The following is a 57,671-nucleotide window of genomic DNA, read 5'->3' on the forward strand; positions in this document are numbered from 1 at the left end:
CCACCCAAAGCGGCAACCGTGTTCAGTGGTGGCAGGCTGGCATTCAGGGAAGCCGTGGCACGGCCCTGGACGTACAGAATCACTTGGCTGCCATCGGCTGTCACGGCCAGGTGCTGCCAGGTGCTGGGCGACAAGGGGGCACCGGCAGGACTGCGTTGGCCATTGATCTCAACAAAGGGCACGCCCTGGTCCAGACCGATCAGAAAGCTGTTGGCACCATCACGACGGGCATAGACCAATTGCTGGCCTTGGGGCTGATCTGCACGCACCCAGGCGCTGAAAGAAAAAGCACCGGCTGCTGGCACGGCCAGGGAAGGACTGGCAGGCAGCATCAAGGGCGCTGTACCCACAAACTGGGCGGCACGTCCGGACACGCCGTCAATCACGCCCGCTGGGGCTGTTTGAGCGTGGTTGGTGTACGCCGTACTGTCACGCGAAGGCGCACCAGCGGCGCCATCAAAGTGGTAGACCAGGGTGTAGTTGGGATCAAAGATAATCTGGCCGTTGGAAGCCACCGGGGCTTTCTCGTTGCCGTAGTACATCCAGATATCCTGCTTCTGGCTGGCCATCACCTCAGGAATATCCACCCAGATCAGCGCCATGCCCATCAAGGGGTCAAAGCTCTCGATCTGGTGGTTCAGCACGGTCTGATCATCACCGGACACAAAGCGCAGGTCCGAGCCATTTTCATTGGTGCCATCAAAGGAAAAATTGCCGGTATGCAGACGCACCAGCAAGGGGGTGCGGCCTACGTTTTCGCTGATGGCCGCGCCTTCAGGCGTAGTATCAACAGAGATTTGCTTGCGGTACTGCCAGTCAGGCTGCCACCAGGCCTGCGCCACGGCGGGTAGCCAGCCCACCATCATGGCGAGCATCAAAAGAAGAAGGCGTTTCATGATCGAATTACTCCGGGAACAAAATCAGGCAGATTGTTCTGGCTAAGGGGGTCAGAAGGAGGCGCGCAGGCTGAAGTGCACACGCGGATCGTGTCGTTCGGTGTTGACGCCTTGCGTCAGGGGATAAGCCCAGTCGGCATGCAGGGACAGCCAGTCAAACATTTGCAGACGCGTACCGATGCCCACACTGGCCAGATGAAAGCTGGACTCCTGCTCAGGCAAGGGGTCACGCAAGCGCAAACGTGCAACGTCGCTGAAGGCGTAGAAGCGCCACTCGTTAACCGAGGGGCCAATCCAGCGGGCCAGCGAGGGGGTGCGCAGTTCGACGCTGGCCATCCAGCCATCGTCTGCACTGCGCTCAGCGGCCAGATAACCGCGCACGCTGGTCGCGCCACCGGCCGAAAATTGTTCGTTGGAAACCAGAGCGCCTGAACCAATCTGAAAGCCCACTCGGCCATAGGCCTGCCAGTCTTTGGCAAAAGTTTCGGTGTGGTTCAGATCGCCCTTGAACACCATGAAACTGGGGCTGGCCATCCAGCGCTTGTAGTCGAACTCTTCCCATTCGCTGTTCAGGCCAAACAGGCTGCGGCTGGCGCCCGTCAAGGTCAGGCCGACACTGGTTTGCGAGTCTTCGGTATAGCGGTAGCCGTTGTAGGCCAACGTGAAGGGCAGATACGTCAGCGGCACGCGGTCACTGATCTCACCAAAACGGGTTTGCTCTTCAAAATCCTTGTAGTCCATGCCAATCGAGGCGGTGTGATACCAGGAGCCGGACTGCGGAAAGGTGTAGGTGGCATGAATGCCGTAGGACTGGCCCTTGCCCAGCACATTGGTGCCGCCAACAGTCGAGACATCGCTGTCAGACTTGTAGCCAGAGAACGCCAGGCTCCAGCGCGGGGACAAAGGCATGGTGTAGGCCGCCGACCAGACCTTGGCATCCTGCATATCACGCGGAGCCGTGAAGTAGGTCAGGGAGAAGGTATGGCCGCTTTGCCAAAGATTGTCGTGGCCAAGGGTGACCATGCCGCGCAGCTTGCTGGTGTCGGCGCTGTAATCATTGTTCAAGCCCACACTGGCACTCCAGGGGCTTTTGTCGTCAACGCGCAGATCCACGTCCATGGTGCCGGGCACACGCCCCTCTTTCACCATGGGCATGACCTGGCGACTGGCGCCGCGATTGAGCTCCGCCAGTTCCGCCTGCGCCTTGCTGAAATCCGGCACCTGACCTTCTTGCAAGGACGGCACGCCGTCACGAATGGCCAGCGGCGAATAATGTTCAGCACCGACCACGCGCACACGGCCTACCTTGGTTTCCGTGACCTGGAAAAACACCACGCCATCGGCCACGGCCTGCTCGGGCAGGTCCACGTAAACCGACTGATAGCCCTGCGCGTTATAGACTTCCTGCAAGGCGTCGCGCGCTTTTTCAATATCCTCAAGGCTGCGCTCGGGGCCTAAAAAGGGGTAGACCGCTTTTTCAATGCTGCGGGCATCCAGCACGGTATTGCCACGCACAATGTATTCATTGATGTTGACCTTGCCCTGAGCCTGCGCAAAGGCACTATGAGGCAGCAACAAAGCCAGCGCCATCACTGGCGCAGCACAAAAGGGGTGGCCCCTCCACCCGGACAAACGGACGTTGCGCCCTGAAATTTCTGCTGGCATCACGATGCTTCCGATCCTCAATCTGATGAGCGCTGTGTCGGTGTGCCCCTGCTGGGACGACACGCCGCGCGACTCGTTGACATCTAGACGCAGCAGAAATCGAAAACTTTCGTTTGTAACAAAAACTTCATAATTCTTTCTGGACTGCGGGGGCCAAACAGGAAGACTCGTCCCCAACGGCACGATGTGCCTGCCCCCATGACAGCGGCAAAATACGCCGCCTTTGTCATGAAAACTTCACCCAGAAAAGTGAAGGCTTGCGCTAGGGTGTGTGGAACCCGAACGCCGTTATGGTGTGACTTCTTTTTATTGGCACCACCCTATGCGCCCTCTCCTTTTGTTCTTATTGTTTTTGGTTCAGGCAGGCAGCATGGCCCAGGAAAACGCGCAGACTGAAGGCGCAAAAAGGCCCCCGTCCGATGTGTCTCCCGGCTGTGTCAGTGTAGTAGTGGATGGACAGGCGGCCCTGTCCTACGATTGCTTGAGCCAGCAAATGCAGCCCAAAGCAGGCCCAACACCCGGCGCGCTAGGACTAGGGTCTGAAGCCATCATCCAGAAAGGCCCGAATGCAATGGGTTTGGTCAATCCGGCAACAAGCAGCAATCGCATGGGCTCGAACTTCGGGACCTCGGCTTATCCGCAACGACCGCCACGGCCATCAGCGCCTTCGCCTTTTGCGCCGCCGAATCCCTGAGAAAGCAGCCGGCCCCAAGCAAACCTGTTTGAATATAAAAAAGCCCCACACAAATCGGTCCCCTGTCCGATTTGTGTGGGGCTTCTGCTAGCGCTGACTGACTCCAGCCCCTCTGGTAAAAAAGCCTGAGATGATGTGTTTTTTCTAACTGCGCTGATACTGCAAACAACGCCCCTTGTAAGACACCTCCTTGCCTTCGGGCATCAAAATGGGGTGATCGCGCAAGCAGACCTGTCGTACCAGCTCAAAACCGTAGCGCGACATTTCCTGAGTAAATTTGTTGCGATGCCCCCGGTCCGGGTCTACCACCCAGACTTCGGCCTGTTTCTTCGCACGCTGGTCTACCAGTTGGGCTAATTGGGCGGGCGTATTCCCTTCATACAACAGGTCACTGCCCACGATCAGGTCATAACGCTGCCGGGCGGGTTTCAGCCCCAAAGAAGCCAATAAATCAGGGCAAGATTGCTCCCCCCACTGGGCATGGACATACGGCAGATCGGACAAGCCATTCAAAGCCTGATTCAGCTTCAGGAAATGCGGCACCATGGGATGGCAATCGCTGGCGTGGATTTGCGCGCCACGTTTATGCATCACCAGACTGGTCAGGCCCAATCCGCAGCCCAGTTCCAGAATGCTTTCATCCGCCCGAATGGGACGATTTTTCAATTTGCGCGCCAGCTGGATGCTGGACGGCCACACCAGGCCGAACAAGGGCCAGACAGCCGGGCCTATGCCCAGAGACTGTGCATGTCCCAACGGGTCAGCATATTGCATGTGATCGGCCAAGGAACGAATACGTAACGATTCTCTGGGCGAGATTCGTATATGCTGGAGACGGGTTTTTAACTTGGCGGGCGTGGATGAGGTCGAGCCATATAAGTCTGACATAGACTGATGATCGTCCATATCCACACAAAAAGCGAATTTTGGCTTATTTTGCTGTGGTTTAAACTATAGATAGCCGAATTTAAACGAATTTTCGCCTAACACCATTGATAAGGACCGCTATTGTTCAAAGACCTGATTAAAGACCTTGACGACCATTCCATCGTGGAACCTGACATTTTTCTGGACGTACCCTTCGTCCCCAGCGACGACCGCGTCATCGACACCATGCTTCAACTGGCTCAAACCGGGCGCAAGGACGTCTTGTATGACCTGGGCTGTGGCGATGGGCGCATTGTTATTGCGGCCGCCAAAAAGTACCACTGCACCAGCATAGGCGTCGAACTGGACCCGCTGCGCGTTGCCGATGCCATGGAGCAAGCCGGCCATGCCGGCGTGGAGTATCTGGTGGACTTTGTGGAAGAGGATCTGTTTACCGCAGACTTCAGCCAGGCCACCATCGTGACGCTGTACTTGATGGACACCATCAATGCCATCCTGCGCCCACGCTTGTTGCAGGAGCTGCGACCCGGTGCGCGCATTGTGTCGCACGCCTTTGATATGGGAGACTGGGAAGCCGACGAGATCCTGCATGTAGGCGGCATCAAAATCTACAAATGGATTGTGCCCGCGCAGGTGGCAGGCGAATGGGAATGGGAAGGTCTGGACGGGACGGACTATCGCTTGCAGCTCAAGCAGCGTTATCAGGATATCAGCGGGAAAATCTGGATGAATGGCAAGCCCGCTCGGCTGACTGATCTTTATCTGTCCGGCGATTGTCTGGAACTAAGTGCACAGGCCGACGACTCCTCGCCCGTAATCAGCTCCCATCTGTACTTCGACCACCAGGAGCTGCTGTCCGTGGAAGAGGTGGAAGCAGAGGACTGATTCCACAAACCTCTGCTTCGCAATATCAAGCCCTGGCATCAGACCAGGGCTTTTGTTTTAGAACTGGTACTTCATCGTCAGCATTATCTTCTGCGGTGCACCGTAAAAGCCCTGAGAGTCTTCCGTCAGGTCTACATACTTTTTGTCGAACAGATTATTCACGTTCAACTGGGCCGACAAGCTAGGCGAGAAGCGGTAATGCGCCATCAAGTTGGCCAGCAAAATGGAACCTTGCTCGCGTCGTGCGCTAAGATTTGGCGCCACAGTTCTATCCACATAAACATGACTGCGCCATTGCACACCGCCGCCTACCGTCAACTTCCCTTCGGTACCCGGCACGATATAGGAAGTTTGCAAATGCGCCAGGTTCTGCGGTTCAGAAGTTTTAAAAGGACCACCCTCAGCATTGCGCACCAGATTACGTGCAAAGCCTGCGGACACCTGCCAGCCAGGTTGAATTTCACCCGAAGCCTGTAGCTCGAAGCCCTCGCTAGTCACGCCCTTGGCCCCCCGATAAGCAAAATCGCTGGAGCCAGGTACAGTCCTGTCACCGTCTTTTTCGGCCACATTGTCCTGCTCGATACGAAACAATGCCAGCGAAGTGTTGAGCTTGCCATCAAAGTGCTCGGATTTCAGACCCAGCTCATAACTCTTGCCCTGCACCGGGTCCAGAAAGCCGCCACTGGCATCACGATAGGTCTGGGGCTGAAAGATATCCGTGTAGCTGAGATAAGCCGTGAAGTTATCGTTGAAGTCGTACAGCAGGCCAGCGTACGGCGTGAATACATGATGGTTCATGGTGTCATTGCCGGACTCGCGCTTCCAATTGGTTTGTCGACCCCCCACAATCAGCTTCAGGGAATCGCTCAAGGACAGGCGCAGAGCGCCATAGACCGCATTCTGGCGCGTTTCCTGTTCGCCCAACGGCTGAAAACTCCCCCATACCGGCTCGGGATAGGAGCCGTCCCATTCAAAGACATTACCCACTGGCGTATTGCCTTGCGGAGCATGGTTGCCATAACGGTAGTTGGACTTGCTGCCCATCACTCCCACAAAAGCCTCATGCTCCTGGCCGAAGGCATTAAATGGCCCGCTCAGTTCCAGCGAGGCGCTGTTCTGATCGAACTCCTGATGCGAGTTGTTCAGCAAGGACGTCATGCCCAAGCCGGTGACAGGATCAGGGTGGCCCATCAAATACACCAGCTTGGAGTCGTACTCGCTCTCCAGACGGCTGACATTGGCTTTCAAGGACCAGCCATTGGAAAAGCGATGGTCTATGCCCGCGTAGAAGGTATTGCTAGTCGTATCCCAGCGTGTCCAATCTGCACCGACACTGAAAGAGCGACGCCAATCCAGATCCCCGCCCTTGTTATCCAGCGTAGGCAGACCGCCCCAGGTCACGCCCGTCGGACGTTTGGCCTGATGCTCTACTCCAACCCGCACAGTCGTGTCAGGCGTCAGATCCGCTTCCGCAGTCGCTAACCAGGCACGATTGCGCGTGTGGTAACGGTCGATATACGAGTCGCGCTCCTCCATCATCCCTGCCACGCGGGCACGCACGGTACCGTCCTTGTTCAAGGGCGTAGATAGATCAATCGTGCCCCGGTGATGATCCCAAGAGCCTATGCCAACAGAGGCGGTGCCGGTAAACACATCGCTGGTCGCGCGTTTGCGCACGATATTCACCGAAGCCCCAGGATTGCCCGCCCCCGTCATCAAGCCGGTAGCACCACGCACTATCTCGATGCGGTCGTACAGAATGGGATCAAAGTTGGAAGTTCCGAAGAAATCATTCTGTGTGGCAATAGACACCCCATCGTATTGGTAAGTGTCGATATAGAAACCACGCGAATGAATATCGGTGCGGTCAATATCCGACATGGACGTTGCAATCCCCGTGACGGTCTTAAAGCTCTCGCCCAGCGTAGTCAAATTCATATCTTCCATCTGCTGGCGTGTAATCACACTGACGGACTGCGGGGTCTCGCGTGGTGACAGACGCAAACCTGTTGCCGCCGTGGTCGCCTGAACGGCATAGGAGCCCGAGCCTTCAGTAGACAGATCACGCCCCACCACACGAACCGGAGCCAGCTGCGTCGTCTCGCCCTGCACCGGGCGGGTCAGGGACACATTCTTGCCCTTACGTCGAAATTCCAGACCCGTGCCTGCCAGCAAGCGACTTAAGGCCTGATCTGCCGTGAGACTGCCGGACACAGGGGGAGCCGCAATCCCTTTAACCGCGTCAGGCAGATAGAAAATCTGCAACCCGGCCTGTGCACCTAGCTTTTCCAGCGCGGCCTCCAAGGGTTGTGCGGCAATGCTGATCGCCACCGGCGTTTCCTGCGCCCAGGCATGGGGTGCGTACAGACCAATAGCCAGAAAAAGGGAAAGTGCGAGGGCGTTAAGACCAATCGATGTCGTACCCCGACGCGCGGCGGCGGGTATTGCTTGCGTGTCCAGCATGAACAGAGTTCCAAAAAATAAGTACGCGCATGGTGCGCAGACGCCCTTGGCCAAGGCTATGGGTTAGCCTGTTTCCGATCTGGAAAGCAGGCCCCCATAAGTAAGACGCCGTAGCGAAAAATTTTCCGGAATGATTCTCACTGCTCTTTTTGATACAAGATGTATCAATAGTGGTGCACGACTTGCTTGGCAACGGAACTCGACAGCACAGCATCGTTCGTCTTCGAATCGCTGTTCACCATTCGCACTTCACGGTTCGTGGCTTATTGCTTGCTGCCAAACGCAAAACGAGCCGTAACCTTAACGCGCCATCAACAAAGCGCTGCCATCCGCTTGTCGCACCACCCGTACTGGCGCGATGTCCGGCAGGATATCCAGTGCCGCTGCTGGTTCCTCAATACTCAATGTGCCCGAAATGCGCAACTTGGTGATCTGTGAGTCTGTCACCCGCAAGGGGTGTTCCAGATAGCGGCTCAGCTCCTGTGCCACCGTCGTCAAAGGCACATCACGGAACACGATGCGCCCCTCTTGCCAGGCCATAATCGCTTCCACACGCTCCTGAGCTAAAGGCATCACCTTGTTGTTTACCGCGCTGGATACCTGCCCAGCCGATAACATCGCCCGGTCCCGGCGCCACCACGGGCCTGTGGAAAGCTGCACCGAGCCCTCGCGCACAGCCACGGCGACACTCTCCGCCTCTCGACGCACATTGAACTGCGTCCCGGTAACCAGCACCTGAGCCTGACCCGCGTCTACGGAAAAGGGGCGATTCTTGTCGGACTGCACCGCAAACAAGGCCTCGCCCCGCAGCAGCTCCACGTTTCGGCGCGACGCGTAAAACGCGATGTTCACCTCCGTGTCCGTATTCAAATCCAGACGCGAACCATCCGGCAATTCAAGCTGCTTGCGCTCGCCGCGTGCGGTCAACAGGCGCTGGGTAAACACAGGTGTCTCGGCCCACATCGAACGACTGAACCAGGCCCCGGCAGCCACCGTGGCAAACGTCGCCCCTGTACCCAACACCCAGCGTCGACGCGCAAAGTTGGGCACCTCTTGCGCCGGACGATTCATGATCTCCCGCATCTCGTCCATGGGCAGATGGTCCGCCACCTGCCAGACCTGCTGCAAGGAACGGTACTCCCGCTCATTGGCCGGATCCTGCGCCAACCACGCATCCCGCTCACGCTGCTCCTGCGGCGTCAGCTCACCGAGCTGCTCTCTGGAGAACCAGTCCAGCGCTTGCTCTTGGGGCAGATAAGAGGGGGGGTGCTTGTCGTTTTTAGGCATGGCTCGCGTCGCCAGGGACACAGGGCACAAAACCGTGCCCTTCACTGATAAGACGTTTACGCATAAGGAAATCCGGAATCAATGAGGGGCATAGTTTTGTAACTTTTTCTGAAGATGCCGCAATGCCCGCTTCATGTATTTTTCCACCGAGCTGGGCGTCAGATCCAGCTTCTCTGCAATTTCCTTTTGCGTATAGCCCTCTATTTTGTTCCACAAAAACACTTGCTGGCACTTCAAGGGCAGCTCCTGCAAGGCATCTCGCAACGCCTGGCTAAGCTGCTCCATGCGCAGATCACTTTCCGGGCCAAGACATACCGGGTGCTCCTCCTCTCGCAAATCGTGTAGAGGCACCACGTCGTGGCGCGACTGACGGCGGATCTCACTGATCAGCTGGTTTTGCGCACTGCGATACATATAGGCTTTTTGATTCAGTGCCGCAGCATGTTCGCCGCGCAGCAAGCCTTCAATGGAGTCCTGCGCGGCATCTTCCGCGTCCTGCGGCAAAGAGCTGCGCTTGGCCCACGAGCCGATCAGCCCGCTGTAATGAGCGAGCCAGCCTTTCTTGGACGTGGGGCGGCGGGACATGGCAAATACAAGAGACGGATGTCGAATGAAGCGAGCATATTAACAATAATTCTCATTTAGATATAGAAAAGTCCCTGCAGTGTGGCATCCCACCTCATCCTGCAAATTTGCAAGAGGGCTTGCAACATTGGCGCTTTCCTATCGCGCCCTCCTTCTTAAGAATGGCAAATACAAATCCAATCAAAAAAGGAGACAAACATGGCGGATATCTCTGCCCAGGTTTATGAGGCGCTGTACGCAAAGCCTCAATTCCAGGATCTGGTACGCAAGCGAAGAGGCGTGGTGCTGCGGTTGTTGTTTGTCAGCATGGCCTTCTTTTTTCTGGTTCCCATTCTTTCCAGTCTTAGCCCCGAGCTTTTTCGTCTGAAACTGAGCAACTCCACCAATTTCGGGCTCTGGTATCTGATCGCCCAGTATCTGGTGGGGGGTGCCGTGGCCTGGCGCTATGCCGTCCAGTTGCGTCACCTGGACAAGATGGTGCAGCAGTTAACACAAGAAGAATCCCAGCAGTTCTCAATGCGCTCCGCGACCGTTTAAGGGGCTCATCATGAAAAAAATAGTATTTGCGACAGCCTTGATGGCTGTCAGCGAAGCTGCGCTCGCACAGGAAAGCACCTTGGTTAATGAAGGCAACAGGGTGCTGACGTTTTCAGTATTCGCCTTCTTGTTCTTGTTCACGCTGGGCATCACGTTTCTGGCGGCACGCCGCAACGCCACTGCCAGCGACTTCTACACGGCGGGCGGCGGTATCAGCGCCCGTTTCAATGGGCTGGCCATTGCCGGGGATTACCTCTCAGCCGCCGCGTTTTTGGGCGTTTCCGGGCTGATCGCGATATATGGTCTGGACGGTATCAGCTATCTGGTGGGCTTTTTCGTATCCTTCATTCCAGTGCTGATTCTGGTGGCCGAACCTTGCCGGAATCTGGGTCGCTACACGCTGGGCGATGTGCTGTCCTATCGAAACAACTTCCGTGCCACCAAGCTGGTTGTGGCCGGGTCCAGCATTCTGGTCGCGCTGTTTTACATGGTCCCGCAGATTGTGGGCGGTGCCGTGATTATCCGGGCGCTGATCGGGATTCCCTATGAGGTTTCTGTTGGCATCGTCGGCCTGATGATGCTGATTTACGTGTTATTTGGTGGCATGCGTGCCACTACCTCAGTGCAAGTGCTCAAGGCTGGTCTGCTGATCAGTTTCTGCTTCGTGCTGGTGATTCTGTCCTGGGCGCCCTACGGCTTTAACGTGGAAGCGTTTTTTGGCTCGGTCATTTCCAGCCCCGCCATCCAGAATCATGTGATCAATTTCCTGGGGCAATCTTCGCTGGGTGTGGCCGAAGCCGGACAGCGCTTTCTGGAACCGGGCCTGTATCTGAAAAACCCGGTCGAACAGATTTCGCTGGGTATGGCACTGGTGCTGGGAACCGCCGCCATGCCACATATCCTGATGCGCTTTTTCACCGTGCCACATGCGCAAGCCGCCCGCAAATCGGCACTGTACGCCATGTTTGCCATCGGCCTGTGCCATCTGTTCATTGTGGTGATCGGCTTTTCTGCCGCACTGAATGTCAGCCCCAGCGCAATTCTGGGCCTGGACAAGGGCGGCAATCTGGCCGCGCCCATGCTGGTGCAACTGTTGGGTGGGGGGCCGGAGAGCATGATGGGCAACTTCATGCTGGCCGTGGTGGCTGCCGTGTCCTTTGCCACGATTGTGGCGGTGGTGGCCGGCCTGACACTGGCCGCGGCTTCCTCGCTGGCCCATGACGTGTATATCGGCGCAATTCGCAACGGTGCAGGCACCGAGCGCGAACAGGTCATTGCAGCGCGTATCGCCACCTTGCTGATGGCGGTGATTTCCATCGCTGCCGGTATTGCGGCCAAGGGACAGAACGTGGCGCATCTGGTGGGCCTGGGCTATGCCGTTGCCGCATCGGCCAACCTGCCAGCGCTGGTCTGCACCTTGTACTGGAAACGCTGCAATACCGCCGGTGTGGTGGCGGGTGTAGTAGGCGGAACGATCCTGTCCATCGGGCTGGTGCTGGTATCGCCCAACATGAGCTACCCGCTGCTGCAAAAAGAAGCGGCACTGGCCACCGTCACCAGCGTCAATCAAAAGCTGAACACGGCAAGCGACCCTGCCCTGCGCGACAAGCTGGTCACTGAACGCAACGCAGCCCAGGCCACGGCAGATGCCATTCCTGCCGATGCAAGCAGCGTGGTGGGCCTGTCCAAGCCCCTGATCAGCTTGCGCAATCCCGGAATTATCTCCATCCCTCTGGGCTTTTTACTGGTGATTCTGTTCTCGCTGTGCACCCGCAGTGCCTTGTCAGAATCCAGGTGGGTGGAGATGTCGGTTCGCCGGGAAACCGGATTAGGTGTGGCCAAGGCCACGGTTCATTAAACGTAGAGAGAAACACACCATGTCACTTCCAATCACTCAAGTTGCTGCAGCGCATATTGCCTCTGTTTACATGGACGCGGCCGCCTCGGTACGTAAGGCCATTGCCATTATTGACGAGGCCGCCCGCCACGGTGCCGAGCTGATTACCTTTCCCGAAGCCTTCATCCCCGGTTTTCCAGTCTGGGCCGCGCTGTGGGCGCCCATTTACAACCACGACTGGTTCAAGAAAATGGCAGCCAACAGCATCCATATTGATGGCCCGGAAATCGCCCAGATTCGTGCCGCTGCCAAGCGCAATGGCATCTTTGTATCCCTGGGTTTTAGCGAAAGCACCGAGGCCAGCGTAGGCTGCATCTGGAATTCCAATGTGATCATTGGCGATGATGGTTCCATCCTTAATCACCACCGTAAACTGGTGCCCACCTTCTACGAAAAAATGGTCTGGGCTCCGGGCGATGGCCATGGTCTGCGCGTGTGCCAAACCCGCATTGGCCGCATCGGTGCCCTGATCTGCGGGGAGAACACCAACCCGCTGGCCCGCTACTCACTGGCGGCCCAGGGCGAGCAGATTCACATCTCCGCCTGGCCGGCTATCTGGCCGACCCGCATGCCCCAATCCGGCCAGAACTTTGACAATGTGGCAGCCAACAAAATACGAGCAGGCGGCCACTCTTTTGAGTCCAAAGTCTTCGGCATTCTGAATGCCGGTTTCATGGACCAGGCCATGCTTGATGCCCTGACCGAAGGCGGGGATGCCCAGGCGCGCGAAGTGCTGGAAAACACCCCGCGCGCGGCAACCCAGTTCCTGGACCCCACCGGCGCATCCGTAGGCGACTTTCTGCAAAATGAAGAAGGGATTGCCTATGCCACTTTTGATTTGAACGCCTGCGTGGAACCCAAGCAGTTCCACGACATTGTGGGCTACTACAACCGCTTCGATGTGTTTGATCTGTCCATTGATCGTCGACGCATCACGCCCGCTACTTTCCGAGGACCAAACAGCGCAAGCGGTAAACAATCACGTAGCAGTGAGCCCGTGCAGGACGGTCAGGTAGCCAGTTCGGAAACGATAGAGGAATAAGGCCATCGTCTGACCCACCCTGCTAGCAGTACCTGCCATGTACTTCCGTTGCCTCGGGGGTACATGGCAGCCTCTATTTCTCTTTCTAAACAAGGCCGTCCGCAACACAAGGTGCATTGCAAATTTGCAACTCCCTGAAAGCTTGATCTATACCGTGATAGCTCGCAGTAGACTTAAAAATACGCACGGGTTTCGTCCATTATTTGATACCCGCCTTGCAAATATTCTTGTCCAGGGCTGTAGCCATGTCTCCTATTGATCCCAATTGGCATGATCTGAAAATTTTCCTGGAAGTGGCGCGCTGCGGCACCCTGGGCGCGGCCGCCAGACGTTTGAAGGTAGACCCGTCCACCCTGAGCCGTCATATCAGCCGACTGGAAGAAACGATTAACGCGCCCATCTTCGAGCGCAGTAACCAGGGTCTGCATCTGACCGCAGGCGGGCAAGGCTTGCTGGAGTATGTGGAGTCCATGGAAGCCAGTGCCGTGGCTCTGGCAGAACAATTGGGGGATCGCCCTAAAGAGCCCTCCGGCACAGTGCGGGTCGGCTCCATGGAAGGCATTGCCTCCTTATATCTGGCGGCAGAGTTTCAGGGCTTTTCATCGCTACACCCCAAGATCGCTATTGAACTGGTTACCACGACCCAGCAAATGCACGTCAACCGGCGCGAAGCGGATGTATTCCTGAGTTTTTTTCCCATGGCAGGCAAGTCCATTGATGTGGTGCCCCTGGGCTCCTTTCCGCTACATCTGTACGCGTCTCCCGAGTACCTGACCCGTCACGGTCATCCCTGTGATCTGGACGACCTGCTGGATCACCACTTTGCCTCTTATGTGGACGACCTGATCCAGCTGGATACCGTGCGCTGGCTTAATGAAATCATCTCCCGGCCCAAGCTGGCTTTTCAGTCCTCCAGCATGATTGCCCAGATGTTTGCCGCCGCAGCCGGTGCAGGTATCGTCATGCTGCCCTCTTTTGCCAAACCGGAACGACTGGGCATGATCAAGCTGCTGGATGAACAAGTTACCGTACGTCGCACCATCTGGATGACAGTGCATCGGGACTTGCAATACTTGCCCCGCATCAAGGCAGTAACTCGTTTTCTGGAAAAGACGATAGGCCGGGACTACCCTTGTCGGACCGACTAAACCCTTGCTTGGTCCACCGCTTTCAGGCACTTTTTCAGGCCGACTTTACTGACAAAGAGAAACGTCTCTTAACTGCATGGCGCGGCTGCAATGCTAGGCTGATCTAACCTTCTGTTTTATTTCAGCAAAGGAATCAGCCTTATGCGTTTTTCTTCCTTCAAAGCGCGATGCGCAATGGTCTTGGCCACCGCAGGCGCCACCCTTGCTTTATCCGCCCCCTCGCTGGCCGACGTCATCATCCCCATGAATATGGCTACCGAAAGCGGTGCTGGCGAACAGATCGGCCAGGTTAGCGTCCGTCAGACAGAGCATGGTTTGGTTTTCACGCCAGACCTGAAAAACCTGAAACCCGGTGTACATGGCTTCCATGTGCATGAGAACGCCAGCTGCGCCCCCAGCGAAAAAGACGGCAAGGTAACGCCTGCCGGAGCAGCGGGCGGCCACCTGGATCCTGCAAAAACCGGCAAGCACGGCTTCCCATGGGGCAACGGCCACTTGGGCGACCTGCCCGCCCTGTATGTACAGGCTGACGGTACCGCCAGCACACCCGTTCTGGCCCCACGCCTGAAGTCCTTGGATCAGATCAAGGGCCGCTCCCTGATGATTCACGAAGGCGGTGACAACCACTCCGACCACCCCGCGCCCCTGGGCGGCGGTGGCGGACGCTTTGCTTGCGGGGTGATTAAGTAAGCAGTATTAACTCTTCAACCTTCTCAAGGAGATGCCATGAACGAAACAATTGAATCTTCCTTTGAACATCTGCAAGAGATTATCAAGGACATCCGCTTTGCGATGTTCGTCACCCATGCGGCCAATGGCGAACTCCATGCCTGGCCCATGACAACCCAGAAGGCAAAAATGGGTTCGACCCAAGAGGACTATGAGCATGACAAGCTATGGTTCTTCATGTCGCGCAGCAGTGACCCGGTCAGTAATCTGAGCGCCAATCCGCATGTGAACGTCAGCTATGCCGATCCTAAAAGCGACACCTATGTGTCGGTGTCCGGTATGGCCCGCGTGGTCGACTCCATGAACCAGAAAGAACGCTTCTGGAACACCATGACTGAAGCCTGGTTTGCCGAGGGTATTACCGACCCCGATCTGGCGCTGGTGTGCGTGCATATTGATAGTGCGGAGTACTGGAGCGTGCGCGAAGGCAAGCTGGCACAAGCCGGAAAAATGCTGAAAGCCACGCTAATGGGCGAACGCCTGACCGAGATCGGCGAGCATGGCAAAGTCACGCCTGGCCGCTAACCCTCTGTCGCAAGCTACCCTTTCTTGATGCAAAAGAAAAAAAGCCCGGTCAGACACCGGGCTTTTTTCATCAGGCTGATACGAACAGCCCTCAACTCAGTTTTAAGTAGCGGGCAAGACGGGTATATAAAGGTCCGGTCAACACCAACACGCAAACCATGCGCGCCACCTGAAAGGAGGTCACCATCGGCGCTCCTAATTGCAGCACTTTGGCGGTAATCGCCATCTCTGCAATGCCGCCTGGGCTGACGCCAAGCACCAACGTGGGATAGGCAATATCGGAAAGCCGATACAGGCCATAGGCGAAGGCAAACGCCAAGCACAGATTGATCAGGTTACTGATGGCAGCGACCCCCAAATACCTGGGAGCACGACGGAAAAAGTCCGGCCCGAACTTGTCGCCCAGAGCCCAGCCAATGCACAGCTGCCCCAAGTTGGAAATTTGTATCGGCAGGCCCGACAAAATAATGTCGTTATACGTAAGAATGGCCACCACCAACAAAGGGCCTAGCACCCAAGGGTTGGGCAAACGCAAGATTTGAAAGAGGAAGCCGGCCACACTGCTTAACAGCACCAGCAGAGCCAGGCCAGGAAGGTTCAAAAAATCAGGCCGTACGACAGCTCCCGCCTGCTCCCCCGAAAAGCCCAAAGCCTCGAACGCGAAGGGAATAATCACTACGACCATCAGCACCCGCAAACCATGTGCAGAGGCGACCAGATCCGGACGTGCGCCATAACGCTCCGCCAGCCCCGTCATCTCACTGGCTCCCCCTACTGCACTGGCAAACCAGGCAGTACGCAGATCCGTACCGGCATAACGGGTCAGCATGAATGTGCCTATGCAGCACAAGACCAGCGCAAACACCATGCCCATCACGATAAACAGAGCATTACTGCCAATCAGATGCACCATGGCTGGGGTGAAATACAGCCCCAGGGATGTCCCAATAACCCATTGACCTGCATTGCGTGCCAGCGGCATGCAGGCCCCCGGACTGCCTGCCATTTTGGTAGCTGCCGTCAAGATCAGGGCACCCAACATCCAGGGCAAAGGCATACTTAGCCAACTGGCCACCAGGGCACCAAGCAGGGCTACCCCAAAACCCAGGGCAATTCGAAACCAGATAGCCATAACAAAAACAACAAGGCCAGGCCGCAGCCTGGCGATTTCTCCCGATAAAAGCCCCACCGAGGCGGTGGGGTCCCCCTATTTATGTCTCGTCGTGCAGTTGCTTGCGCCCTGCAATACGACGCAGCACGATCGGACCTACACTAACCAAAACGGCCGCGATCCACAAGGCAATTGAAACTTTGCTCTCGAACAGAATACCGATTTCACCGTTCGTGATGGACAGCGCGCGACGCAGATTCTGCTCCATCATATTGCCCAGAACCACTCCCAGCACCATCGGTGCCATGGGCACGTTCATCTTGCGCAGGAAGTAGCCCAGAACGCCGATACCAACGACCAGCAGCAGATCAAAGCTCGTGCCATTGATGGCATAGACCCCGATATAGCTGATCGCCAAAATACCAGGCACCAACAGGCGCGGAGGAATAGCCAGCATGGAGGCAAAGACCCGCACCATGGGCACGTTCATCAAGAACAGCATGACGTTGGCGACCATCAAGGAGGCGATCAAACCCCACACAATCTGTGGCTGCGACTCAAACAACACTGGCCCCGGCGTGATGTTGTACAGCGTCAGGGCACCCATCATGACCGCCGTTGTTCCAGAGCCTGGCACGCCCAGTGTCAGCATGGGAATGAAGGAGCCGGTTGCAGCACTGTTATTGGCCGCCTCTGGCGCAGCCAGGCCACGCATATCGCCCTGGCCAAACATGGCATTGGGATCTTTGCCTTCGATATATTTTTTCTCATTGGCGTAGGCCACCGCAGAGGCCACACTGGCCCCGGCACCGGGCAGGATACCGATAAAAAAACCCATCACGCCACCACGCACGGTGCTCCACCAGGTCATGCCCAGCTCTTTCAGGTTAAAGAGCTTGCGCTTGCTTTTAGGTACTTCGATCGACACGCCACCCAACAGGTTTTCCAGCATCTGCAACATCTCTGCCACAGCAAACAAACCAATCACGACAACAACAAAATCAATGCCATCTGCCAGGTTCGGAATATCAAAGCTGTACCGATATACCCCCGAGTTGGCGTCCACTCCCACCGTAGAAATGAACAGGCCCAGCATAGCGGCCAGGATACCTTTGACTGGCTCATCCCCCAACAAACTGGTCAGCGCACAAAAGGCAAACACCATCAGCACAAAATACTCGGCCGGGCCAAAGGCAACCGCCCAGCCCGCCAGCATGGGAGCCAGCAGCACAATACCGCAGATGGCAATGGTGGACCCGATGAACGAGGAAAAAGCCGACAGGGACAAAGCCACACTGGCCAAACCTTTGCGCGCCAGCGGATAACCGTCCAGCGTCGTCATGACCGCTGCCGCTTCACCGGGCACATTGATCAGAATGGAGGTAATACGACCACCATACTCTGCACCCACATACACAGCGGCCAGCAGGATCAGAGCAGACTCCGGGGGCAGCTTCATGGCAAAGGCAATCGGCACCAGCATGGCTACACCATTAATCGGCCCCAGCCCAGGCAACACGCCCACAATGGTGCCGATAAAAGCGCCAATCGCGGCGACCAGCAGATTCTGGGCAGAAAAAGCAACGCCAAAGCCTACGCTCAAATAATCAAGAATCGAGCTCATAACCACTCTCCCAGGATGCCGTAGGGCAGAACCACATCCAAGCCCAAATCAAATAGCAGAAACAGCCCCACTCCCATCGCCAGCCCGCCAATCAGGGCCTGCTTCCAGCTACCGCCAAACAAACGGCCTACCAAGGTAGCCATCAGCGTGGTGGCAATGATGAAACCCAGCCACTGAAACAGCCAGGCATAAGCCGCCAGGTAGGCCACCATCATCAAGATGCGGCCATTGGCTCCACTGGGGTTGGCAGGCACAGTCCCACCACCTTTGATAATCAGGCGCAGCCCGCATAAAGCAATGATCAAGGCCAGCAATAAAGGGAAGGCCTTGGGGCCAACAGGCTCATAGGAAAAAGGCGGCTCTAGGTCGTAGCCAAAAGCGGTGATCAAGGCAGCGAGCACCAGCGCACCCACGCCTAGTACGCGATCATTCAGCGTCATGATTGGAATCTCCGGATTCACCCGCCATGGACGACGGGGCAGACAGGCGGCACTCCCGGCGCAAACCGGCCGGGAGTACCGTAAAAAACTTACTTCTTTATCAGGCCAAACGAGTCAGCTAATTCTCGATACTGAAGTACTTGTTGTTTTACGTAAGCATCCAGTTCCTGGCCGCTCATATTGAAGGGGAACAGGCCCTGCTGGGTTTGCATGCGAGCAAACTCGGGCGTTTTCATCAGCTGCTCGAACGCCTGCACCCACCACTGATATTGCTCGTCAGAGACTTTGGGGCCCACATAAAAGCCGCGAATAATAGGCCACTCGATATCAAAGCCCTGCTCTTTGGCCGTGGGAATCTCGGCCAGCGCACCGTCCAGTCGCTTATCGTTAAAGACAGCCAGAACACGAATAGGCGCTCCACCCTCCAGCATGGTGTGAGCTTCGGCTGCATCACCCATATAGGCCTGAATATGGCCACCGCGCAGGGCCGTCATCGCCTCGCCACCGCCCTCAAAGGCAACAAAGCGCATTTTGCGGAAATCCACATCTGCGGCACGGGCCGTCAACGCAGCCTTCATCCAGTCTTGCCCACCCACGGAACCACCCGCTCCCAAAACAATCTTGGTCGGGTCGGCCTTGAAGGCCTCCATCAGGGATTTCAGGTCCTGATAAGGCGAGTCCGCACGCACAATAGCCACGCCGTAATCACTGCCAATCGACGCCAGCCAGCGCACGTCCTCTACCGAATATTTGCCAAACTTGCCCTGTGCCAGATTCAGCAGGGAGCCACCCGAGAAAGCAGCAATCGCATTGCCGTCGCCCGGGCGCTGCGCCACGATATGGTTATAGGCCACCGCCCCTACACCGCCGGGCATATAGACGGTGCGCATGGGATTTTCCAGCAGCTTGGTTTCCAGAAAACCGTTCACGGCTACACGACAGGTCAGGTCAAACCCGCCGCCTGGCTGTGCTGGAGCAATACACTCAGGCTTGGAGGGTTGCTGGGCCTGTACGCCACTCAGGCTGCTCAAGCCCAGAATACTGCTGGCCAGTAGCACCCGTAGTTTCATGTGGATAGTCATTGATTCGCCTCCAGGAGGATCTTAGTCGTTGTAATGGGTGCGACCTTACCGGAGCGAAGCTTTCGCCTACCTTTCAATTTCGCCAAAAAACACGATTTTCAAGGGTATACCCTGAACAATCCAATCAGCGTTCAAGCGAATCAAACTCCAAACGCACAATCAAACCACGCTGCTGCGGGCCTGTCCGCAAGCTCATGCGGGCGCCATGAATCTGTGCAATAGCCTGTACGATCGCCAGCCCCAAACCGGAGCCCTGCAAGGCCTTCCCCGCCTCGCCACGCCTGAAACGATGGCCCGCCTTGGCCATATCATCAGCACTCATACCCGGACCATCGTCTTCAACCTGAATGCTGCACACCGGCCCTTCCTTGCGCACCGTTACCGTAATGCATGCAGCACGTGGGCAGTACTTGATGGCATTGCTGACCATATTGCTTAAAGCCTGTTGCAAGAGCCAAGCCTCCCCGGCTACCCGAACAGGGGTGGAGGGCGCGTCCAGGCCCAGGTCCTGACGCTTGGACCTCGCCAGGCTCCAGAGCTCATCCACCACCAGCCCGGCTTGCTGGCACAAGTCGACTGTGCCCAAGGCTGCGCGGGTGCGTAGCTGGTCAGCAGCATCGCGAACCCTGGACAAGGCCACCATTTGATGCGTCATCTGAGCCGTGTTGTTCAAGCGTAATTGAATTGCCTCCAGCACCTCCTTCATCTCATCGGTCTTGGCCAGAGACAGGGCAAAATCCACCTGGGTCAGCAAAACAGCCAAGGGGGTTTTCAACTGGTGCGAGGCATCGTCCAGAAACTGCTGTTGCTCGCGTGATTTGCGTGCATAACGATCCATATGCAAATTGATGGTCTGTACCAAAGGCCGGACCTCTCGCGGCAGGCTGGCCTCGCTGATCGGCTCCAGGTTGTCGGGGGAACGATGCCGTACCTCGGCGCTCAACTTGCGCAAAGGGCGTAGCGCCAGCAAAGTGCCAACCAGAATCAGAACAATGAAAAGGCTGAGCACCGCCACGTCCTGAATCAGATTCTGGATAATGACTTTGCGTATGAAAGCATGGCGCTCGCTCAGGTTTTCACCAGCCTGAATCAGAATTCGGCTGTCTTGATAAGTCTGCAGGCGCCCATCCGACTCCAGCGCCACCGCCGCGATGCGCAAGGGCTCTCCCAGATATTCAGCGTCATAGAAAACGGGCTGATTACTGAGCAGACGCCGCACGGGCAGCGGCATACCGGTAAAGCCAATTTCCGATAAACCATCTTCAGTAGCCACCCTGAAATACACCTGACTGCTGATGGTGTACTCCATGAACTCCATCATGTAGTAAGACTGCTCCATCGCCAGCCCGCCACTAATGGTCAAGACATTGGACGACATGGACTTCAAGGCACCGGCCAAAGCCCGGTCAAACGCGGCGTTGACCTGATCCTTCAGAGTCATGCTGGAAACAAACAGGGACACGCCCGAGGTCAGCAAAGCCGCAGGAATCAGCATGAACAACAAAGTACGACGCAGACTGCTTAAGGCCATATTTGCCCCCGATAAGGCAATACGCTAAGGCTCATCATCGCCCACAGGCTCCAGGCAATAACCTACGCCGCGCAAAGTGACGATATGGACATCCGAGGACTGCAGTTTCTTGCGCAAGCGATGCACCAATACCTCGATAGCTTCGATATTGATTTCATCCTCATCCTTGTCATTGAGCCGATCCAGGATGAACTGCTTGTTCACAGGTTCTCCGCTACGCTGCACCAGAATACGCAGCACCTCGGCCTCGCGCGGTGACACGGACAGAAGCGCCGAATCCAGCGTAAAGCGCTGTGTGGACAAGTCATAGACCAGGCTGCCACACGCCATACGCGGTTTGTCCTTGCCCCGGCTACGACGAATCAGGGCATTGACGCGCGCCACCAGCTCTTCAATACGAAAAGGTTTGGGCAAAAAATCGTCCGCCCCACACTCCAGGGCTTCCACTCGCTCCTGCAAGGAGTCGCGAGCCGTCAAAATCAACACGGGAGTCCGATTATCCTCCGAACGCAGACGTGCCAGCAAGGCACGTCCGTCCATGCCCGGCAAGCCCAGGTCCAGGACGAGCGCATCAAATTCCTCGATCTGCAAACGATGGTAGGCCACCATCCCGTCGTTGGACCACTCGACTGCAAACCCTTTCTTTTGCATGCTGCGTGTCAGCCACAGGGCCAAATCAGGCTCGTCTTCAACCAATAAAATTCGCATGGCGGATAGTAGAAAAGAAAACAGAACAGGGGCAATAGTACGCCGCCGGATCGTATCAGCAGCACGTCACTGGCTGACAGACTCGGTCAGCTCCAGCACAAAACGCCGCAACCAGCGGCTTTCTTCATCATGTTCCTTGTTGATGTCCCAAATCATGGACACCACAAAAGATGGCACTCGCAACGGCACCGGCGAGACGGCTAATCGACTATTGCATTCCACAAAGGAACGGGCGGCGTAATCGGGCATGGTCAGCACCAAAGGGCTGCCAATAATGGCGTTGATTGCCCCGGAAAAATGCGTGAACGAGGCCTTGACCTTGCGCTGCAGTCGCTCGGCATCAAAGAGTTCATCAACAAAGCCGCGCAAGCCGTCAAAGGACACCCGCCCATGATGAGCATGCAGATACTCCTGCTTGCTGATGGGGGTTGAAAACGCAATGGACTGCTTATCGTAAATGCAGATATAGGAAGCGGAAAACAGCACTTGCGACTTGTGCATGGTGCTCAGAAATTTGGGGCTGGAGCAAATCGCCAGATCCGCCCCATGCTCCACCATGCTTTGCGGCCACAAATAGCTATTGGTTTGGTAGAAGGAAAAACTGATCGTCCAGCCCTGCTCGTCAGCCATGCGAATCATGCGTTTGGCCAGCATATTTTCCAGATCGTCGGACAACGCGATGCGAAAAACCCGGCTGGAGCGAGCTGGATCGAACTCCTGCTCGGATGTGACCAGCGCCGAGATGCTTTTCAGGGCCTCGGATATCTGCGGGGCAATCTCCAAGGCCCGATGCGTAGGCGTCATTCCGTGCGAACCACGGGTAAACAGCTCGTCATTGAATACCACCCGCAACTTGCGCAAGGACGCGCTGACCGCGCCCTGGGTCAGAAATAGGGCATTGGCGGCCTTGGTCACGCTGCGCTCGTTCATCAAGCACTGGAACACCAGCAGCAGGTTCAGATCCATCCGCCTGATATTAGCGATATTAATGGAAGCCATTTTTCTAATTAGTTTGAATAATTATTTGGCTTGATTAGACTAAAAATCAGCCACAACCACAATAAGGGGCGGGTATTCACCTGCCCTGCTCGAGGAGATCTCTATGGGCACTGCTACCGTCGCCCCTTCGCATGCCAAATCGGCACCCCCAGGCCAGCCGGGCCTGAGTAAAAAACAAGTTGTTGCCGTTGGTATTGGCAACTTCATGGAATGGTTTGACTTCGCGATTTATGGCTACTTTGCAGCCATTATCGGCAGCATCTACTTTCCATCCGACGCCGCTGGCGTTTCCCTGTTGTCGTCCCTGGCCGTGTTTGCCGTGGGCTTTGTTTCGCGCCCCTTTGGCGCCCTGATTCTGGGCCCGATTGGCGACCGCTTTGGCCGCAAGACCGTGCTGATGATTACCGTCTTTGGCATGGGCGTGTTCACTACTCTGATTGGCCTGCTGCCTGGCTATGACACCATCGGCATTACGGCTCCTATCTTGCTGGTTGTGCTGCGCTTCCTGCAAGGCATGATGGTGGGTGGCGAGTGGTCCGCTGCCGGTATTTTCCTGGTGGAAAGCGCCCCCTCCAACCGTCGTGCCACCGCCGCCAGCGTGGTGACCTTCACCGCCGGCATCGCCTTCCTGTTGGGTACCGCCACCGCTGCCGCCATCAACGCCACGCTGACCGAAGCCCAGGTCTACAGCTGGGGCTGGCGTGTGCCCTTCGTGCTGTCGATTGTGATGACCTTCATTGCGGTCTTTATCCGTCGCAAACTGAACGACACCCCCGTCTACCACGAGCTGCAGGAGAAGAAAGCCAACAACACACTGGAGCGCGTCTCGTCCAAGGACAAGTTCAACGCCTTTGTTCTGTCCTTTGCGTTCTCCGCCCTGTTCTTGGTGTCGCTGTACTACTTCATCACCTACGCCAATAACCACCTGGTTTCCATCCTGGGAATGAGCAAGACCTCGGCCCTGTGGCTGTGCAGTGCCTCGCTGGTGGTGTATTGCATCTTGCACCCACTGGTTGGCCGTTTCTCGGACCACTACGGTCGCCGCAAACTGGCCTTGTTTGCCGCTGCGGGTCTGACCATCATGGCCTACCCGATTTTCATCATGATGAACTCCGGCAAACCCGCGCTGATTCTGCTGGGCCTGATCATCATGGCTTTCCTGGTAGCCATCTCTGCCGTCATGAACGTGGTGCTGCTGGTGGAAGTGTTCCCCGCCTCGATTCGCTCGACCGGCGCCGCACTGGGTCACAACGTCTCGTCGGCACTGCTGGCTGGTCCTGGCCCCTTCATTGCTGCCGCCCTGATCCAGTACACAGGCAACCCCAACGTACCGGCCTGGTACCTGGCTGCCGTATCCCTGGTGTGCTTCCTGATCCTGTATACCCGCCTGCCTGAAACCAAAAACGTGGACTTGTCCGCAGGCTGACCTTTAAAGGAGACCTAGTTATGAGCAAAGTTGCAGTTATACAAGCGGCATCCATCCCGTTTGACTCTGCCAGCAGTGTAGAAAAAGCCGCCGCCATCTTGCAGCGTGTGGCTGCCAATGGCGCCACCCTGGCTGTCTTTCCCGAAGCCTTTCTGGGCGGGTATCCCAAAGGCATCAGCTTTGGCAGCGTCATCGGCAACCGCCGTCCTGAAGGCCGTGCCCTGTACCAGATGTATGTGGAAGGCGCTGTCACCCTGGGGGGCCCTGAACTGGAAGCACTGGCCGATGCCGTTACCCAAACCGGTGTCTACACCGTGATGGGCGTAATCGAAAAAATGGGCCGCACCCTATACTGCACCGCTCTGACACTGGCTCCGGGCAAAGGCGTGGTGGGCATCCACCGCAAGCTGATGCCTACCGGTCAGGAACGTCTGGTCTGGGGCTTTGGCGATGGCTCCACCATGGGCACTGTCGATACTCCCATGGGTCGTATCGGCAACGTGATCTGCTGGGAGAACTACATGCCCACCCTGCGTCAGACCATGTATGCCCAAGGCACCGAACTGTACTGCGCCCCCACGGCAGACGACCGCCCCACCTGGGCCTCGTCCATGATTCACATCGCCGTTGAAGGCCGTGTGTTTGTATTGTCCGCCTGCCAGGCCATCCGCCTGAACAACTACCCCGAGTCCTTCCAGAAAGAATTTGCCCTGCCGGGCGAATTTGCTCCGGACAGCTACGTGATGCACGGCGGCAGCATGATCGTCAGCCCCACCGGCGAAGTGCTGGCCGGCCCGGTGTTTGACGAAGAAACCGAGCTGTACGCCGAACTGGATATGGACCTGCTCAAACAGGCCAACCTGGACTTTGATGTTTACGGCCACTACTCGCGCCCCGACATCTTCTCCCTGCATGTAGACACCCGAGCCAAGCAGGTAGTGAAACTGCAAACCGAAGACTCGGCCGAGTAAAACCAGCCAAATCCTGCATCAAAAAACCGGCCCCATCGCGCGATAAACGTGATGGGGCCGGAACTGCTTTTGAGCCTGGCACAAGCTGCTGCCTGCACCTGCCCTTTCCTGTCGTAGCTTTCTTTTTAATCCCTTGGCACTAGCTCAAAGCCAAAGGTTCCAGCACGGGCTGATACGGAGACATCTGCAACTGCGTCTCGTCCAGACCCATTCCCTGCGCCAACAGAGCCAACATCGTCAGGCTCAATGGAACAAGACCTTTCTCGATCACGTTGTATTCCGCCACACTGATTCCCAAACGACTGGCCAAACGCTCGCGCTTGATCTCCAGATACTCGCGCCAGGCACGAATCAGGGTCCAGCGATGCGTTCGCATATCCTTGAGCACCACATACGGAATACCCTTGTCCGAACGCACAAAACGCGGTGCGGCCATCAACTTGCGCACGCACTCATCATTCATGGCATCTCGTGTCAACAGATGGGCATACAGCACGGCCTGCTCGGGCAAAGTGCGAGGATCAATATCTTCAGTGGTCAACAAGTATGTATTCATCATGGCTGACAAACCTAAGGATGTAAGAGAACGGTGAACCCTGAACTTACCGACCCATTCCACCCCGGTCTGTCAGATAATTCTGAAAGTGCACCCTGACCGCCCTATCGGCTGATCCTGATCAAGACACACATCCAAACAGACCAAAAAAAAGCCCCTGAACACGTCAGAGGCACTCTTCCACCGCACTACACAACAACAACAACAACAACAACAACAACAACAACAACAACAACAACAACAACAACAACAACAAATCACACAACAACAATTCAGATACAAGCGGGCCTTAATCCACCCAGACACAGCGTCATAAACCCGTGGCCGATCCAAGGAACCGTGCAATGAAAGCCAAAGTCACGCCCCTGTAGTCGGAAAGCCTTAAGGCAAGAATTCCCTGTGAGCCCCTCTGGCCTGCGCCGGGGCCTTGGGGCGATTCAGAGTGCTTGCCGCAGGCGAGAGATCAGGCAGGGGTTCAAGCACCCAGCTGTTTGAACCCGACGCTTGTACTTGGTCCGGGGGACCAAGTACCGGGTGAGTTCTGGGTGCGCCCTGCCTGATCTCTTGACAAGGGAACCGGTGCGCAGCACCGGCAAGTGCTCAAGCCCCAAGGCCCCGGCGCAGGCCAGAGGGGCGTCTCCACTGAGACAACTCCTGCCTAATCGTTAACTAATCATCAAGCCAAAAACCGAGGCATCAAAAACAATCAGAAGTTATATTTCACCCCACCAAAGAAACTCCTGCCATTGCCCGCCAGATAAGTAGGCATCGCCTCCGAAGCCGAACGTCGAATCACATAACTACTGGCGTAGGTCTTATCAAAAATGTTATCCGCCATCAGATAAGCACTCCAATGCTTGTCATGCTGATAAGCGACCTTGAAACCCCAAATGGCATAAGCATTTTGATGCGTGCCTTCCACATTCTGATGGTTGGTCGGCGTATCCGAAGCCAGCCAGCGCACGTTCGGCCCAAACCGCCAGCCACCACGTCGATACATCAGTTCTGCACCCAGCAAATGCTTGGGCACCCCGGCAATACGATTGCCTTCATACTCGCCCCCTCGGAAGCGGAAATCACTGTAGGTATAGGACAGACGATAGTCCCAGCGCCCTGCAGCCGGAGCAGGCAAGGAACCGCTCAAACCAGCCTCCACGCCCTGGTGCCGCGTCCGATCAGCATAGTTAAATGTCACCGATGAAGCCCCGGTTGCATCACTGACAGCCATCAGCTCATCTTTCACATTGCTGCGATACACAGCCAGGGACCAGTCCACCGCCGACTCGCCACTGCCCCAACGCCCGGCACCACCCAACTCAAAAGTCGTCGCCTTTTGCACATTCAATTCCGTCAGCCCTGTCACTGCCGAGCGCACATTCATGGGCTGCGGTACTTCCGCACTGATGATCTCCCAATACGTAGGCGCCTCATGACTGCGGCTGACATTGGCAAACACCCGCAAATCCTCGGACGGCTGCCACACCACGCCCAGTTTCGGGCTGGCGTAGGACCATTTCTGGTTCAGGGTATCGCCCCCCAAACGATTGCGCGCATCACGAATCGCCTGGCTGTACTTCACATCCCCCACCACGGTCCACTGGGGCGCAACCTTCCAGCTCAAACCCAACAGCGCATTGCGGTTTTCAGCGCGCAGGCGATAGTCCCCAAAGAACAAGGCACGGCTGCCATTGGCGGGATTGACCGCATACAACTCACGATCCATATCACTGCGCGCCCAGTCCAGGGCAAGGCGATAATCCAGGCTGCCTTCACGACCAGCCAACTGCCACTGTGCGCCATAGGTATTCCCCTTGGTGGGCGAAGACACCTGCGGATTCGTAAAAGTATCGTCCACCGTCTGCCAGTACAGGCCCACGGTCTGGTTGAAATCCTCGGTACCCCAATAACTACGGTTAGCCAAACGGAATTGAGTGGCCTTGCGATTCGGATCACGCTTATAGACATTGGCCGCCATATCCTGCGGCGTGCCATAGTCCCCCATCACACTGCGCGGATCGCTGTAAAGACGCTCACGCGGGACCACATTGGGAATATCAAACTTCAAATCCACATAGGACAGGTAAGTGCGGTTCTCGAACTGCCCGCGCTTGAAACCGATATTGCCCTGTACATTCGTGCGCTCGGAATCCGAGTGATGACGGTAGCCATCAGCCTTGTCATGGCTGACTGCCAAGCGCCCATCAAACTCGTCCGTCTGAAAACCCTTGGCGGCATACAAACCCAGACGCCCGAAACTGCCGCCCTCCACGCTGATGGCGTCACCCTGCGTACCGTTCATGGAGCGAAAATCCAACTCCCCACCTAAAGTGGTCGCACTGGCGGACAAGGCATTCGCACCACGCCGCACGCTGATCAAGGAGCTGTTGCGCGGTTCCAGAAAGCCGATCACAAACGAGCCGTCCGCCTCGTTCAAAGGCAGACCATCTTGCAACAGCAAGACACCTCGATTGACCGGATTACTTTGAATCCCCGAACCGCGAATATTGAGCCGAGGCTGATCAATCCCGCCAAAGAAATCCTGCACGATCAAGCCGGGCTGATAGTCCAGGGCATCGCGCAAAGTCACCAGACGCAGCTCTTCCTGCGGCTGAATCAAATTGGTGCCACCAGGCACCGCATCCAGGCGAGCCTTTTCTTGTCGCAGGTCGGCCTGCAGCACGCTTTGCCCGACAGGCGCCTTGATGACAATGGGAGACAAGGTGGAGGTAGACGGGTCAGCCCAGGCGGCACCCGACCACAGCCCTCCCAGCGCCAGGCTGACCGTCAGCCGACGCAATACAGGAACGTGTGACATCGTATTCTCGATAGAAAGTGAAATTACCAGTGCAGATAAAACATGGTCTTGGCCAGGATCACGATCCCGACCATATGACAGAACACGCTTAGATGAATGCGCTTGAAATGGATGGACTTCATGCGCCCGGTGCGCCGTAAAGTCATGGCCGTCAGAAAGTGACCAAAAACGCTAAGCGCCAACAGAATCTTGATCGTCAGAAACAGGCCCAAAGTGTTATCGAAAGGATGGGCCAGCGCAGCGCGGTGATGCCAGGCCAAACCTATCCCGGCGCTGTACAGAACCAGCAGAACCCAGGGCATGATGCGCCGGGCACGGTCACCAATGGCAATCTCCAAGGTGCGCATGGCCTCTCGCGGAACGTGCTTGCGTATGCCTTCCAGCATCAAGACTTCAAAAAACACCGTGCCGATGAAAAACAGAGCGGCAAACAGATGGAACAGCAGGATCACGGGATAGGCAGTCATGGCGTCAAAACCTCCTGAGACAAAAGTTGGGCATACAAGGAATCGGCCAGACGCTCGCGGGCAGCAGTATCCGCCGGGGCCACCGGTTCAAACAACTGGCCTTGCCCCTTTTTCAGCAGCAGGCAGGAATCAGCGACCCGCATCAATTCACGGGGTTGATGACTGACGTACAGCAGCGCTGCTCCGGTTTCTTCCAGGCAGCGCAGGCAGACTTGAGCCAGGCTATGGCGCAGCGCCGGGTCCAGAGCACTGAAGGGTTCATCCAGCAGCAAAAGGTCCGGTTGCAAGGAAAAGGCGCGGGCCAGTGCCACCCGCTGTGCCATGCCACCGGATAGTTCACCGGGCCAGGACTGGGCAATATCGGCCAACTCCACCTGCCCCAGCCAGTACATGGCACGTTCTTTAGCTTGCGCAGCCGACAAGCCTTGCGCACGCAGCGGAATCTGCACGTTGTCCAGCACGCTGCGCCAAGGCAACAAACGGGGCTGCTGAAACACCAGCACGGGGTGACGAAACTCGTTCCAGACCTGGCCGGAATCAGGCTTGATCAGGCCCGCAACCAAACGCAGCAAGGTACTTTTCCCTTCGCCACTAGGCCCCAGAACGCCCAGGCGCTGCCCGGCCTGCAAGGTGAAACTTAAATCCTGCAAAACCGGCTTTTGCCCGAACAGGACCTGGACATGGCTTAGCTCAAGCATGGCTGTCCTCCCGCCACTGTCCCAGACGACGCTGCAAGGGTTGCAGCAGAACAAATTCAATCGCGGCGACCAAGCCCAGAATCAGCACAACCCAGGCGTACAGCTCGGCGCTGTCAAAGGTGCTACGTGCGTTGGCCAAGGCATAGCCTGCGCCACTTTCTGCACCCAGCACTTCGGCCATCACCACCAGACGAACCCCACCGCAGCAAGCAATCAGCAAAGCGGCAGTCAAAGGAGCCGTCAGGGAAGGCAGATACAGGTGACGCAGACGGCGCCACCAGCCAAAGCGATACACGTGGCTCATCTCGATCAGATCGCGGTCCACCTGCAACATCCCTTTGACGGTGTTCACGTACATGCCCGGCACCATCATCAGCACCGTCATGAAAATCACCATGCTCGAACCCAGGCCAAACCAGAGCATGGCCAGCACAACAACCACCACAGGCGGAATCGCCATCAATAGCCAACGCAAAGGCTCCAGCAAGCCACGCAGACGCGGGCTGTGTGCCGCCAAAATGCCTAGCGTGAAACCAATGGAGCAACCCACACTGACGCCAATGGCCACGCGCAGCAGACTGGCTCCGGCGTCATTCAGAAAGTGCCCGGACATCATCAAACGCGGAATCGCGCGGGCAGTTTCCATGGGCGAAGCCATCAGCAAAGGCCCCAGAAACATGGCGCTGATCTGCCAGCACAGCAGAATCAGCAGCACACCCGCTACGCCCCATGCACGAGAGCTACGTGCCGATAAATTCGACTTGCTTTTCATGGTCCATAAAACCCGGCAGCAGGCAGGCCACCACCCAAGGCTTGGGGGTGCTGATCCGCCAGCAATTGGTACAGCGCCTCCAGTTGAGGGCGGATTTCATTGGCTGGACGACTATCCAGACGAGTCTTTTCAATCGCGGTTTGAATTGCCGGAACCGGGAACTGAGGCAAATAGCCATGAACCATTTGGGCGCACTCTTGCGGCTGCTGGCTGCACCAACGGGCCGACTCGGCATAAGCCCGTTCCACGGCCTGATTCAGCTCGGTATCGTGGGCCACAGTGACGTTAGCCATGACACCGGCTTGCGGCAGCGCCTGTTGCAAAGGAAAAGCCTGCGCCCAGGCTTGCTCCAGACTTTGACCGCGATGCAGTTCCACCTTCTTCTGCTCCGCCTGCCACAAGAGCAAGGAAGCAGTGGGCTCAACTAGCAAGGCTTGATCGCCCTGGCCGGTCAGCATCAAGGCAATGGCGTCCTGAGCATCGCGCGTACGACGCAAGCGTACAGTTTCCTTACCCCCTTGGGCTTGCTTGACCAGCAAGGTATCCAGCAAGACAGCAGGCAGATCGCGCTGAAATGGCACCAGCAGTTCCTTACCGGCCAGATCGCTAAAGCTCTTGACGGCGGGATCACGGCTGACTAGCCACAAAATGCCCCAGACCGAAATATTCAGCTGTTTGACGGCCTGCCCCTTGTTGAACATCAAGGCGGACAAATTGCTGGGCGCAGCGCTGTAATCCACTTCTTTCTTGGCCAACAGGACACGCAACTGATCAGGGTTCTGCCACAGACGGAACTCCAGCTTGTCCGTGTATTGGCTCAAGGCCTGGGTCTGCGCCATATGCATCAAGGGATAGGACACCACCGCGCCGGGACCGGCCAGAGTCAGAGACTCGTAACGGGGAGCGGCCTGGGCACCTACTGCCAGCGAGGCCAAGAACAAGCCAGGCAAAACACGGCTCAAGACTTTGCGAACGAACATCCCACGGCCATCTCTTTTGGAGTTACCCAGCGCCTTAGAGGCAAACCGAGCAAGAACCCGCTCCTTAACTCCACCCAAAACGTGAACCTGTGCCCCTTTTTTTAGATCAGGTTCATCCAGACGGAGCATGGCAGCATGCTTACCCGATAAGCCAGCATCGATTGCCTTGGGAGCAGCTTGGTTTAAGGGAAGCCCACGCGCATGGCTGGCGAGAGCCTGCCGCCCTCTCTCTGAACGGGCAATTTTTCCCTGAGATGCAGCCCAGCAATGAAACCCTTGATAGATATATGGCATGAAGATTTGTATAATGAGAACTATTATCAAATGGGGATTCTCCCATCTTCATCCCAGCGCCCCAATGACAAAAGTCAACATGCCCGGCCCGTGTCCAGCTTTGTTTGAATTGCTGGCTCGCCACCGTCTCCTGCAAGGTTTGCCCATCGAGGTCATCCAGCATTTGTGCCGTGACGCTTTGGCTCAAAACGCCAGTTCTGGGCAGATTCTGTTCAATGAAGGCGACGAGGCCCGCTATTGCTTGCTGGTGGACAGTGGACAGGTAGAAATCCTGCGCTACAGCCAAAATGGCGACGAACGTGTTTTCAATGTTTTCGAGCCCGGCCAATTGGTAGCGGAAGCCGCCATGTTCATGCCGCATGGACGCTACCCCATGTGCGCTCGCGCCAAGGGAACCGTGCGCGTCTACAAACTCTCGCGCAGCAGCCTGCAAGAAGCCTGCCGCCGCTGGCCCGAACTGGCCATGAACATGATGGCGGGCCTGAGCAGCGCCTTGTATGCACAAGTCAATAAAGTGGACTGGATTTCAGCCAGCTCGGCCGCCGAGCGTTTGGCGAACTACTTGCTCAATCTGCAAGCCCGCCAAGGGGAAAAAATCCAGTTACCCTTGAACCAACGGCAACTGGCCGCCCATCTGGGTATACGGGCAGAGACCTTGAGCCGATTGTTCACCGATTGGCAGGCGCGTGGTTACGTCAGTGGCAAGCGCAGCGATTGGCAGGTACGCGACCAAGCACATCTCCTGCGCCTCGCCAGCCCTGCACAGCGCTCCTTTTAAGTGATCGGTGTACTCATGACTTTTGTCATTGGAGTACTTTTCAAGCAGACCGAGAATGCCGACTTTTAGCTTCTCTGCTTGACTCTCATGACACACTTGCCGCCGCAGGCCGTTTACACCGAAGCCGACATTCGCCAGTTGGTGACCCAGTTCTACGCCCAGGTTCGGCAAGATGCGCAGCTAGGCCCGATTTTTGAACACAATGTGCAGGACTGGGACGAGCATCTGGATATGCTGTGCGATTTCTGGTCGGCCATCTTGCTGGGCACACGCCGCTTCAAAGGGGCCCCGATTGCACGCCATGCCGCCCTGCCCGAGTTATCCTGGCCCTTGTTTGAGCGTTGGCTGGAAATTTTCCACCAAACCACGGCCACGCTGGGCAAACCCACCCTGCAACAAAAGGCAGACGCTATGGCAGACCGCATTGCCGCCAAACTTTGGCAGACCTATCAGGCGCAAAGCAATCAAACGCGCCTGCCTGACACCCTGCCTGAAGGGCTGGAGCGCTACAGCCAATCCCCCGTTTTCACGCCGCACAATTTGCCCGAGGCCTTGCGCCGTGCCCACAACACCAAAGTTGGCACCTGGGGCCTGCTGCGTGTTCAAACCGGCGTGCTGCGCTTTGCTCTGGATCAGGAGCCTTTTACTGAAGTGGTGCTGACAGCCGGACAATGTGTGGCGATTGAGCCCCAAGTTCTGCATCACGTGGAGTTCGAACTGCCCGGCAGCTTTCAGATCGAATTCTTCAAACAAGCCCGCTAAATTGAAAAAATCCCTTGCAAATAGTAGGTGAATACCCGCATCACCGACTACACTTGCGGCTCCGGCGTGAAAACCTCAATAGAATCAAGATTGTCCTTGATCAATTAGACACGCCCTCTTGGCAGTAGCCCATAAGTTCAACGCTTATACTGTTCAACTATAAAACAGGGGCAGAGCTCACAAGGCGCCTCCCCTGACGATTTCAAACACGAAAACACAATCCTATTGGAGAGCCGCATGGTGAACATGAATCGGCGTCAGTTCTTCAAAGTGACGGGGGCCTCGCTGGCCAGTTCCAGCATGGTCTTGCTGGGCGCTGCGCCCACCCCCGCCATGGCGGAAGTCAGGCAGTACAAACTGACCCGCATGACAGAGACGCGCAATACCTGTCCTTACTGTTCCGTAGCCTGTGGGGTGCTGCTGTACTCCCGTGGTGACGGCGCCATGAATGCCGAGCCCAGCGTGGTTCACATTGAAGGCGATGCCGACCACCCCGTGAACCGCGGCACACTCTGTCCCAAGGGCGCAGGCTTGGTGGATTTCATCAAGAGCCCCAACCGACTCAAATACCCTGAATACCGTGCCGCTGGCTCGGACAAGTGGGAACGCATCTCCTGGGAAGACGCTTTCACGCGTATTGCCAAGCTGATGAAAGAAGACCGCGACGCCAACTTCCAGACCACCGCTGAAGACGGCACCGTCGTCAACCGTTGGCTGACCACCGGCATGCTGGCTGCTTCGGCAAGTAGTAACGAAGTGGGCTATGTCACCCATAAAGTCATCCGCAGCATGGGTGTACTGGCGTTCGATAACCAAGCACGTGTCTGACACGGCCCGACGGTGGCAGGTCTTGCCCCGACGTTTGGCCGTGGAGCGATGACGAACCATTGGGTCGACATCAAGAACGCGGATATTGTGCTGATTATGGGCGGCAACGCAGCCGAGGCGCACCCCTGTGGTTTCAAATGGGTGACCGAGGCCAAAGCACACAACAATGCAAAACTGATCGTTGTGGATCCACGCTTTACGCGTTCGGCATCCGTAGCGGACTTTTACGCGCCTATACGTACCGGTAGTGACATCACCTTCCTGGGTGGCGTCATCAAATACCTGCTGGACAACGACAAGATCCAGCACGAATACGTGCGCAACTACACCGATATGCCCTTTATCGTGCGCGAAGACTTTGACTTCGAGCAGGGGCTGTATTCGGGCTACAACGAAGAAAAACGCAGCTACGACAAGTCCTCCTGGGACTACGAGCTGGGCGAGGACGGCTACGTCAAGACGGACCCCACCTTGCAACACCCACGCTCGGTCTACCAACTGCTGCGCAAGCACTACGAGCGCTACACGCCCGAGATGGTGGAACGCGTCTGTGGCACGCCCAAGGACAAGTTCCTGAAAGTCTGTGAAATGCTGGCCTCGACCGCTGAACCGGGTCGCGCGGGCACCATCCTGTATGCGCTGGGCTGGACGCAACACAGTATTGGTTCGCAGATCATCCGTACCGGCGCCATGGTCCAGCTGCTGCTGGGCAATATTGGTATTGCCGGCGGTGGCATGAACGCGCTGCGCGGACACTCCAACATTCAGGGTCTGACTGACCTGGGTTTGATGTCCAACCTGCTGCCCGGCTATCTGACTTTGCCCAACCAGGCCGAGAAAGAGTTTGACGGCTACATCGGCGCACGTGCCCAACAGCCGCTACGCCCCAACCAGCTAAGCTACTGGCGCAACTACAAGAAGTTCCACGTCAGCCTGATGAAAGCCTGGTTTGGTGATGCCGCCCAGGCCGAGAACAACTGGGCCTACGACTATCTGCCCAAGCTGGACAAGCTCTACGACATGCTGCAAGTGTTCGAGCTGATGGACGAAGGCAAGATGACGGGCTACATCTGTCAGGGCTTTAACCCCCTGGCGGCGGCACCGTACAAGGCCAAGCTGCTGCGTGGTTTCTCCAAGCTCAAGTACATGGTCATCATGGACCCGCTGGTTACGGAAACGTCAGAGTTCTGGAAGAACTATGGCGAGCACAATGATGTCGATTCCGCTTCCATCCAGACCGAAGTCTTCCGTCTGCCCACCACCTGTTTCGCCGAGGAAGAAGGCGCACTGGTGAACTCGGGTCGCTGGTTGCAATGGCACTGGAAGGCCGCCAACCCTCCGGGCGAGGCCAAGAGCGACATTGAGATCATGAGTACGCTGTTCACGCGTATTCGCTCGCTGTACCAGAAAGAAGGCGGTGCCTTCCCTGATCCGATCCTGAACCTGTCCTGGCCCTACTCCAACCCGGATGATCCAACCGCCGCTGAACTGGCCAAGGAATACTCGGGCCGCGCACTGGTGGATCTGCATGATCCCAAGGATCCGACGAAGATCACGCGTAAGGCAGGCGAGCAGCTGGATGGCTTTGCCGAATTGCGCGACGACGGCACCACGCTAAGCGGTTGCTGGATCTATGCCGGTGCCTGGACGCAGCAAGGCAACCTGATGGCTCGCCGCGACAATAGCGATCCAACCGGAATCGGCCAGACGCTGAACTGGGCCTGGGCCTGGCCAGCAAACCGCCGCGTGCTCTACAACCGTGCATCCTGTGACCTGACCGGCAAACCCTTTGACCCACGCCGCAGCCTGGTTCACTGGGATGGCAAACGCTGGGGTGGTGCGGATGTCCCTGACTACAAGGCCGATGAAAATCCGGTTGATGGCATGGGCCCGTTCATCATGAACCCCGAAGGTGTCGCCCGCTTCTTTGCCCGTAAAGGCATGGCAGAAGGCCCCTTCCCCGAGCACTACGAGCCTTTTGAAAGCCCTCTGAGCTACAACCCGCTCAGTCCTGACGAGCCACGTGCCATGACCAACCCGGCGGCCCGTATCTTCAAGGACGACCTGGCGGCCATGGGTACGGTAGACAAGTTCCCCTATGTGGGCACCACCTACCGCCTGACCGAGCACTTCCACTACTGGACCAAGCACGTGAAGCTGAACGCCATCGTGCAGCCCGAACAGTTTGTGGAAATTGGCGAGGAGCTGGCCAAGGAAGTGGGCATTGTGCAAGGTGACCGCGTCAAGGTGTCCTCCAACCGTGGCTATATCAAGGCCGTGGCGGTGGTGACCAAGCGCATCAAGGCCCTGAACGTGGATGGCAAGGTTGTCCACCAAGTGGGTATCCCGCTGCACTGGGGATTTGTGGGTCTGGCCCGACCTGGTTTCCTGATCAATGCGCTGACCCCGCCGGTAGGCGATGGCAACTCGCAAACGCCAGAGACCAAGGCCTTCCTGGTTCAACTTGAAAAGGTTAAGGAGTAAGCCATGGCCTTGCAATCACTTGATATCAAACGGCGCTCCGCAACCACCACCCCATCGCCCAGCGTGCGCGAGCCCGTGGGCGGGGAAGTGGCCAAGCTGATCGACACCAGTAAGTGCATTGGCTGTAAGGCCTGTCAGGTCGCCTGCATGGAATGGAACGATACGCGCGACGAAATCGGTCACAACGTCGGGGTGTATGACAACCCGGCCGACCTGACCGACAAGTCCTGGACCATCATGCGTTTTGCGGAGTATGAAAACCCCGCTGGCGATCTGGAATGGCTGATTCGCAAAGACGGCTGCATGCACTGCGAGGATCCGGGCTGCCTGAAGGCCTGTCCCTCGCCAGGCGCCATCGTGCAGTACACCAACGGCATTGTGGATTTCCACGAGGAAAACTGCATTGGCTGCGGCTACTGCGTTACCGGCTGTCCTTTCGATGTGCCTCGCATTTCGGAAAAGGACAAGAAAGCCTACAAGTGCACCTTGTGTTCGGACCGTGTGGCGGTCGGACAGGAACCGGCCTGTGCCAAGACCTGTCCTACCGGCGCGATTGTGTTCGGTACCAAAGAAGACATGCAGCACCACGCTGCAGAGCGTATCGAAGACCTGAAATCGCGCGGCTTTGAAAACGCAGGTTTGTACGACCCGGCTGGAGTGGGTGGCACCCACGTCATGTACGTGCTGCATCACGCCGACAAGCCCGAGCTGTACAGCGATCTGCCCAAGGACCCGCAAATCAGTCCGATGGTCTCGCTCTGGAAGGGAGTGGCCAAGCCGCTGGGGGTTGCTGCCATGGCGCTGACCGCCCTGATTGGTTTCTTCCACTACATCCGAACCGGTCCTAACGAGACCGACGAGGAAGACGAGCGCCGCGCCGACGAGGACGCACGCAAGATCCAGGAGGCTCACCATGACTGATCACAACCGCAAGGGCTTGATTCAGCGCTACACCACCAGTCAGCGCATTAATCACTGGATCATTGCCATGAGCTTTGTGCTCCTGGCCTTGTCCGGGCTGGCGCTGTTTCATCCGTCAATGTTCTGGCTGACCAACCTGTTTGGCGGCGGTCCGTGGACACGCATTCTGCACCCGTTCATTGGTGTGGTGATGTTTGTGTGCTTTTTCCTGTTTGCGGCCCGCATGGTACGGCACAATATGTTCTCCAAGGGTGACGCGGCCTGGCTGCGTCACTTCAAGGACGTGCTCAATGCCAAGGACGAGCGCATTCCCGAAGTAGGCCGCTATAACGCCGGGCAAAAAATCCTGTTTTTTGCTTTGGTGATCTTCATGATCGGCCTGCTGGCAACCGGTGTGGTGATGTGGCGCGAATACTTTTCCGCCTTCTTCCCCATCTGGGCTATCCGCCTGGCCTCCGTGCTGCACGCGGTCTGCGCCCTGCTGATGATTTGCGCGATTATCGTGCACATCTACGCCGGTATCTGGGTAAAAGGTTCGGTCAAAGCCATGACCCGCGGTACGGTTACCCGTGCCTGGGCCTGGAAGCACCACCGCGCCTGGTTCCGTGAAGAAATGGAAAAAGGTCCCAGCCGTCCTGCCGAATAAGCGGGGCTCTGGTACATAAGCAACCCGGCTGCCATGCACCATTTCGGGCATGGCAGCCTTGTTTTCAGGAGTCTGTCTTGCAACGCATCCTTCCGCGCGGCGAAATCGAAAGTCTGGACCACACCTCCATCCCCCGACTGCGCCTGCCTGTGCGAGCCAGCGTCTTTGCTGACCGGGCAGCACGTCTGCGCCAATTGGCTGACGGCAATCCCGTTGGTGCCTACCTGCTCTTGCTGGCACATCTGGTTGATGGACAGCACAAACAACTCAATGCCCTGCCCCCGGCCGAACTGCCCGCCGAGGTGCTGGAAACAGCACAAAGACACGGTATGCCACCCTTGCTGGCATCGGGCTGGAAACGCGATCCACAGTGGCTCAGCATTTTGAGCAGCCTGCTCAATCACATGATCAACACTTCGGACGTGCCTGCAGCCGCCCAAGAAGTCTGTCAGAGCCTGCTCAAGAAAGCCGAGTCTGACCCACAAAAACTGGAAGATCTGGCTGACGCGATTCTGGCCGAGCAATTGCCTGAGCAAGACGGTGCCGCGGCACCTTTTGTCATGGCCGCCTTGCAGGTTTACTGGACGCATCTGGCCTGCTCGCTGACCGAGGGCCAACTGTCTGTAACCAGCCCCTTTGGCGTATGCCCGTCCTGCGGCAGCCTACCTGTATCCAGCGTGGTGCGTGTGGGTGGTCGTGAAGATGGTTGCCGCTACATGTGCTGCCCGCGCTGCAGCGTGGAATGGCATCTGGTGCGTGTCACCTGCTCGCATTGCGAAAGCACCAAAAGCGTGGCGTATCACGCCATTGAAGATGGCCCGGAAGGCATCAAGGCCGAGTCCTGCGACAACTGCCATACCTACCGCAAAATCTTCTATCAGGAAAAGCAGCTGGGCATTGACCCGGTAGCGGACGACCTGGCCAGTCTGGCTTTGGACGTTCTGATGGGTGAAGAAGGCTATTCCCGCGCCAGCGGCAATCCACTTCTTTGGCACCAGTCTTAAGCTAAGATTCCCCTACGCCTTGCTGCCCCGTGCACAAGGCGTAGCTGACGGACCTTGCCCATAGACTCAAACGCCTGCCTTTGAATGATGAGCCCTACGCCTGAACTCTCCCCCGCCCACATCCCTTCCCTGGATCGCTTGCTGCGCTCGCCAGAGTTCCAGCCCTTGCTAAACCAGTTCGGTCACACACGCCTGAGTCAACGCACTCGTGCCCATTTGCAGGCACTGCGGGAGGCCGTGTTGAAGGGAGCACTAAGCCCTCAGGACCTGGAGCCCGCTCAGCTTGCCAAAGCACTGCAAGCACAACTGCAGGAAGAATCCCGCTTGCAGCTACGCCCGGTCTTTAACCTGACCGGCACCGTACTGCACACCAATCTTGGGCGTGCGATGCTGCCGGATGAAGCCATACAGGCTGTTGTCCAGGCCATGCGCTCGCCCGCCAATCTGGAATTTGATCTGGAAACCGGTGGCCGAGGCGACCGCGATGACCTGATCAACCCCTTACTCTGCGAACTGACCGGCGCTGAAGCGGCTACAGTCGTCAACAATAATGCCGCCGCCGTGCTGCTGATGCTCAGCACCCTGAGCCCCCGCCGTGAGACCGTGGTGTCACGCGGCGAGCTGGTTGAAATTGGCGGGGCCTTTCGTATTCCCGACATCATGAAGCGTGCCGGTGCTCGTCTGCATGAGGTAGGCACGACCAACCGTACCCACGCAGCTGATTACGAGAGCGCCATCAACGAACGCAGCGCCATGTTGATGAAGGTGCATTGCAGCAACTACGCCGTCAAAGGCTTCACCAAAAGCGTTTCAGTCGAAGAAGTTGCACAGATAGCCAAAAAACACGGCCTGCCCACCAGCGTGGATCTGGGCAGCGGCACCTTGGTGGACCTGAGCCAATGGGGCCTGCCGCCTGAACCCACCGTGCGCGAGACCATCGAAGCCGGTGCCGATATCGTGACCTTCAGCGGAGACAAGCTGCTGGGTGGCCCCCAGGCCGGTCTGATCGTAGGCCGTGCAGACCTGATCGCCAAGATCAAGAAAAACCCGCTCAAACGTGCTCTGCGCGTGGGCAAAATCACCTTGGCCGCACTGGAACCTGTGCTGGCCTTGTACCGTTCGCCAGAGCGCCTGCCCGAGCACCTGACCACCTTGCGTCTGCTGACTCGACCTTCGGCTGAAATGCGTGCCCAAGCACTACGTTTGGCCCCTGTCTTGCAGCAATGGGTGGGGACACAATTTGCAGTCGAACCCACTGCCATGCTAAGCCAGATCGGCAGCGGTGCGTTGCCCGAAGACGTACTGCCCAGCTTTGGACTGCGCTTTGCCTACCAAGGCACAGGCCGTCCGGGCCGCCATCTGACTCAACTGGAAAAACGCCTGCGCACTTTGCCCCAGCCCGTCATCGGGCGCATTGCGCAAGATGCCTTTTGGCTGGATTTGCGCTGCCTGGAAGATCCCTTTGAGGCCGCCTTCAGCGCACAACTGATTCCCGAGCAAGCATGATTGTTGGCACCGCAGGACATATCGATCACGGCAAAACCACCTTGATCCGCGCCTTGACCGGCGTGGATACCGATCGTCTGGACGAGGAAAAAAAGCGCGGCATCTCCATCCAGTTGGGCTATGCCTATACACCTTTGCCCGACGGACAGATCCTAGGCTTTATTGATGTGCCCGGTCACGAACGTCTGGTGCACACCATGGTCGCAGGTGCGACCGGTATTGATTTTGGCTTGCTGATCGTGGCCGCAGATGACGGCGTCATGCCACAAACCCGCGAGCATCTGGCCGTACTGCAATTGCTGGGTTTGCAGGCGGGAGCCATCGTCCTGAGCAAGGCGGATCGCGCTGATGCTGCCAGAATTGAATTCGTCAAAGCCGAGCTGCAAGCACTTGTCCAAGGAAGCTTTCTGGACAATGCCCCCATCTTCGTTGTTGATGCCCTGTCCGCTGACAAACCCGGCCTGGAAGCACTGCGCCAGCATCTGCATGCACAGGCCATGCAATCCACCAAACAGGATGGCAAAGGCTATTTCCGCCTGGCCATTGACCGCGTCTTCACCTTGCAAGGTCACGGCACCGTCGTGACCGGCACAGTGCACGATGGCGTGCTGGATCTGGATGGCCCGGCAATGGACTTGCGCCTGATGCCACGCGGTACACCCGTACGAGTGCGCAGCATTCACGCCCAGAATCAGGCATCACGCCAGGCCCGTGCCGGCCAGCGTTGTGCCCTGAACCTGGGCGGAATTGATGTACAGGATATCGAGCGTGGCGACTGGCTGGCCGACGCCCGCTGCTTCATCCCCTCCACACGTATCGACGTGGAGTTGAGCCTGCTGGACAAAGATATTCCCGCCCTACGTACCTGGTCGCCCTGGCATGTCCACATGGGGGCTGCCCACCTGACGGCCCATGCCGTGCCTTTGGATGGCGAGTCCTTGCAGCCCGGCCAGACCGGCAAGGTCCAGTTGGTCTTTGACCGCCCGATCTGCACCATGACGGGCGAGCGCTTTATTTTGCGCAATGCCCAGGCCAGCGAAACGGTCGGCGGCGGGATTGTGCTGGACCCGAATGCGCCGGACCGCAAACGACGCTCTACGACACGTCTGGCCTGGCTGGACGCCTTGGCGCAATGGACACGCGGCGGACCGTTGGAGGGCCTGCTGGCCCAAGCGCCTTACGGTCTGGACGAAGCAACGCTGCTGCGTCTGTCAGGAGGATCTCAACAAGGCTTGAGCGCCCCCGCCAATGCCCGCTGGCACACCGGATCTCGCCCACAAAGTCAGCCTATCTTGTTGAGCGATGCGCGCCTGGAAGCGCTGTGTCAGCACATAGAAAGCGTGATGCTGCAGTTTCACGAGCGCAATCCGGACGAGCCTGGCCTGTCCAACAGCCGCTTGCGACGCATGGCCGCCCCAACCATGCCCGACGCAATCTGGCAGCTCCTGACCGAATATCTGCTGGTAGAACAGCGCCTGGCCCGACAAGGAGCCTGGCTGCATACACCAGGCCACCGCGTCACTCTGAGCGCCGAAGACCAAGCTTTAGCCACCGCCCTGCTGCCCCTGATCGAGGCAGGCCGCTTCGACCCTCCATGGACACGCGATCTGGCCAAAGAAACCGAAGCCCCGGAAGACCAGACCCGCAACGTACTGCGCCGACTGGTACGCCAGGGGGAACTGTTTCAGATCGTGCATGATCTGTTCTATCACCGCCGCCAGATCGCGGTGCTAGCCAATATCGTCAAGGAGCTGCACAGCGGCCAAGGCGTCAGCGCCGCGCAGTTCCGAGACGCAACGGGACTGGGCCGCAAACGGGCCATTCAGATTCTGGAGTTCTTTGATCGCGTCGGCTATACACGACGTGTGCGTGATCGCCATGTATTACGAGGTGAAGCCTGGGCAGCGGCGGACTGAGCCCCGAGCTTCATGCGGGAACCAGAGCAGGCAAGGCCCTGATCGTTGAAGCGTCATCGGCCCTAACGTATGATAGGGCCTCTTGAAGGAAAGCATCCGTGCCCGGTGGCACGGCCGGGCTTCAAACCCGGTTGGGGGCGTCAGACGTTCCCAGGTAGGTTCGACTCCTGCTGCTTTCCGCCACCGACCTTTGGGCCAAAGCACTGCTCCAAGCTGACTCGCCCCCAAACAGCCCCCATCTTTTTACTCGAGCGCATCGACATGATGCTTCAACGCCTTGCGCACGTAATATTCAAACCCGATCTCGGACCGGCGAGGGCGCACAATCCAGTCGTGTGCCTCGCGCCCCAACTCCGGCAATATGGGTTTGATCTTTCCGGCCGACATGGCCAGCAACTGCATCCGCGCCGCACGCTCGAACTGCAAGGCCAGCACACAGGCCTCCTCAATGGAATTGGCCGCAATCAACATGCCGTGATGCGCCAGCAAAATCGCACGCTTATTACCCAATGCCTGGGAAATGATCTGCCCTTCTTCATTGCCGACAGGCACACCAGGCCAGTCCTTCAAAAAAGCACAATCCTCGTACAACGTGCAGTTATCCATATGAGATACCTCCAAAGGCACACCCAACATGGATAAAGACGCCACATGCAAGGGATGGGTATGGATGATGCAATTCACATCTGGCCGAGCCCGATACACCCAGGAGTGAAAGCGATTCGCGGGGTTAGGCATGCCCTGTCCTTCAAGAACCGTCAGATCTTCATCCACCAGCAAGATATTGGACACGCTGATTTCATCAAACCCTAGCCCTAACTGCTGGGTGAAATACGTACCTTCCTGCTCGCCCCGCGCCGTAATCTGCCCCGCCAAGCCCGAATCATGACCACCATCAAACAGGATGCGACAGGTCAGAGCCAGCTTTTCTCTAACACTACGTTTCGGAACCTGAAACTGAGCCTGCATCTGCTCCTGGGCGCGGGCGATCAAAGTGGGCTTGGAGAGGTTTAGAGTACTTGTCACAAGAATTCCTTTAAATGCGTGTGATCTTTTATCAAGCAACAGCCTCAAAACGCGCTGTCTGGGGACCACACCGACCAGGACATGGAAATGCCAAAAAACACCCATGTTTTCTTGGCAGGAAGCTAAGTGTCAATTCAGAAAAATAATTCCCCTTTGCTTTGACCGTGTTTTACACACCACAAATCCGTCAGCTTTCTCGACAGCCGTCACATTTTTAAACACAATCCTGATCGCGAACAATTCTCATTCTGTTTATCGTTTACTAGGAAAGTGATTATGAATTTATTGGCGCCTCCGGCTCGCCGCCCGATCTTTGCATTGGGCCTGCTCGCCACGGCTTTGGCAGCCAGTTTCAATGCTCAGGCACAAACTTCCAACGTCCGTGGTGGGGTCACCTCGCTGGAAGAAATTCGTGTCTTGCCTTCGGCAGAAGAAGCCGTCAAACAGGCTCCTGGCGTGTCCACAATTACTGCCAAGGATATTGAAAAACGCCCTCCCGCCAACGACCTGTCCGAACTGATCCGCACCATGCCCGGCGTGAACCTGACCGGTAACAGCCCATCCGGTTCCTACGGCAATAGCCGCCAGATCGACTTGCGCGGCATGGGCCCTGAAAACACCCTGATCCTGATTGACGGCAAACCTGTTAGCTCGCGCGACTCCATTCGCATGGGGCGCGACGGTGAACGTAATACCCGTGGTGACAGCAACTGGGTGCCCGTCAACGCCATCGAACGCATTGAAGTGCTGCGTGGCCCGGCTGCTGCTCGCTATGGCTCTGGTGCTGCCGGTGGTGTCGTGAACATCATCACAAAAGCGCCTACCGATACCTTCTCCGGCTCGGTAACCGCCTACGGTCTGATTCCTGAGGACAGCGACTACGGCTCGACACGCCGTACCGGCTTTAACTTGTCCGGTCCCATTGCCGACAAGCTGTCTTTCCGCGTCTACGGCAATATCGCCAAGACAGATGCCGACAAACCCGCGTTGAACGCCCAGGCTTCCGGCATGGAGGTGAACGAAACCACCGTGCCACCAGCGGGCCGCGAGGGGGTACGCAATAAAGACGTTAACGGCTTGCTGCGCCTGGATATCAACCGGGACCACCGTCTGGAGCTGGAAGGCTCATTCAGCCGCCAAGGCAATATCTACTCAGGAGAGCGTCTGTTTAGCCGCAGCACGCAAACCATTGCATCACTTGCCGAAGATGGGGCTGAAACGAACATCATGTATCGTCGCGCCGGCTCGCTCAGCCACTATGGTGACTACGGCCAGGGCCGCCGCTCCCGCCTGACCTTTGCATATGAAGGCACGACCAACTCACGTTTGAATGAGGGCCTGGCCGGTGCCGTTGAGGGCAGCATCTCCAACCCCGGTGCTGGCTCGGTTTCCGAGCTGCGTTCCCTGAACATCTCAGGCGAATACAACACACCCCTGCAGATCGCTAGCAAGCACGTCTTGATGACGGTCGGGTTCGAGCACCGCGATCAAAGCCTGGATGATGACTACGCCACTCGCTCTGGCCAAACCATCAACAAAAACACGGATTCCAAAAGCAAGGCCCGTACAACAGCCGCCTATGTGGAAGGCAATATCGAGCTGACCGACGCCTTGACCGTGACACCAGGAGTGCGGTTCGACCATCACAGCAAGTTCGGTGACAACTGGAGCCCCAGCCTGAACGCCTCCTACTTCATCACCGACAGCATCACTCTGAAAGGCGGTATCGCCCGCGCTTTCAAAGCACCTAACCTGTATCAATCCAACCCCAACTACCTGTATCAGACACGCGGCAACGGTTGCCCGTACGACCCGGTAACTGGTCAACGCGTAAGCGGTCCTTGCTACATCTTCGGTAACGACAATCTGTCGCCCGAACGCAGTATCAACAAGGAAATCGGTCTGGCCTACGACAACGCAGGCTGGGCAGCAGGTCTGACTTACTTCCAGAACGACTACAGCAACAAGATTGTGGCCGATATGGGCGACCAGACCATTCCAGATGCGGTGTACATTGGCGGCTCCCTGGTCCGCCCATTCCAGTGGGTCAACTCCGGCAAGGCCGTGATCCGCGGTCTGGAAGGCAACCTGACTATCCCGATCCTGGGCGAGAACGGCGAAACACTGAGCCTGAGCAACAACCTGACTTACATGATCACCAACAAGTCCAAGGAAACCAATCAGCCGTTGACCGTCATTCCACGCTACACATTGAACAGCACACTGGATTGGCGCGTGAACGACAGACTGTCCATGCTGGCTACCGCCACGCTGTATGGCAAGCAAAAGCCACGCTCGCACAACCTGTCCAACAACTCGGAAGTGAAAGGCGATGGTCTGCGTGAACGTGGCTCGTATGCCATCTTCGGTTTGAGCGGCGCTTACCAGGTGACCAAGTCCACCAATATCCGTCTGGGCGTCAACAACCTGTTCGACAAGCGCTTGTACCGTGAAGACTCGGGTAGCGGCCAAGGTGCCAACACCTATAACGAACCTGGTCGCCAATACTACGCAACGTTGACTGCCAGCTTCTAATACTCCACGCTTTACTTCGGACTCCAGCAGGAGTCCGGATGCTTGATCGCTATGCCCGCCCGTGCTGCCCCGCCTGGAGCAGCACGGGCGGTATCTTATCCCACCTCAATCCAAGAGAGCCCTCCCGACCTCACTCCAACAGCGCTAGACTAAAGCCTGGTTAGCCAGCTTTCTGGCTACAGAATCACCACATTCGGGAGCTGATCTTGTCGTCCACCGAGTCTGATCTCGCGATCTACGCCGGGCCTCGTGCTTATCGTCATATTCAAAGCAATGGTTTGCATGCCAAGGACATCAGCACGCTGATTGGCAGCGCGGGTGGGCCCAAGGCTTTGGCGCTAACCGGGCTGGATCAGTATTTGTTTGGCGACTGGCTCAACACACATGATGAGCCGCTATGGCTATTTGGCAGTTCCATCGCTTCCTGGCGCTTTGCCTGTGCGGCCCAGAGCGATCCGCACAAAGCCTTTGCGGACTTTGCGCAGCTTTATATACACAGCCCCTTTCTGCCCAAATCCACGGTAGCGGACATTACCCGGTCGACCCAGACCATGCTGAAAACCTTGCTGGGGGACGCCGACTCACAGGCTGCGATTCTGAACCATCCACGCTATCGCTTCGCCATTACCGTGGCACGCAGCAAGGGCTGGGCGGGTTCCCGCAATCCCAAACAGCTTGGCGCAGCCCTGCTCAGCTGCATGGTCGGCAATTATGTGCACCCTGCTATCCCGCACTGGTTCTTTGAGCGGGTCATCGTGCACGACACTCGTAGCCCCCTGCCCATTCACGGCAGACATCAAGACCTGGCTCTCTACGCCGCACTGGATCAGCACAATTTGTTCGAGACCCTGGCCGCCAGCACCGCTATTCCACTCGTGATTGACGGTGTGAATGCCGCCCATAACTGGCCTGCCGGTCTATACCGGGATGGAGGCCTAGTCGACTACAACTTCTGCGCTCTGGATCTGGATAGCCCAGGCTTGACCTTGTTTCCGCATTTCACTCAAAAGATCAGCGCCAGCTGGTTCGACAAATACCTGCCCCGTTGGCAAAAGGCTCGCCGCCGTCACAGCCTGGACGATCTGATTTTGCTGTGCCCGACCGAACGTTTCTATCGGCGTCTAAAAGACCGCAAAATCCCCGATCGTTCCGACTACAAGCGTCTGCCCGACGCAGACCGGCGTATTGCCTGGCAAAACTCCGTCGAACAAAGCCAGCGACTGGGCGAGCAATTTGCACAGTGGGTGGCCGCTGAGCAGTTGCCCCAGCGTGTTAGGCCTCTGCCCTTTCCCTAGCAAAAGCCTGCAAGGCATAGGGGCAATTTAGTATCATTTCATCTTCAACCTCTTTCTTGGTACGCGCTCATGGATACTCCCATTCGTCTGACCCAATACAGTCATGGAGCCGGTTGCGGCTGCAAGATTTCCCCCAAAGTATTGGACATTATCCTGGCGGGAAGCGGAGCCCAGAACGTGGACCCGAACCTGTGGGTAGGCAATACATCACGTGATGATGCGGCTGTGTACGGTTTGAATGAGGAAACAGGCGTCGTTTCGACCACCGACTTTTTCATGCCCATCGTGGACGATCCGTATGACTTTGGGCGCATTGCTGCGACCAACGCCATCAGCGATATCTACGCCATGGGTGGTAAACCGATCATGGCCATCGCCATTTTGGGCTGGCCCATCAATGTCCTGTCCCCTGAAGTTGCCCGCGAGGTCGTGCGTGGTGGGCGTGCGGCTTGCGATGCCGCTGGCATCACCCTGGCCGGTGGTCACTCCATTGATGCCCCCGAGCCTATTTTTGGTCTGGCTGTAACTGGCGTAGTTGATAAAGGCCAGTTAAAACGCAACGACACCGCAACCGAAGGCTGCCAGCTCTATCTGACCAAGCCTTTGGGTATTGGCGTGCTGACCACGGCCGAGAAAAAAGCCAAGCTTCGTCCTGAAGATCAAAACCTGGCCCGCGACTGGATGTGCACGCTCAACAAGCCCGGCAGCCGCTTTGCACAACTGCCCGGTGTTAAAGCCATGACCGATGTGACTGGCTTTGGTCTGCTGGGCCACCTGATCGAAATGGCAGATGGCAGCGGCCTGACCGCCCGTCTGAATCTGGACCGTGTGCCCCTGTTGCCCGGCATTGAATACTACCTGCAAGAAGGCTGTGTGCCCGGCGGCACGCAACGCAACTTCGACAGCTACGGCCATCGCATCGCTCCTATCAGCCAGGATCAGATCAACATTCTGTGCGACCCACAAACCAGCGGCGGTTTGCTGATCGCCGTAGAGCCTGCTGCCACTGCCGAGTTTCTGGCAACAGCACAAGAACTTGGCCTGACCCTGGAAGCCATCGGGGAATTCATCCCCGCCAAAACCCACGCCGTCGAAATCGCTTGATGCGTCCTGATACCCACCACTACCGCGAGCTGTTCCTGAACGATGTGCCTTTGATGGACGCTCGCGCTCCCATCGAATTCAGTAAAGGCGCCTTTCCCGGCGCATTGAACCTGCCACTGATGAACGACGAGGAGCGTCACCTGGTGGGGATCTGCTACAAGCAACATGGCCAGGATGCCGCCATTGCCTTGGGTAACAAGCTGGTCAGTGGCCAGCTCAAGCAAGCTCGCCTGCAGGCCTGGGCACAATTTACGCAAGACCATCCCGACGGCTACCTGTATTGCTTTCGAGGTGGCCTGCGCAGCCAGATCACACAAACCTGGCTGCGCGAAGAGGCAGGCATTCCCTATCCCCGCGTAGTGGGCGGCTACAAGGCTATGCGGGGCTTTTTGCTGAATAATCTGGAACAAACCGTCGGCAACGCCCGTTTTCAGGTTCTGGGCGGCATGACGGGTACTGGCAAAACCGATGTCCTGCAGCAGCTTGATAACAGTCTGGACCTGGAAGGCTACGCACATCATCGTGGTTCCAGCTTTGGCAAACACGCCACCAGCCAACCCAGCCAGATCGACTTCGAGCACAGGCTATCGATCGCCATGCTCAAAAAAACGGCCCAAGGGCACCAGCGCTTCGTCCTGGAAGATGAAAGCCAAACCATAGGCCGTTGCAGCCTACCACTGGGCCTGTACCGGGGGATGCAGCAGTGGTCCATCATCTGGCTGGAAGATAGCCTGGAAAACCGCATTACGCGCATCGTGCGCGATTACGTCCAGAACCTGCACGCGGAATACACAGCCCAATACGAGCCGCAAACAGGCTTTGCGCTCTTTGCCGAACAACTGCGTCAAAGCCTGGCCCGCATTACCAAGCGCCTGGGCCATCAACGCTACCAGCAACTAGCCACCATCATGGACGAGGCCTTGCAGGAGCAGGAGCGCAGCGGCGCGCTGGAGGGTCACCGGGACTGGATCGGTGGTTTGCTGACGCAATACTACGACCCCATGTACGCCTATCAACGCGAACAAAAAGCGGAACGGATCATTTTTCAGGGTGATGCCGACGCGGTCCTGAATTATTTGCGTCAACAAGACTGAACCTCATCTAAAGCCCGGCCAGCACAGCCTGCCATCATTCCTCACAGATCAAGGACAGACTGACGCCGACCCACATCCACTCTTGTCAGAATCTGTCCTTGCTCTGACACAAAGAGTAAACAAAGGGTAACCCCTACCATCTCGCAAGAATCTTGTTGCAGGTGGTAAGAAATGACGTCCCTCAATCGCGTTGCCCGGCATGTTCAGTTCCGTATTATCTGGCTCCTGCTTTTGGTACTGGCAGCCTGTCTGAGCAGTCCTCCGGCACACTCCAGTTCACGCATTGCCCATTTCTTGCCGGACATTGCCCTTAACGAGATCTTTCCCACCGCCACCCACACCAGCGAGCCCGCAGGCACCTTGCCTGTTGCCAAGGTCTTTAAGGATCAGGAACAGCTAGGGTATGTGTATGTGACGACCGACATCGTCAACACCCGTGGTTACTCCAGCTTCCCCATCGACACCCTGGTCGCCATGAGCATGGATGGCAGCATCGTCGCTGCCAAGCTGCTGGAACACCATGAACCCATTGTCTTGATCGGCATCCCCGAATCGCGGGTAGAAGCCTTCATTCAAGGCTATGTGGGCCAGAATTACATCAAGAACCGTCCCAAACCCGGCGCACCACCACCTGTCGACATTATCAGTGGCGCCACCGTTACCTTGATGGTGGTCGGTGACAGCATCATGCGCTCTTCCCAACTGGTGGCCCGGCAAGAAGGCATAGGCCAGCCTGCCGCCCCCGCCACAGCACCGGCGGCAGTCAAACGCAGCATAGACAGCAGCAATCAAACCATTGCAAGCTGGGATGAATTGCTCCAAAGCGGTGCTATCCAACGCCTGCACGTCAGTGTGGCCGACATCAACCAGGCTTTCATCGACAGTGGTCGCACGGAAGCCGCCGCCCATCCGCAGGAAGGCGACCCACAAGACACTTTTATTGATCTGTACGCCGCCCTGGTCAGCGTGCCCAGCATTGGAAAAAGCTTGCTGGGCGAATCTGACTACACATACCTGCAGCAAGAACTGAAACCCGGTCAGCAAGCCATGCTGGTCGTCGGGAACGGGTTGTACTCCTTCAAAGGGTCAGGCTATGTACGCGGCGGGATTTTTGACCGTATCGAGATCGTCCAGGATCTGGACAGCTTTCACTTCACCGATCTGGACCACCAGCGTCTGCCCGGCGTGAAAGCTGCCAATGCCCCTGACTTCAAAGAAGCCGCCCTGTTCAAAATTCCGGCTACTGCTACCTTTGATCCGGTCCAGCCCTGGCGGCTCCAACTGCTGGTCCAGCGTGTGCTGAGCGTCAAGGACAAAGCCTTTGTCACGCTGAATCTGAATTACCAGCTTCCTGATTCCTATTTGACCGCGCCCCCTCCAGCAGCCGTTGCAGCGGCCCCTGATGCCGCAGAGCACGATGATCCGGAAGCCGCAAGCGAGCCTTTGTACAAGCAAATCTGGGCGGGCAAAAAAATACAGATTGCCGTACTGCTGCTGTCCTTGCTGACCTTGGGTGGAGTCTTTTTCTTCCAGGACACGCTGACCAAGCACGAAGTCTTTTACCAACGCTTTCGCATCGGCTTTCTGCTGTTCTCCCTGGTCTGGATCGGTTGGTACGCCTCGGCTCAGTTGTCCGTGGTGAACGTGCTGACCTTCTCGCACGCCTTGCGCACCGATTTCCGCTGGGAATACTTCCTGATGGATCCGCTGGTCTTCATTCTGTGGATCGCCACCGCCATTTCCCTGATCTTCTGGAACCGGGGTGCCTTCTGTGGCTGGCTCTGTCCCTTTGGGGCGCTGCAAGAGCTGGCCAACAAGCTGGCCCGCTTCCTGCGCATTCCGCAAATCAAGGTGGCCTATAGCGCCCATAAGCGCCTGGTGTCCATCAAGTACGTGATCTTCATTCTGCTGTTTGGCTTTGCCCTGTACGACATGGCCGTGGCAGAAAAGATGGCCGAAGTCGAACCCTTCAAGACCGCCATCATCCTGAAATTCATCCGCGACTGGCCCTTCACCATCTTTGCCGTGTTGCTGCTGATTGCCAGCCTGTTCATCGAGCGCTTTTACTGCCGCTACCTCTGTGCCTTGGGCGCTGCCCTGGCCATTCCCGCCCGCTTGCGCATCTTTGACTGGCTGCGTCGCTACCCCATGTGTGGCAACCCCTGTCAGCGCTGTGCAACCGACTGCCCCGTCCAAGCCATCGAGCCAGAAGGCCCGATCAACCCCAACGAGTGCATCCAGTGCCTGAACTGCCAGATGCTGTATCACCACGAGAAAAAATGCCCGCACCTGATTCAAAAGATCGCCAAGCGCAAGCGAGATAAACCGGCCCCCGTCGCCGTTGCCAGCTCGCTGCAAGACGATGCTGCTGCCCGCCCTACCGTGCGTCCACGCAGCGTAGACAGTACCGATTCCACGCCAGCCACGCCGTGAGACGGCTGGGCGCGCCCCAGCGCCAAGTCGGTCACGTCATCACACAAAAGGAAGATCACACCATGTCCGAGAACACACAGGATAAACACGGCTTGAGTCGCCGCGCCTTTCTGGGCACCGCCGCCTTGTCAGGTGCCGCAGTCGTCAGCGCCACCCATATTGGCAATGCCCTGGCCGATACGAAAAAAGCACCGGACGGGCAAAACGCCCATATCGAGCCGGGCGAGCTGGACCAGTACTACGCCTTCAACTCCGGCGGTCAGTCCGGCGAGATCCGCATCATGGGTCTACCCTCCATGCGCGAGCTGATGCGCATCCCGATCTTCAATATTTGCAGTGCCACCGGCTGGGGGATTACCAACGAAAGCCGCCAGATCATGCGCGCCAACCTGACGCCTGAAACCCTGGCCTTTGCTGACTCCTTGGGCGGCATCCTGCCTAACGGCGATGCTCACCACCCCCATATGTCCTTTACCGACGGGACTTACGACGGGCGCTTCATCTACATCAACGACAAGGCCAATAACCGCGTGGCTCGCGTGCGTTGCGATGTCATGAAGTGCGACAAGATCATCGAGATCCCCAATGCCGACGGCATCCACGGCCTGCGCCCCCAACGTTACCCCCGCACCGGCTATGTGTTCTGCAACGGCGAACACATCGTTCCCCTGCCCAATAACGGCACCATCTTCGGCAACCCCAAAGAGAACTACTTCTCTGTCTTTACCGCCATTGATGGCGACACCATGGAAATCGCCTGGCAGGTGATCGTGGATGGCAACCTGGACAACTGCGACGCCGACTACCAGGGCAAGTACGCCTTCTCCACCTGCTACAACTCCGAAAAGGGGCTGGACGTCGGCGAGATGAGCGCCAACGAGCAGGACTGGGCCGTGGTGTTCAACTTGAAGGCCATTGAAGACGGCGTCAAGAAAGGCGACTTCAAAGAGATGCAGGGCGTCAAAGTGCTGGATGGCCGCAAAGGTTCGCGCTATACCCGCTACATTCCTGTGCCCAACTCCCCGCACGGTTGCAATGCCAGCCCCGATGGCATCCACGTGGTGTTTAACGGCAAGCTCTCGCCCACCGTCACCATGATTGACGTGCGCCGCCTGGACGACTTATTCGCCGACAAAATCAAACCGCGCGACTGCGTAGTGGCAGAGCCTCAACTGGGTCTTGGCCCACTGCACACGGCCTATGACGGCCGCGGCAATGCCTACACCACGCTGTTTATCGACAGCCAGATCGTGAAGTGGAATATGGCCAAAGCCATTGAGGCTTACCAGGGCAAGGACGTAGACCCCATCATCCAGAAACTGGACGTGCACTACCAGCCCGGCCACAACCACACCACCATGGGCGAGACCAAAGAGGCCGATGGTAAATGGCTGGTCTCGCTGAACAAGTTCTCCAAAGACCGTTTCCTGAACGTAGGCCCGCTCAAACCAGAAAACGATCAACTGATCGACATTTCGGGCGACGTCATGAAGCTGGTTCACGATGGCCCAAGCTTTGCCGAACCACACGACATGCTGCTGGTTGCTGCTGACAAAGTGCGCCCCAAGCGCGTCTGGACTCGTGACGACCCATGGTGGGACGGCGCACGGAAAATGGCTGAAAAAGACGGCGTCACCCTGGAGGGTGCGTCCAAAGTCATTCGGGATGGCAACAAGGTGCGGGTCTACATGACCGCCGTGGCACCCGTGTTCTCCGTGCCCAGCTTTGAGGTCAACCAGGGCGATGAGGTCACTGTCGTCGTCACCAATATGGAGATGATCGAGGACTTGACCCACGGCTTTACCTTGTCCGGCTACGGCGTGGCCATGGAAATTGGTCCGCAGCAAACCAGCTCGGTCACCTTCACGGCTTCGCGCCCCGGTGTGCATTGGTACTACTGCCAGTGGTTCTGCCACGCCTTGCACATGGAAATGTCCGGTCAGATGAACGTGAAACCCAAAGCCTGACGGTGACATGACGCCTTTCTGCCTGCTCCCTATCCGTGCACGATGCCTCAGCCCAACCCTGGTGCTGAGGCTGGCCTTCAAGCCGCTTACGGTCCTGGCCCTTACGGCCAGTGGTCTGGCTGCGCAAGCGGCCACCATTGAAGTGCCTGCCGATACATCGCTGCAAGCCGCTATCGATGCCGCCCAAGCCGGTGACATCCTGATGCTGGCTCCCGGCACGTATCAGGGCAACATCATCGTGAACAAGCCCTTGACGCTTCAAGGTCCCAGCAATCGGCAAGCCGTATTGATGGGCGAACGTGAAGGCCGCACGGTGTGGGTGCAGGCGGAAGATGTGCAGATACGTCAGATTACCGTGCGTAATTCCGGCTTGAGCCTGCCCGACATGGATGCAGGCATATTCCTGGATAAACCCGCCCATAACGCCCTGATTGAAAACAACGACATCCTCGACAATCTGGTGGGGGTATATGTCTGGGGGCCCCACAACGCGCTGGTGCAACACAACACCATCGTAGGCAATAAAGAGCTGCGTCTGAATGAGCGCGGCAATGGCGTGACCGTCTGGAACTCCCCCGGCTCACGCATCTTGTACAACGATATTTCTTGGGGTCGCGACGGCATTTTTTCCAATACCAGCCGCGACAATGTTTTCAGCCACAACCGCTTTACCCAGCTGCGCTATGCGGTGCACTACATGTACACCAATAACAGCGAGGTCAGCAGCAATGTTTCCATAGGCAATGACATTGCCTATGCCCTGATGTTTTCGCAGTTCCTGACAGTACGTGAAAACATCAGCATCAACAGCACGCATCAAGGCTTGATGCTCAATGCCGCTCAGCAATCGACCATTACTGACAATATCGTGGACGGTGCCGAAAAAGGCGTCTTTCTCTACAACGCCAACTTCAACAAGATCTCCGGCAACCTGATTCAGAACACACAGATCGGGGTGCACTATACCGCCGGTTCCGAGGGCAATGAGATCACGGAAAACGCCTTCATCCAGAACCAGAATCAGGTGAAGTATGTGGGTACCCGCTACCTGGAGTGGTCCAGCAAGGACCGGGGCAATTACTGGAGCGATCACAGCGCCTTTGACCTGAACGGTGACGGCATTGGTGACACCGCTTATCGCCCCAATGGCCTGATTGAACAACTGGTGTGGCGAGCCCCTTCGGCCCGCGTGCTCTTGAACAGCCCCGCCGTTTCCATTGTGCGCTGGGCGCAAACCCAATTTCCTGCCATTTTGCCCGGCGGCATCATCGATAGCGCACCGCTGATGCGTGCGCCCGACAATCCCGTCTGGGAGCGCTACAAGGCCAATCATGACTCCATCCAATAACTGCACGGCCCCTGTCGCGCTGGCCAAGGTCAGCAAGCTGTATGGCCAGCAGCGTGCCGCCAACGCGGTGAACTTCGAGCTTTACCCTGGTCAATGCACGGTACTGGCTGGCCACAATGGCGCAGGCAAAAGTACTGTCATCAAACTGATTCTGGGCCTGATCCGCGCCGACGAAGGCAAGGTCACGTTGCTGGACCATGACGCCGGTTCGTCCCAGGCTGCCCGACTACGGGCCCATATCGGTTACTTGCCCGAAACCGTCGCCCTGCACCCCGCCTTGACCGGCACCGAAACACTGGCTTTTTACGCTCGTCTGAAAGGGCTGCCGGCCCGTGACAACCAGGCCTTGCTGGCACGTGTCGGCATTGCACAAGCGGCTCACAAGCGCGTGGGTACCTATTCCAAAGGCATGCGCCAACGCTTGGCACTGGCTCAAACCCTATTGGGCAAACCTCGTGTGCTGTTACTGGATGAGCCCACCACTGGACTGGACCCAGCCTCCCGTCTGCTGTTCTACGAAATCGTCCAAGAACTGCGCGATGCCGGGGCCACCATCCTGCTCAGTACCCACGCTCTGGCGGAGATGGAACGTCTGGCAGACCGCATCATCGTGATGCAACAAGGACGCAAGATTGCCGATGGCACCTTGTCCGAATTGCGCCAACACGCTGGCTTGCCGGTACGTATTCGCCTGACCGTGGAGCAAATCCCCGATTCTGTTCCACAGCACTGGAATGCCATCGGTGCAAATCGCCTGGAACGTCATTGCACTGAAGCCGAAAAAATCCAGATTCTGCGCGAAGCGCATGCCATTTCAGGATTAACCGACCTGGAGCTGGAATCCCCCGGTCTGGACGAGTTGTATGCGCACTTTTTGAAGCGCGAGGATTACTAAGCCATGAACCCTGTCCTGATCATCATCCAAAAGGAAGTGCGCGACGGATTGCGCAATCGTTGGGTACTGGCGGTCACCCTCTTGCTGGCCGCACTGGCTTTGTCTCTGGGCTTTCTGGGCAGCGCCCCCACGGGCAGCGTCAAGGTAGATCCGTTGACAGTCACAGTTGTCAGCCTATCCAGCCTGTCTATTTTCCTGATCCCGCTGATTGCCATGCTGCTGTCCTACGACGCCATTGTGGGCGAGATCGAGCGCGGCACCATGTCCTTGCTGCTGAGCTACCCCGTCCATCGCTGGCAGGTTCTGGTCGGTAAATTCCTGGGCCATGCCCTGATCCTGAGTCTGTCCACGGTGGTGGGCTACGGCCTGGCAGGCATCACCTTGCAAGTGGCACATGGTGGCCTGGACTTCAGCGTCTGGACGCCCTTTCTGGCCATGATGGGGGCCAGCGTTCTGCTCGGCGCCAGTTTCCTATCCATGGGCTATTTCATCAGCACCCTGGTCAGAGAGCGGGCAACGGCGGCAGGTCTGGCCATCGGTATCTGGCTGTTCTTCGTGGTGATTTATGACATGGCCCTGCTAGGTATTCTGGTTGCTGATCAAGGCGCCATGATCACCGCGTCCTGGCTGAACATCATCCTGCTGTTCAACCCCACTGACGTGTACCGCCTGCTGAATCTGACCGGGTACGAGAATGTCGCCATGTTTGCCGGCATGGCCGGTTTAAGCGAGCAGGCTCGTCTGCCCGCCAGTGTGTTGATGAGCGTTCTGCTGCTGTGGATCGCCGTGCCTTTTGGTCTGGCAAGCCTGGTATTCAAAAGAAAAGCACTATGAAAAAACTGCGCACTCTTCTGTTGCTGTGCCTGGGTCTGATACTGGCTGCCTGCGGCCAACCGGAACAGGTGCAAGCCCCGCCGCCTCCCGTCGTCCAGATCCCACAAACGGCTGTAGGCCATTACTGCGGCATGTACCTGTTCGAGCATCAAGGCCCCAAAGGGCAAATCCTTCTGCGCGAACGCGAAGCGCCGCTCTGGTTCACTACCATACGCGAGGTCTTTGCCTACACCATGCTGCCTGAAGAATCCAAGGCCATTGCCGCCACCTATGTGCAAGACATGGCCCAACGCAATCAGGACGGCCAGTTCCCCGACCAAGCCTGGATACCGGCACAAGATGCCTGGTATCTGATCTACAGCCGCTACACCGGTGGCATGGGCACCATCGATGCCCTGCCCTTTAGCCAGGAGCAGGCCGCCAAGGACTTCCAGCAACAGCATGGCGGCCAAGTAGTTCGTTTTGCCGAGATGCCGGAGAACTACATCTTTGGTGCGGTCGCGCTGCCTTGAAACGCCTATCTTCCTGATCCCAGGTATTTGCCATGACTTCTACTCCTGTTTCCCGTCGTCGTTTTATC

At 57.2% G+C, this 57,671-nt stretch carries 49 protein-coding genes and 1 tRNA gene (2 of these 50 cut by a window edge); 30 read left to right on the forward strand and 20 right to left on the reverse strand.

All coding sequences use genetic code 11. The annotated features are described in order from the left end of the window. Together NIZ92_RS17460 and NIZ92_RS17465 are read right to left on the reverse strand one after the other, a co-directional pair. A protein-coding gene (locus NIZ92_RS17460) for a DUF2341 domain-containing protein (RefSeq protein WP_254002345.1) crosses the window boundary here: on the reverse strand, positions 1-896 show its start. The gene continues 1,057 nt to the left of window position 1, outside the view; 896 of the gene's 1,953 nt are visible here — the first part of the coding sequence; the start codon lies at positions 894-896; the stop codon falls past the left edge of the window. A 51-nt stretch (positions 897-947) separates the two neighbouring features. After that, positions 948-2,486, reverse strand: a complete 1,539-nt coding sequence (locus NIZ92_RS17465; RefSeq protein WP_254002346.1) for a ShlB/FhaC/HecB family hemolysin secretion/activation protein — start codon at positions 2,484-2,486, stop codon at positions 948-950. Positions 2,487-2,931: 445 nt separating this feature from the next. Between NIZ92_RS17465 and NIZ92_RS17470 the strand changes: the two genes are divergently transcribed. Continuing rightward, positions 2,932-3,255: a hypothetical protein gene (locus tag NIZ92_RS17470; protein ID WP_254002347.1), complete on the forward strand. Its 324-nt coding sequence runs from the start codon at positions 2,932-2,934 to the stop codon at positions 3,253-3,255. Positions 3,256-3,399: 144 nt separating this feature from the next. On the opposite strand, the gene NIZ92_RS17475 is transcribed toward NIZ92_RS17470, so the two are convergent. Beyond that, on the reverse strand, positions 3,400-4,029 hold the full coding sequence (locus NIZ92_RS17475) for a methyltransferase (RefSeq protein ID WP_254002348.1): 630 nt from the start codon (positions 4,027-4,029) through the stop codon (positions 3,400-3,402). A gap of 234 nt (positions 4,030-4,263) precedes the next feature. Here NIZ92_RS17475 and NIZ92_RS17480 point away from each other — a divergent pair, with 234 nt between their 5' ends. Continuing rightward, the gene (locus NIZ92_RS17480) at positions 4,264-5,028 is read left to right on the forward strand and encodes a class I SAM-dependent methyltransferase (RefSeq protein WP_254002349.1); all 765 of its coding nucleotides are present in this window, start codon (positions 4,264-4,266) and stop codon (positions 5,026-5,028) included. Positions 5,029-5,085: 57 nt separating this feature from the next. On the opposite strand, the gene NIZ92_RS17485 is transcribed toward NIZ92_RS17480, so the two are convergent. The 3 genes from NIZ92_RS17485 to NIZ92_RS17495 all read right to left on the reverse strand — a co-directional run bounded on the left by NIZ92_RS17485 (position 5,086) and on the right by NIZ92_RS17495 (position 9,363). After that, a complete protein-coding gene (locus NIZ92_RS17485) occupies positions 5,086-7,491 on the reverse strand; it encodes a TonB-dependent siderophore receptor (protein WP_083054802.1) in 2,406 nt (801 codons plus the stop codon). 300 nt (positions 7,492-7,791) lie between these two features. Beyond that, entirely contained in the window at positions 7,792-8,778 is a 987-nt protein-coding gene (locus tag NIZ92_RS17490) for a FecR family protein (RefSeq protein WP_254002350.1), read from the reverse strand. 78 nt (positions 8,779-8,856) lie between these two features. Then, the gene (locus tag NIZ92_RS17495) at positions 8,857-9,363 is read right to left on the reverse strand and encodes an RNA polymerase sigma factor (protein WP_254002351.1); all 507 of its coding nucleotides are present in this window, start codon (positions 9,361-9,363) and stop codon (positions 8,857-8,859) included. Between the two features lie 198 nt (positions 9,364-9,561). Between NIZ92_RS17495 and NIZ92_RS17500 the strand changes: the two genes are divergently transcribed. The 6 genes from NIZ92_RS17500 (at position 9,562) to NIZ92_RS17525 (ending at position 15,241) form a co-directional block, all read left to right on the forward strand. Next, a complete protein-coding gene (locus NIZ92_RS17500; protein ID WP_060185399.1) occupies positions 9,562-9,900 on the forward strand; it encodes a DUF485 domain-containing protein in 339 nt (112 codons plus the stop codon). A 10-nt stretch (positions 9,901-9,910) separates the two neighbouring features. Continuing rightward, the gene (locus tag NIZ92_RS17505) at positions 9,911-11,758 is read left to right on the forward strand and encodes a cation acetate symporter (RefSeq protein ID WP_254002352.1); all 1,848 of its coding nucleotides are present in this window, start codon (positions 9,911-9,913) and stop codon (positions 11,756-11,758) included. A 19-nt stretch (positions 11,759-11,777) separates the two neighbouring features. Continuing rightward, complete coding sequence (locus NIZ92_RS17510; protein ID WP_254002353.1) at positions 11,778-12,839, forward strand: carbon-nitrogen hydrolase family protein; 1,062 nt, start codon at positions 11,778-11,780, stop codon at positions 12,837-12,839. A 245-nt stretch (positions 12,840-13,084) separates the two neighbouring features. Next, on the forward strand, positions 13,085-13,987 hold the full coding sequence (locus NIZ92_RS17515) for a LysR family transcriptional regulator (protein ID WP_226348281.1): 903 nt from the start codon (positions 13,085-13,087) through the stop codon (positions 13,985-13,987). Positions 13,988-14,128: 141 nt separating this feature from the next. Beyond that, a complete protein-coding gene (sodC, locus tag NIZ92_RS17520) occupies positions 14,129-14,677 on the forward strand; it encodes a superoxide dismutase family protein (RefSeq protein ID WP_009463437.1) in 549 nt (182 codons plus the stop codon). 36 nt (positions 14,678-14,713) lie between these two features. Beyond that, positions 14,714-15,241: a pyridoxamine 5'-phosphate oxidase family protein gene (locus NIZ92_RS17525; RefSeq protein WP_035270198.1), complete on the forward strand. Its 528-nt coding sequence runs from the start codon at positions 14,714-14,716 to the stop codon at positions 15,239-15,241. A gap of 91 nt (positions 15,242-15,332) precedes the next feature. On the opposite strand, the gene NIZ92_RS17530 is transcribed toward NIZ92_RS17525, so the two are convergent. The 7 genes from NIZ92_RS17530 to NIZ92_RS17560 form a co-directional block, all read right to left on the reverse strand. After that, positions 15,333-16,373, reverse strand: a complete 1,041-nt coding sequence (locus NIZ92_RS17530) for an AbrB family transcriptional regulator (RefSeq protein ID WP_035270197.1) — start codon at positions 16,371-16,373, stop codon at positions 15,333-15,335. A gap of 79 nt (positions 16,374-16,452) precedes the next feature. Further along, positions 16,453-17,976 (reverse strand): tripartite tricarboxylate transporter permease, encoded by a 1,524-nt coding sequence (locus NIZ92_RS17535; RefSeq protein ID WP_009463441.1) that lies wholly within the window; start codon positions 17,974-17,976, stop codon positions 16,453-16,455. Next, positions 17,973-18,410, reverse strand: coding sequence for a tripartite tricarboxylate transporter TctB family protein (locus NIZ92_RS17540; RefSeq protein ID WP_035270589.1), 438 nt, complete (start codon positions 18,408-18,410; stop codon positions 17,973-17,975). The genes NIZ92_RS17535 and NIZ92_RS17540 overlap by 4 nt, the downstream gene beginning before the upstream one ends. A 95-nt stretch (positions 18,411-18,505) precedes the next feature. Then, positions 18,506-19,498, reverse strand: a complete 993-nt coding sequence (locus NIZ92_RS17545) for a tripartite tricarboxylate transporter substrate binding protein (RefSeq protein ID WP_035270195.1) — start codon at positions 19,496-19,498, stop codon at positions 18,506-18,508. 124 nt (positions 19,499-19,622) lie between these two features. Further along, the gene (locus tag NIZ92_RS17550) at positions 19,623-21,029 is read right to left on the reverse strand and encodes a sensor histidine kinase (RefSeq protein ID WP_254002354.1); all 1,407 of its coding nucleotides are present in this window, start codon (positions 21,027-21,029) and stop codon (positions 19,623-19,625) included. Positions 21,030-21,053: 24 nt separating this feature from the next. After that, positions 21,054-21,737 carry a response regulator gene (locus NIZ92_RS17555; RefSeq protein ID WP_083054817.1) on the reverse strand — a complete coding sequence of 228 codons (684 nt, stop codon included), beginning with the start codon at positions 21,735-21,737 and terminating at the stop codon, positions 21,054-21,056. Between the two features lie 66 nt (positions 21,738-21,803). Continuing rightward, the gene (locus NIZ92_RS17560) at positions 21,804-22,736 is read right to left on the reverse strand and encodes a LysR family transcriptional regulator (protein WP_009463447.1); all 933 of its coding nucleotides are present in this window, start codon (positions 22,734-22,736) and stop codon (positions 21,804-21,806) included. A gap of 103 nt (positions 22,737-22,839) precedes the next feature. On the opposite strand from NIZ92_RS17560, the gene NIZ92_RS17565 reads away from it, so the two are divergent. After that, on the forward strand, positions 22,840-24,162 hold the full coding sequence (locus NIZ92_RS17565) for an MFS transporter (RefSeq protein WP_254002355.1): 1,323 nt from the start codon (positions 22,840-22,842) through the stop codon (positions 24,160-24,162). 20 nt (positions 24,163-24,182) lie between these two features. Continuing rightward, a complete protein-coding gene (locus NIZ92_RS17570) occupies positions 24,183-25,133 on the forward strand; it encodes a carbon-nitrogen hydrolase family protein (protein ID WP_021447211.1) in 951 nt (316 codons plus the stop codon). A 139-nt stretch (positions 25,134-25,272) separates the two neighbouring features. Here the strand turns inward: NIZ92_RS17570 and NIZ92_RS17575 are convergent, their stop codons facing one another. The 6 genes from NIZ92_RS17575 to NIZ92_RS17600 form a co-directional block, all read right to left on the reverse strand. Further along, complete coding sequence (locus NIZ92_RS17575; RefSeq protein WP_035270189.1) at positions 25,273-25,692, reverse strand: helix-turn-helix transcriptional regulator; 420 nt, start codon at positions 25,690-25,692, stop codon at positions 25,273-25,275. 703 nt (positions 25,693-26,395) lie between these two features. Beyond that, positions 26,396-28,504 carry a TonB-dependent receptor gene (locus tag NIZ92_RS17580; protein ID WP_254002356.1) on the reverse strand — a complete coding sequence of 703 codons (2,109 nt, stop codon included), beginning with the start codon at positions 28,502-28,504 and terminating at the stop codon, positions 26,396-26,398. 23 nt (positions 28,505-28,527) lie between these two features. Beyond that, entirely contained in the window at positions 28,528-28,971 is a 444-nt protein-coding gene (locus NIZ92_RS17585; RefSeq protein ID WP_035270184.1) for a CopD family copper resistance protein, read from the reverse strand. Further along, on the reverse strand, positions 28,968-29,669 hold the full coding sequence (locus NIZ92_RS17590) for an ABC transporter ATP-binding protein (protein WP_115634492.1): 702 nt from the start codon (positions 29,667-29,669) through the stop codon (positions 28,968-28,970). The genes NIZ92_RS17585 and NIZ92_RS17590 overlap by 4 nt, the downstream gene beginning before the upstream one ends. Continuing rightward, on the reverse strand, positions 29,662-30,441 hold the full coding sequence (locus NIZ92_RS17595) for an ABC transporter permease (RefSeq protein WP_137430587.1): 780 nt from the start codon (positions 30,439-30,441) through the stop codon (positions 29,662-29,664). The genes NIZ92_RS17590 and NIZ92_RS17595 overlap by 8 nt, the downstream gene beginning before the upstream one ends. Beyond that, positions 30,438-31,421, reverse strand: a complete 984-nt coding sequence (locus NIZ92_RS17600; RefSeq protein ID WP_254002357.1) for an ABC transporter substrate-binding protein — start codon at positions 31,419-31,421, stop codon at positions 30,438-30,440. The genes NIZ92_RS17595 and NIZ92_RS17600 overlap by 4 nt, the downstream gene beginning before the upstream one ends. Before the next feature lie 358 nt (positions 31,422-31,779). Between NIZ92_RS17600 and NIZ92_RS17605 the strand changes: the two genes are divergently transcribed. The 9 genes from NIZ92_RS17605 (at position 31,780) to NIZ92_RS17645 (ending at position 42,743) form a co-directional block, all read left to right on the forward strand. Then, positions 31,780-32,493, forward strand: coding sequence for a Crp/Fnr family transcriptional regulator (locus NIZ92_RS17605; RefSeq protein ID WP_254002358.1), 714 nt, complete (start codon positions 31,780-31,782; stop codon positions 32,491-32,493). A gap of 87 nt (positions 32,494-32,580) precedes the next feature. After that, positions 32,581-33,255, forward strand: a complete 675-nt coding sequence (locus tag NIZ92_RS17610) for a DUF1971 domain-containing protein (protein WP_254002359.1) — start codon at positions 32,581-32,583, stop codon at positions 33,253-33,255. 237 nt (positions 33,256-33,492) lie between these two features. Next, the gene (gene fdnG, locus NIZ92_RS17615; protein WP_226348272.1) at positions 33,493-36,567 is read left to right on the forward strand and encodes a formate dehydrogenase-N subunit alpha; all 3,075 of its coding nucleotides are present in this window, start codon (positions 33,493-33,495) and stop codon (positions 36,565-36,567) included. A gap of 3 nt (positions 36,568-36,570) precedes the next feature. After that, positions 36,571-37,488 carry a formate dehydrogenase subunit beta gene (gene fdxH, locus NIZ92_RS17620; protein ID WP_021447214.1) on the forward strand — a complete coding sequence of 306 codons (918 nt, stop codon included), beginning with the start codon at positions 36,571-36,573 and terminating at the stop codon, positions 37,486-37,488. Then, positions 37,481-38,134 carry a formate dehydrogenase subunit gamma gene (locus tag NIZ92_RS17625; RefSeq protein WP_009463457.1) on the forward strand — a complete coding sequence of 218 codons (654 nt, stop codon included), beginning with the start codon at positions 37,481-37,483 and terminating at the stop codon, positions 38,132-38,134. The genes fdxH and NIZ92_RS17625 overlap by 8 nt, the downstream gene beginning before the upstream one ends. Positions 38,135-38,211: 77 nt before the next feature. Beyond that, positions 38,212-39,138, forward strand: a complete 927-nt coding sequence (fdhE, locus tag NIZ92_RS17630) for a formate dehydrogenase accessory protein FdhE (protein WP_083054831.1) — start codon at positions 38,212-38,214, stop codon at positions 39,136-39,138. 87 nt (positions 39,139-39,225) lie between these two features. Further along, positions 39,226-40,644 (forward strand): L-seryl-tRNA(Sec) selenium transferase, encoded by a 1,419-nt coding sequence (selA, locus tag NIZ92_RS17635; protein WP_254003227.1) that lies wholly within the window; start codon positions 39,226-39,228, stop codon positions 40,642-40,644. Beyond that, the gene (gene selB / locus NIZ92_RS17640; protein WP_254002360.1) at positions 40,641-42,560 is read left to right on the forward strand and encodes a selenocysteine-specific translation elongation factor; all 1,920 of its coding nucleotides are present in this window, start codon (positions 40,641-40,643) and stop codon (positions 42,558-42,560) included. The genes selA and selB overlap by 4 nt, the downstream gene beginning before the upstream one ends. Before the next feature lie 87 nt (positions 42,561-42,647). Continuing rightward, positions 42,648-42,743, forward strand: a tRNA-Sec gene (locus NIZ92_RS17645). Positions 42,744-42,803: 60 nt separating this feature from the next. Here the strand turns inward: NIZ92_RS17645 and NIZ92_RS17650 are convergent. Further along, positions 42,804-43,586: an aldolase gene (locus tag NIZ92_RS17650; RefSeq protein WP_254002361.1), complete on the reverse strand. Its 783-nt coding sequence runs from the start codon at positions 43,584-43,586 to the stop codon at positions 42,804-42,806. A gap of 276 nt (positions 43,587-43,862) precedes the next feature. On the opposite strand from NIZ92_RS17650, the gene NIZ92_RS17655 reads away from it, so the two are divergent. From NIZ92_RS17655 to NIZ92_RS17705, 11 genes are all read left to right on the forward strand, one after another. Next, positions 43,863-46,121 carry a FepA family TonB-dependent siderophore receptor gene (locus NIZ92_RS17655; RefSeq protein WP_254002362.1) on the forward strand — a complete coding sequence of 753 codons (2,259 nt, stop codon included), beginning with the start codon at positions 43,863-43,865 and terminating at the stop codon, positions 46,119-46,121. A gap of 206 nt (positions 46,122-46,327) precedes the next feature. Next, positions 46,328-47,416, forward strand: a complete 1,089-nt coding sequence (locus NIZ92_RS17660) for a hypothetical protein (RefSeq protein WP_254002363.1) — start codon at positions 46,328-46,330, stop codon at positions 47,414-47,416. A 69-nt stretch (positions 47,417-47,485) separates the two neighbouring features. After that, entirely contained in the window at positions 47,486-48,520 is a 1,035-nt protein-coding gene (selD, locus tag NIZ92_RS17665; protein ID WP_035270166.1) for a selenide, water dikinase SelD, read from the forward strand. Beyond that, on the forward strand, positions 48,520-49,614 hold the full coding sequence (gene mnmH / locus NIZ92_RS17670; protein ID WP_254002364.1) for a tRNA 2-selenouridine(34) synthase MnmH: 1,095 nt from the start codon (positions 48,520-48,522) through the stop codon (positions 49,612-49,614). Before selD ends, mnmH begins: the two co-directional genes overlap by 1 nt. 171 nt (positions 49,615-49,785) lie before the next feature. Then, entirely contained in the window at positions 49,786-52,047 is a 2,262-nt protein-coding gene (locus tag NIZ92_RS17675; protein WP_254002365.1) for a NosR/NirI family protein, read from the forward strand. Positions 52,048-52,109: 62 nt separating this feature from the next. Then, on the forward strand, positions 52,110-54,014 hold the full coding sequence (nosZ, locus tag NIZ92_RS17680; protein ID WP_021447219.1) for a TAT-dependent nitrous-oxide reductase: 1,905 nt from the start codon (positions 52,110-52,112) through the stop codon (positions 54,012-54,014). A gap of 7 nt (positions 54,015-54,021) precedes the next feature. Next, positions 54,022-55,362: a nitrous oxide reductase family maturation protein NosD gene (locus NIZ92_RS17685; RefSeq protein ID WP_254002366.1), complete on the forward strand. Its 1,341-nt coding sequence runs from the start codon at positions 54,022-54,024 to the stop codon at positions 55,360-55,362. Continuing rightward, the gene (locus NIZ92_RS17690; RefSeq protein ID WP_254002367.1) at positions 55,346-56,257 is read left to right on the forward strand and encodes an ABC transporter ATP-binding protein; all 912 of its coding nucleotides are present in this window, start codon (positions 55,346-55,348) and stop codon (positions 56,255-56,257) included. Before NIZ92_RS17685 ends, NIZ92_RS17690 begins: the two co-directional genes overlap by 17 nt. 3 nt (positions 56,258-56,260) lie before the next feature. Next, complete coding sequence (locus NIZ92_RS17695; RefSeq protein WP_247966331.1) at positions 56,261-57,091, forward strand: ABC transporter permease; 831 nt, start codon at positions 56,261-56,263, stop codon at positions 57,089-57,091. Continuing rightward, a complete protein-coding gene (locus NIZ92_RS17700; RefSeq protein WP_035270162.1) occupies positions 57,088-57,603 on the forward strand; it encodes a nitrous oxide reductase accessory protein NosL in 516 nt (171 codons plus the stop codon). The genes NIZ92_RS17695 and NIZ92_RS17700 overlap by 4 nt, the downstream gene beginning before the upstream one ends. A 32-nt stretch (positions 57,604-57,635) precedes the next feature. After that, positions 57,636-57,671 carry the start of an FAD:protein FMN transferase gene (locus NIZ92_RS17705; RefSeq protein WP_254002368.1) on the forward strand. 972 nt of this gene lie beyond the right edge of the window, so only the first 36 of its 1,008 coding nucleotides appear in the window; the start codon lies at positions 57,636-57,638; its stop codon lies off the right edge, out of view.

It is taken from the genome of Alcaligenes sp. 1735tsa3, from assembly GCF_024134565.1.
GTDB classification, from domain to species: Bacteria; Pseudomonadota; Gammaproteobacteria; order Burkholderiales; family Burkholderiaceae_B; genus Alcaligenes; species Alcaligenes phenolicus.

Bases quoted from the DNA above. Each gene is read 5' to 3' on its own strand.
- NIZ92_RS17465 (WP_254002346.1), bottom strand. From the start codon at position 2,486: ATGGCGCTGGCTTTGTTGCTGCCTCATAGTGCCTTTGCGCAGGCTCAG.
- NIZ92_RS17470 (WP_254002347.1), top strand. From the start codon at position 2,932: ATGGCCCAGGAAAACGCGCAGACTGAAGGCGCAAAAAGGCCCCCGTCC.
- NIZ92_RS17475 (WP_254002348.1), bottom strand. From the start codon at position 4,029: ATGCAATATGCTGACCCGTTGGGACATGCACAGTCTCTGGGCATAGGC.
- NIZ92_RS17485 (WP_083054802.1), bottom strand. From the start codon at position 7,491: ATGCTGGACACGCAAGCAATACCCGCCGCCGCGCGTCGGGGTACGACA.
- NIZ92_RS17490 (WP_254002350.1), bottom strand. From the start codon at position 8,778: ATGCCTAAAAACGACAAGCACCCCCCCTCTTATCTGCCCCAAGAGCAA.
- NIZ92_RS17495 (WP_254002351.1), bottom strand. From the start codon at position 9,363: ATGTCCCGCCGCCCCACGTCCAAGAAAGGCTGGCTCGCTCATTACAGC.
- NIZ92_RS17500 (WP_060185399.1), top strand. From the start codon at position 9,562: ATGGCGGATATCTCTGCCCAGGTTTATGAGGCGCTGTACGCAAAGCCT.
- NIZ92_RS17505 (WP_254002352.1), top strand. From the start codon at position 9,911: ATGAAAAAAATAGTATTTGCGACAGCCTTGATGGCTGTCAGCGAAGCT.
- NIZ92_RS17510 (WP_254002353.1), top strand. From the start codon at position 11,778: ATGTCACTTCCAATCACTCAAGTTGCTGCAGCGCATATTGCCTCTGTT.
- NIZ92_RS17515 (WP_226348281.1), top strand. From the start codon at position 13,085: ATGTCTCCTATTGATCCCAATTGGCATGATCTGAAAATTTTCCTGGAA.
- sodC (WP_009463437.1), top strand. From the start codon at position 14,129: ATGCGTTTTTCTTCCTTCAAAGCGCGATGCGCAATGGTCTTGGCCACC.
- NIZ92_RS17525 (WP_035270198.1), top strand. From the start codon at position 14,714: ATGAACGAAACAATTGAATCTTCCTTTGAACATCTGCAAGAGATTATC.
- NIZ92_RS17530 (WP_035270197.1), bottom strand. From the start codon at position 16,373: ATGGCTATCTGGTTTCGAATTGCCCTGGGTTTTGGGGTAGCCCTGCTT.
- NIZ92_RS17535 (WP_009463441.1), bottom strand. From the start codon at position 17,976: ATGAGCTCGATTCTTGATTATTTGAGCGTAGGCTTTGGCGTTGCTTTT.
- NIZ92_RS17545 (WP_035270195.1), bottom strand. From the start codon at position 19,498: ATGACTATCCACATGAAACTACGGGTGCTACTGGCCAGCAGTATTCTG.
- NIZ92_RS17550 (WP_254002354.1), bottom strand. From the start codon at position 21,029: ATGGCCTTAAGCAGTCTGCGTCGTACTTTGTTGTTCATGCTGATTCCT.
- NIZ92_RS17555 (WP_083054817.1), bottom strand. From the start codon at position 21,737: ATGCGAATTTTATTGGTTGAAGACGAGCCTGATTTGGCCCTGTGGCTG.
- NIZ92_RS17560 (WP_009463447.1), bottom strand. From the start codon at position 22,736: ATGGCTTCCATTAATATCGCTAATATCAGGCGGATGGATCTGAACCTG.
- NIZ92_RS17565 (WP_254002355.1), top strand. From the start codon at position 22,840: ATGGGCACTGCTACCGTCGCCCCTTCGCATGCCAAATCGGCACCCCCA.
- NIZ92_RS17570 (WP_021447211.1), top strand. From the start codon at position 24,183: ATGAGCAAAGTTGCAGTTATACAAGCGGCATCCATCCCGTTTGACTCT.
- NIZ92_RS17575 (WP_035270189.1), bottom strand. From the start codon at position 25,692: ATGATGAATACATACTTGTTGACCACTGAAGATATTGATCCTCGCACT.
- NIZ92_RS17580 (WP_254002356.1), bottom strand. From the start codon at position 28,504: ATGTCACACGTTCCTGTATTGCGTCGGCTGACGGTCAGCCTGGCGCTG.
- NIZ92_RS17585 (WP_035270184.1), bottom strand. From the start codon at position 28,971: ATGACTGCCTATCCCGTGATCCTGCTGTTCCATCTGTTTGCCGCTCTG.
- NIZ92_RS17590 (WP_115634492.1), bottom strand. From the start codon at position 29,669: ATGCTTGAGCTAAGCCATGTCCAGGTCCTGTTCGGGCAAAAGCCGGTT.
- NIZ92_RS17595 (WP_137430587.1), bottom strand. From the start codon at position 30,441: ATGAAAAGCAAGTCGAATTTATCGGCACGTAGCTCTCGTGCATGGGGC.
- NIZ92_RS17600 (WP_254002357.1), bottom strand. From the start codon at position 31,421: ATGTTCGTTCGCAAAGTCTTGAGCCGTGTTTTGCCTGGCTTGTTCTTG.
- NIZ92_RS17605 (WP_254002358.1), top strand. From the start codon at position 31,780: ATGACAAAAGTCAACATGCCCGGCCCGTGTCCAGCTTTGTTTGAATTG.
- NIZ92_RS17610 (WP_254002359.1), top strand. From the start codon at position 32,581: ATGACACACTTGCCGCCGCAGGCCGTTTACACCGAAGCCGACATTCGC.
- fdxH (WP_021447214.1), top strand. From the start codon at position 36,571: ATGGCCTTGCAATCACTTGATATCAAACGGCGCTCCGCAACCACCACC.
- NIZ92_RS17625 (WP_009463457.1), top strand. From the start codon at position 37,481: ATGACTGATCACAACCGCAAGGGCTTGATTCAGCGCTACACCACCAGT.
- selA (WP_254003227.1), top strand. From the start codon at position 39,226: ATGAGCCCTACGCCTGAACTCTCCCCCGCCCACATCCCTTCCCTGGAT.
- selB (WP_254002360.1), top strand. From the start codon at position 40,641: ATGATTGTTGGCACCGCAGGACATATCGATCACGGCAAAACCACCTTG.
- NIZ92_RS17655 (WP_254002362.1), top strand. From the start codon at position 43,863: ATGAATTTATTGGCGCCTCCGGCTCGCCGCCCGATCTTTGCATTGGGC.
- selD (WP_035270166.1), top strand. From the start codon at position 47,486: ATGGATACTCCCATTCGTCTGACCCAATACAGTCATGGAGCCGGTTGC.
- mnmH (WP_254002364.1), top strand. From the start codon at position 48,520: ATGCGTCCTGATACCCACCACTACCGCGAGCTGTTCCTGAACGATGTG.
- NIZ92_RS17675 (WP_254002365.1), top strand. From the start codon at position 49,786: ATGACGTCCCTCAATCGCGTTGCCCGGCATGTTCAGTTCCGTATTATC.
- nosZ (WP_021447219.1), top strand. From the start codon at position 52,110: ATGTCCGAGAACACACAGGATAAACACGGCTTGAGTCGCCGCGCCTTT.
- NIZ92_RS17685 (WP_254002366.1), top strand. From the start codon at position 54,022: ATGACGCCTTTCTGCCTGCTCCCTATCCGTGCACGATGCCTCAGCCCA.
- NIZ92_RS17690 (WP_254002367.1), top strand. From the start codon at position 55,346: ATGACTCCATCCAATAACTGCACGGCCCCTGTCGCGCTGGCCAAGGTC.
- NIZ92_RS17695 (WP_247966331.1), top strand. From the start codon at position 56,261: ATGAACCCTGTCCTGATCATCATCCAAAAGGAAGTGCGCGACGGATTG.
- NIZ92_RS17700 (WP_035270162.1), top strand. From the start codon at position 57,088: ATGAAAAAACTGCGCACTCTTCTGTTGCTGTGCCTGGGTCTGATACTG.